60 protein-coding genes and 2 pseudogenes (1 of these 62 running past the window's edge) are annotated in these 57,671 nt (G+C 52.2%); 42 read left to right on the top strand and 20 right to left on the bottom strand.

Annotated features, from left to right (window positions below):
- Positions 1-990: 990 nt before the first annotated feature.
- Entirely contained in the window at positions 991-1,320 is a 330-nt protein-coding gene (locus IPQ00_00005) for a PDZ domain-containing protein (protein MBL0238953.1), read from the bottom strand.
- Positions 1,286-1,636, bottom strand: a complete 351-nt coding sequence (locus IPQ00_00010) for a PDZ domain-containing protein (GenBank protein ID MBL0238954.1) — start codon at positions 1,634-1,636, stop codon at positions 1,286-1,288. The genes IPQ00_00005 and IPQ00_00010 overlap by 35 nt, the downstream gene beginning before the upstream one ends.
- Before the next feature lie 506 nt (positions 1,637-2,142).
- On the opposite strand from IPQ00_00010, the gene IPQ00_00015 reads away from it, so the two are divergent.
- A complete protein-coding gene (locus IPQ00_00015; protein ID MBL0238955.1) occupies positions 2,143-2,439 on the top strand; it encodes a hypothetical protein in 297 nt (98 codons plus the stop codon).
- Positions 2,440-2,968: 529 nt separating this feature from the next.
- On the opposite strand, the gene IPQ00_00020 is transcribed toward IPQ00_00015, so the two are convergent.
- Positions 2,969-3,460 carry an arginase family protein gene (locus IPQ00_00020; GenBank protein ID MBL0238956.1) on the bottom strand — a complete coding sequence of 164 codons (492 nt, stop codon included), beginning with the start codon at positions 3,458-3,460 and terminating at the stop codon, positions 2,969-2,971.
- An 11-nt stretch (positions 3,461-3,471) separates the two neighbouring features.
- Between IPQ00_00020 and IPQ00_00025 the strand changes: the two genes are divergently transcribed.
- Positions 3,472-3,681 carry a hypothetical protein gene (locus IPQ00_00025; protein MBL0238957.1) on the top strand — a complete coding sequence of 70 codons (210 nt, stop codon included), beginning with the start codon at positions 3,472-3,474 and terminating at the stop codon, positions 3,679-3,681.
- An 88-nt stretch (positions 3,682-3,769) separates the two neighbouring features.
- Here IPQ00_00025 and IPQ00_00030 read toward each other — a convergent pair whose 3' ends face one another.
- From IPQ00_00030 to IPQ00_00065, 8 genes are all read right to left on the bottom strand, one after another.
- A complete protein-coding gene (locus IPQ00_00030) occupies positions 3,770-4,036 on the bottom strand; it encodes a hypothetical protein (GenBank protein MBL0238958.1) in 267 nt (88 codons plus the stop codon).
- Positions 4,033-4,392 carry a deoxyhypusine synthase family protein gene (locus tag IPQ00_00035; GenBank protein MBL0238959.1) on the bottom strand — a complete coding sequence of 120 codons (360 nt, stop codon included), beginning with the start codon at positions 4,390-4,392 and terminating at the stop codon, positions 4,033-4,035. The genes IPQ00_00030 and IPQ00_00035 overlap by 4 nt, the downstream gene beginning before the upstream one ends.
- A gap of 2 nt (positions 4,393-4,394) precedes the next feature.
- Positions 4,395-4,631 (bottom strand): deoxyhypusine synthase family protein, encoded by a 237-nt coding sequence (locus IPQ00_00040; GenBank protein ID MBL0238960.1) that lies wholly within the window; start codon positions 4,629-4,631, stop codon positions 4,395-4,397.
- Between the two features lie 199 nt (positions 4,632-4,830).
- The gene (locus IPQ00_00045) at positions 4,831-5,076 is read right to left on the bottom strand and encodes a hypothetical protein (protein MBL0238961.1); all 246 of its coding nucleotides are present in this window, start codon (positions 5,074-5,076) and stop codon (positions 4,831-4,833) included.
- 207 nt (positions 5,077-5,283) lie between these two features.
- Complete coding sequence (locus tag IPQ00_00050) at positions 5,284-5,484, bottom strand: hypothetical protein (GenBank protein MBL0238962.1); 201 nt, start codon at positions 5,482-5,484, stop codon at positions 5,284-5,286.
- Between the two features lie 17 nt (positions 5,485-5,501).
- A complete protein-coding gene (locus tag IPQ00_00055) occupies positions 5,502-5,690 on the bottom strand; it encodes a hypothetical protein (GenBank protein MBL0238963.1) in 189 nt (62 codons plus the stop codon).
- A complete protein-coding gene (locus IPQ00_00060; protein MBL0238964.1) occupies positions 5,653-5,907 on the bottom strand; it encodes a hypothetical protein in 255 nt (84 codons plus the stop codon). The genes IPQ00_00055 and IPQ00_00060 overlap by 38 nt, the downstream gene beginning before the upstream one ends.
- A 55-nt stretch (positions 5,908-5,962) precedes the next feature.
- Positions 5,963-6,580, bottom strand: coding sequence for a hypothetical protein (locus IPQ00_00065; GenBank protein ID MBL0238965.1), 618 nt, complete (start codon positions 6,578-6,580; stop codon positions 5,963-5,965).
- Positions 6,581-7,464: 884 nt separating this feature from the next.
- Here IPQ00_00065 and IPQ00_00070 point away from each other — a divergent pair.
- The 5 genes from IPQ00_00070 (at position 7,465) to IPQ00_00090 (ending at position 10,809) form a co-directional block, all read left to right on the top strand.
- A complete protein-coding gene (locus IPQ00_00070) occupies positions 7,465-7,614 on the top strand; it encodes a hypothetical protein (protein MBL0238966.1) in 150 nt (49 codons plus the stop codon).
- Between the two features lie 1,134 nt (positions 7,615-8,748).
- Complete coding sequence (locus tag IPQ00_00075; protein MBL0238967.1) at positions 8,749-8,886, top strand: hypothetical protein; 138 nt, start codon at positions 8,749-8,751, stop codon at positions 8,884-8,886.
- A 290-nt stretch (positions 8,887-9,176) separates the two neighbouring features.
- Positions 9,177-9,440 (top strand): hypothetical protein, encoded by a 264-nt coding sequence (locus IPQ00_00080; GenBank protein ID MBL0238968.1) that lies wholly within the window; start codon positions 9,177-9,179, stop codon positions 9,438-9,440.
- Positions 9,441-9,869: 429 nt separating this feature from the next.
- Positions 9,870-10,367: a hypothetical protein gene (locus tag IPQ00_00085; protein MBL0238969.1), complete on the top strand. Its 498-nt coding sequence runs from the start codon at positions 9,870-9,872 to the stop codon at positions 10,365-10,367.
- Between the two features lie 265 nt (positions 10,368-10,632).
- Positions 10,633-10,809 carry a M20/M25/M40 family metallo-hydrolase gene (locus IPQ00_00090; GenBank protein MBL0238970.1) on the top strand — a complete coding sequence of 59 codons (177 nt, stop codon included), beginning with the start codon at positions 10,633-10,635 and terminating at the stop codon, positions 10,807-10,809.
- A 917-nt stretch (positions 10,810-11,726) separates the two neighbouring features.
- Here the strand turns inward: IPQ00_00090 and nth are convergent.
- Positions 11,727-12,371, bottom strand: a pseudogene (gene nth / locus IPQ00_00095) (endonuclease III).
- 257 nt (positions 12,372-12,628) lie between these two features.
- Here nth and IPQ00_00100 point away from each other — a divergent pair.
- The 6 genes from IPQ00_00100 (at position 12,629) to IPQ00_00125 (ending at position 16,354) form a co-directional block, all read left to right on the top strand.
- Positions 12,629-12,793: a DegT/DnrJ/EryC1/StrS family aminotransferase gene (locus IPQ00_00100; GenBank protein ID MBL0238971.1), complete on the top strand. Its 165-nt coding sequence runs from the start codon at positions 12,629-12,631 to the stop codon at positions 12,791-12,793.
- Positions 12,794-12,799: 6 nt separating this feature from the next.
- The gene (locus IPQ00_00105) at positions 12,800-12,916 is read left to right on the top strand and encodes a DegT/DnrJ/EryC1/StrS family aminotransferase (GenBank protein ID MBL0238972.1); all 117 of its coding nucleotides are present in this window, start codon (positions 12,800-12,802) and stop codon (positions 12,914-12,916) included.
- 1,501 nt (positions 12,917-14,417) lie between these two features.
- The gene (locus IPQ00_00110) at positions 14,418-14,957 is read left to right on the top strand and encodes a hypothetical protein (GenBank protein MBL0238973.1); all 540 of its coding nucleotides are present in this window, start codon (positions 14,418-14,420) and stop codon (positions 14,955-14,957) included.
- 131 nt (positions 14,958-15,088) lie between these two features.
- Positions 15,089-15,502, top strand: coding sequence for a hypothetical protein (locus IPQ00_00115; protein MBL0238974.1), 414 nt, complete (start codon positions 15,089-15,091; stop codon positions 15,500-15,502).
- Positions 15,503-15,796: 294 nt separating this feature from the next.
- Entirely contained in the window at positions 15,797-15,943 is a 147-nt protein-coding gene (locus tag IPQ00_00120; protein ID MBL0238975.1) for a hypothetical protein, read from the top strand.
- A gap of 51 nt (positions 15,944-15,994) precedes the next feature.
- Positions 15,995-16,354, top strand: a complete 360-nt coding sequence (locus tag IPQ00_00125) for a hypothetical protein (GenBank protein ID MBL0238976.1) — start codon at positions 15,995-15,997, stop codon at positions 16,352-16,354.
- 662 nt (positions 16,355-17,016) lie between these two features.
- Here IPQ00_00125 and IPQ00_00130 read toward each other — a convergent pair.
- Together IPQ00_00130 and IPQ00_00135 are read right to left on the bottom strand one after the other, a co-directional pair.
- Positions 17,017-18,084 carry an IS110 family transposase gene (locus IPQ00_00130; protein ID MBL0238977.1) on the bottom strand — a complete coding sequence of 356 codons (1,068 nt, stop codon included), beginning with the start codon at positions 18,082-18,084 and terminating at the stop codon, positions 17,017-17,019.
- An 85-nt stretch (positions 18,085-18,169) separates the two neighbouring features.
- Positions 18,170-18,484 (bottom strand): hypothetical protein, encoded by a 315-nt coding sequence (locus IPQ00_00135; GenBank protein ID MBL0238978.1) that lies wholly within the window; start codon positions 18,482-18,484, stop codon positions 18,170-18,172.
- 73 nt (positions 18,485-18,557) lie between these two features.
- Here IPQ00_00135 and IPQ00_00140 point away from each other — a divergent pair, with 73 nt between their 5' ends.
- Both IPQ00_00140 and IPQ00_00145 read left to right on the top strand, forming a co-directional pair.
- Positions 18,558-18,713: a hypothetical protein gene (locus tag IPQ00_00140; protein ID MBL0238979.1), complete on the top strand. Its 156-nt coding sequence runs from the start codon at positions 18,558-18,560 to the stop codon at positions 18,711-18,713.
- A gap of 12 nt (positions 18,714-18,725) precedes the next feature.
- Positions 18,726-19,025 (top strand): hypothetical protein, encoded by a 300-nt coding sequence (locus IPQ00_00145; GenBank protein MBL0238980.1) that lies wholly within the window; start codon positions 18,726-18,728, stop codon positions 19,023-19,025.
- 48 nt (positions 19,026-19,073) lie between these two features.
- Here IPQ00_00145 and IPQ00_00150 read toward each other — a convergent pair whose 3' ends face one another.
- The 4 genes from IPQ00_00150 to IPQ00_00165 form a co-directional block, all read right to left on the bottom strand.
- Positions 19,074-19,931: a CDP-alcohol phosphatidyltransferase family protein gene (locus tag IPQ00_00150; GenBank protein MBL0238981.1), complete on the bottom strand. Its 858-nt coding sequence runs from the start codon at positions 19,929-19,931 to the stop codon at positions 19,074-19,076.
- A 59-nt stretch (positions 19,932-19,990) separates the two neighbouring features.
- Positions 19,991-20,605 carry a phosphatidylserine decarboxylase gene (locus tag IPQ00_00155; protein ID MBL0238982.1) on the bottom strand — a complete coding sequence of 205 codons (615 nt, stop codon included), beginning with the start codon at positions 20,603-20,605 and terminating at the stop codon, positions 19,991-19,993.
- Positions 20,606-20,709: 104 nt separating this feature from the next.
- Positions 20,710-20,919, bottom strand: a complete 210-nt coding sequence (locus IPQ00_00160) for a hypothetical protein (GenBank protein ID MBL0238983.1) — start codon at positions 20,917-20,919, stop codon at positions 20,710-20,712.
- 68 nt (positions 20,920-20,987) lie between these two features.
- Positions 20,988-21,779, bottom strand: a complete 792-nt coding sequence (locus IPQ00_00165) for a ZIP family metal transporter (GenBank protein ID MBL0238984.1) — start codon at positions 21,777-21,779, stop codon at positions 20,988-20,990.
- 432 nt (positions 21,780-22,211) lie between these two features.
- Here IPQ00_00165 and rsmH point away from each other — a divergent pair, with 432 nt between their 5' ends.
- The 17 genes from rsmH (at position 22,212) to IPQ00_00250 (ending at position 43,523) form a co-directional block, all read left to right on the top strand.
- Positions 22,212-23,174, top strand: coding sequence for a 16S rRNA (cytosine(1402)-N(4))-methyltransferase RsmH (gene rsmH, locus IPQ00_00170; GenBank protein ID MBL0238985.1), 963 nt, complete (start codon positions 22,212-22,214; stop codon positions 23,172-23,174).
- 27 nt (positions 23,175-23,201) lie between these two features.
- Entirely contained in the window at positions 23,202-23,720 is a 519-nt protein-coding gene (locus IPQ00_00175) for a cbb3-type cytochrome oxidase assembly protein (GenBank protein MBL0238986.1), read from the top strand.
- A gap of 54 nt (positions 23,721-23,774) precedes the next feature.
- Positions 23,775-25,790: a penicillin-binding protein 2 gene (locus tag IPQ00_00180; protein ID MBL0238987.1), complete on the top strand. Its 2,016-nt coding sequence runs from the start codon at positions 23,775-23,777 to the stop codon at positions 25,788-25,790.
- Entirely contained in the window at positions 25,787-27,259 is a 1,473-nt protein-coding gene (locus IPQ00_00185; protein ID MBL0238988.1) for a UDP-N-acetylmuramoyl-tripeptide--D-alanyl-D-alanine ligase, read from the top strand. Before IPQ00_00180 ends, IPQ00_00185 begins: the two co-directional genes overlap by 4 nt.
- A 21-nt stretch (positions 27,260-27,280) precedes the next feature.
- Positions 27,281-28,432 carry a phospho-N-acetylmuramoyl-pentapeptide-transferase gene (locus tag IPQ00_00190; GenBank protein ID MBL0238989.1) on the top strand — a complete coding sequence of 384 codons (1,152 nt, stop codon included), beginning with the start codon at positions 27,281-27,283 and terminating at the stop codon, positions 28,430-28,432.
- A 22-nt stretch (positions 28,433-28,454) separates the two neighbouring features.
- Positions 28,455-29,834, top strand: a complete 1,380-nt coding sequence (gene murD / locus IPQ00_00195) for a UDP-N-acetylmuramoyl-L-alanine--D-glutamate ligase (GenBank protein MBL0238990.1) — start codon at positions 28,455-28,457, stop codon at positions 29,832-29,834.
- Between the two features lie 6 nt (positions 29,835-29,840).
- A complete protein-coding gene (ftsW, locus tag IPQ00_00200; protein ID MBL0238991.1) occupies positions 29,841-31,001 on the top strand; it encodes a putative lipid II flippase FtsW in 1,161 nt (386 codons plus the stop codon).
- A 14-nt stretch (positions 31,002-31,015) separates the two neighbouring features.
- A complete protein-coding gene (gene murG / locus IPQ00_00205) occupies positions 31,016-32,089 on the top strand; it encodes an undecaprenyldiphospho-muramoylpentapeptide beta-N-acetylglucosaminyltransferase (GenBank protein MBL0238992.1) in 1,074 nt (357 codons plus the stop codon).
- A gap of 8 nt (positions 32,090-32,097) precedes the next feature.
- The gene (locus IPQ00_00210; GenBank protein MBL0238993.1) at positions 32,098-33,495 is read left to right on the top strand and encodes a UDP-N-acetylmuramate--L-alanine ligase; all 1,398 of its coding nucleotides are present in this window, start codon (positions 32,098-32,100) and stop codon (positions 33,493-33,495) included.
- A gap of 17 nt (positions 33,496-33,512) precedes the next feature.
- Entirely contained in the window at positions 33,513-34,352 is an 840-nt protein-coding gene (locus tag IPQ00_00215; GenBank protein MBL0238994.1) for an FtsQ-type POTRA domain-containing protein, read from the top strand.
- 27 nt (positions 34,353-34,379) lie between these two features.
- Positions 34,380-35,618: a cell division protein FtsA gene (gene ftsA, locus IPQ00_00220; protein MBL0238995.1), complete on the top strand. Its 1,239-nt coding sequence runs from the start codon at positions 34,380-34,382 to the stop codon at positions 35,616-35,618.
- Positions 35,619-35,773: 155 nt separating this feature from the next.
- Positions 35,774-36,883: a cell division protein FtsZ gene (gene ftsZ, locus IPQ00_00225; GenBank protein MBL0238996.1), complete on the top strand. Its 1,110-nt coding sequence runs from the start codon at positions 35,774-35,776 to the stop codon at positions 36,881-36,883.
- A gap of 18 nt (positions 36,884-36,901) precedes the next feature.
- Positions 36,902-37,873, top strand: a complete 972-nt coding sequence (gene pdxA / locus IPQ00_00230; protein ID MBL0238997.1) for a 4-hydroxythreonine-4-phosphate dehydrogenase PdxA — start codon at positions 36,902-36,904, stop codon at positions 37,871-37,873.
- A 36-nt stretch (positions 37,874-37,909) separates the two neighbouring features.
- Positions 37,910-39,274, top strand: coding sequence for a response regulator (locus IPQ00_00235; GenBank protein ID MBL0238998.1), 1,365 nt, complete (start codon positions 37,910-37,912; stop codon positions 39,272-39,274).
- A 105-nt stretch (positions 39,275-39,379) separates the two neighbouring features.
- Positions 39,380-42,205 (top strand): valine--tRNA ligase, encoded by a 2,826-nt coding sequence (locus IPQ00_00240; GenBank protein ID MBL0238999.1) that lies wholly within the window; start codon positions 39,380-39,382, stop codon positions 42,203-42,205.
- Positions 42,206-42,862 carry a hypothetical protein gene (locus IPQ00_00245; protein MBL0239000.1) on the top strand — a complete coding sequence of 219 codons (657 nt, stop codon included), beginning with the start codon at positions 42,206-42,208 and terminating at the stop codon, positions 42,860-42,862.
- Positions 42,863-42,875: 13 nt separating this feature from the next.
- A complete protein-coding gene (locus IPQ00_00250) occupies positions 42,876-43,523 on the top strand; it encodes a hypothetical protein (protein ID MBL0239001.1) in 648 nt (215 codons plus the stop codon).
- A gap of 80 nt (positions 43,524-43,603) precedes the next feature.
- Here IPQ00_00250 and IPQ00_00255 read toward each other — a convergent pair whose 3' ends face one another.
- Positions 43,604-44,077 (bottom strand): hypothetical protein, encoded by a 474-nt coding sequence (locus IPQ00_00255; protein MBL0239002.1) that lies wholly within the window; start codon positions 44,075-44,077, stop codon positions 43,604-43,606.
- A gap of 196 nt (positions 44,078-44,273) precedes the next feature.
- Between IPQ00_00255 and nadC the strand changes: the two genes are divergently transcribed.
- Positions 44,274-45,104, top strand: a complete 831-nt coding sequence (nadC, locus tag IPQ00_00260) for a carboxylating nicotinate-nucleotide diphosphorylase (protein ID MBL0239003.1) — start codon at positions 44,274-44,276, stop codon at positions 45,102-45,104.
- Here the strand turns inward: nadC and IPQ00_00265 are convergent.
- On the bottom strand, positions 45,085-46,062 hold the full coding sequence (locus IPQ00_00265; GenBank protein ID MBL0239004.1) for a CPBP family intramembrane metalloprotease: 978 nt from the start codon (positions 46,060-46,062) through the stop codon (positions 45,085-45,087). The two genes, nadC and IPQ00_00265, sit on opposite strands and share 20 nt — an antisense overlap.
- Before the next feature lie 61 nt (positions 46,063-46,123).
- Between IPQ00_00265 and IPQ00_00270 the strand changes: the two genes are divergently transcribed.
- From IPQ00_00270 to IPQ00_00310, 9 genes and pseudogenes are all read left to right on the top strand, one after another.
- Positions 46,124-48,322 (top strand): HAMP domain-containing protein, encoded by a 2,199-nt coding sequence (locus tag IPQ00_00270; GenBank protein ID MBL0239005.1) that lies wholly within the window; start codon positions 46,124-46,126, stop codon positions 48,320-48,322.
- A gap of 7 nt (positions 48,323-48,329) precedes the next feature.
- Positions 48,330-49,680, top strand: a pseudogene (locus IPQ00_00275) (sigma-54-dependent Fis family transcriptional regulator).
- Between the two features lie 617 nt (positions 49,681-50,297).
- The gene (locus tag IPQ00_00280; protein ID MBL0239006.1) at positions 50,298-50,693 is read left to right on the top strand and encodes a hypothetical protein; all 396 of its coding nucleotides are present in this window, start codon (positions 50,298-50,300) and stop codon (positions 50,691-50,693) included.
- A gap of 1,033 nt (positions 50,694-51,726) precedes the next feature.
- Complete coding sequence (locus IPQ00_00285) at positions 51,727-51,963, top strand: sigma 54-interacting transcriptional regulator (GenBank protein ID MBL0239007.1); 237 nt, start codon at positions 51,727-51,729, stop codon at positions 51,961-51,963.
- Positions 51,964-52,005: 42 nt separating this feature from the next.
- Positions 52,006-52,266 (top strand): sigma 54-interacting transcriptional regulator, encoded by a 261-nt coding sequence (locus IPQ00_00290; protein MBL0239008.1) that lies wholly within the window; start codon positions 52,006-52,008, stop codon positions 52,264-52,266.
- Positions 52,267-52,320: 54 nt separating this feature from the next.
- The gene (locus IPQ00_00295) at positions 52,321-52,488 is read left to right on the top strand and encodes a hypothetical protein (protein MBL0239009.1); all 168 of its coding nucleotides are present in this window, start codon (positions 52,321-52,323) and stop codon (positions 52,486-52,488) included.
- Positions 52,436-52,633 carry a hypothetical protein gene (locus IPQ00_00300; GenBank protein ID MBL0239010.1) on the top strand — a complete coding sequence of 66 codons (198 nt, stop codon included), beginning with the start codon at positions 52,436-52,438 and terminating at the stop codon, positions 52,631-52,633. The genes IPQ00_00295 and IPQ00_00300 overlap by 53 nt, the downstream gene beginning before the upstream one ends.
- A gap of 795 nt (positions 52,634-53,428) precedes the next feature.
- A complete protein-coding gene (locus IPQ00_00305) occupies positions 53,429-57,124 on the top strand; it encodes a hypothetical protein (GenBank protein ID MBL0239011.1) in 3,696 nt (1,231 codons plus the stop codon).
- A 128-nt stretch (positions 57,125-57,252) separates the two neighbouring features.
- Positions 57,253-57,671 carry the 5' portion of a carboxypeptidase regulatory-like domain-containing protein gene (locus tag IPQ00_00310; protein MBL0239012.1) on the top strand. 337 nt of this gene lie beyond the right edge of the window, so the window shows 419 of its 756 coding nt (coding positions 1-419); it begins with the start codon at positions 57,253-57,255; the stop codon falls past the right edge of the window.

Consider the following 57,671-nt stretch of genomic DNA (forward strand, 5'->3'; position numbering starts at 1 on the left):
GCTATGTGTGTCCCATTAGATACTGATTTGGAAAGGTAATCCGATACCAGAGCCTTAAGTAGTTTATTAATGAGCGAGAACGGCTACGACGGGCGGTGTTTGGCGACACTTCTTGAGATAACATAAATGTCACAAAGCACCAATGCGACAAATTAGAGTTCATTTTAGATGAAAATGTGCTATCTTTCCGTTCTCGCACGACATCATATCGACATTTTAGTTGGGATTAATTTCGGTAAGTTGGTTGCAAGATGGTTGCAGTTTTGCCGACGCATACTCTTTCATAGGTTGTCGCTTGAGCGAAAAAGCCTGTTTCTAAAGCGCTTTGAGCGATTCTGACAAGTCATTGATCTACCCCTAGGTTGCTTAAAAGTGGGAGAGGTCGCGTGTTTCAAATCTTGTGCCGTCCCGACCATGGTTCTGAAACGCCCGGTTCAGCGTGGAGCTGGGCGTTTTGGTGTTTTAGGATCAACAGTTAAATAGACTTCGCTGATCCTACATTCTGGGTCATGGTTTCTTGCTGCATTTAACCATATATAACTTTAGATTCAGTCGTATGATCAAAAAGTGATTACTTCCAGAATAGCTAGTCATGCCACAACGACAATGATCGCACACCAAGTGGGGTCCCACCTGAAAATGCACCGTTACCAAGTCCGGTCATTTTCTGAATCTGAATGCTTCCTCCTCCAGCCAGAAATAGCGCATCAGGAATGAAAGCGGCAAAATAAAGAAACTGGACCAAACTGCCCAAGAGCTTTTAGCTGTCCACAAAATCGCATTTCCCACCAATATAAGCAGGACAAATGAGACCCATAGAAGATACCAAGCGATATCTGAATTAAAAGAACAACCCTCGATAGCAGCGCGATCGGGAGGCCAATGCTCTGTAAACCAACTCCAGGAATAGTAAGAAAAACCAACCCTGTGGCGACGGAAACTGCAATCAGCCCATAAGGTAAAGTTTGCTCCACATAGTTGAAGTTTATATCACAATTGCGTCTGGAAGATAAAAAACGCCTCGGAACAGCGTTCGGGCAGTTTAAGCGTCAATGAAAAAATCACCGTCATACTGGCCTTATTGTAAGGTAGATCGCCCTGCCCACGCCTTGTGATCAGTTTGAGGATCGGTTTGCCGGCCGATGCGTCAATTACGGTTTTGAAATCCGCGACCGAACTTATCGGTCGTTTATTTATCTCAAGTATTACATCGCCGCGAGAGATTCCCGCCGTAGCGGCCGGGCCGTTCGGGTCGATATCTGCGACTACGAGACCATCATTTGAATCAAGTCCTAATTGCTTTGCTATTACTGGCGTCACAGGCTTCCAGCTTGAGACCGAGCTTACCGCCCTGATCGCTCCTCGATTCCGGAGATCCGGGGTTCAGCCTTGGATTCGAACCTTTCGATTGATCGTCGGCATTTAATTCGTCTAGTCTTGCCGTAAGTTCGATTTCCTTGCCATCACGGATCACGGTCAGTTTAATGGTCGTTCCAGGCGATGTCCGAGCGACCTTGTTTCGCGGCAGGAAATTGCTGTCCTCAAGCTTTTCACCACTGATCGCGGTGATTACGTCGCCGCGCTTAACGCCAGCCTTATCTGCAGAACCACCCGGTTTAACATTGCTTACGAAGATGCCGGACCTTTATCCTAGGTCCAAGAGCTTTGGATGATTATCCGTCACGTTTTGAATGTTGAGTTCCAACATGCCGCCGATGACTCTGCCGTCCTTCAAGAGTTGCTCCATCACGGATTGTAGCTTATTCGACGGGATGGAAAATCCAATCCCGATGTCACCGCCCCTTGCACCACCCGGTGAAAGTATCTGCGAGTTGATGCCGACGAGTTCGCCGGTTAAGGTTTAATGTGCCACCCGAATTGCCGCGATTGATCGGTGCATCAGTTTGGAGAAAATCCTCAAAGCTACCGTCACTTGAGTCCGTCCGCCGACCTTCGCCGAAATAATGCCGGCCGTTACCGTCTGGCTGATTCCCCAGCGGATTACCTATGGCTAGTACAATGTCGCCGACGCGAACGCCAATCCGAATTTCAGAGTCAAAAAGGAAAGTCCTTGAGCATGATCTTGAGTACCGCAAGGTCACTCAGCCTATCTGACCCAACGATCTTTGGCTTCATAAGACATTGTTATCGCTCATCAAGGACAGTAATCTTTTCGGCACCATCGACAACGTGATGGTTGGTAAGGATCGTGCCGTCCGAGGTCACAATGACGCGAGAGCCGAGGCCGCGTTCGATCAGCGGGCGCTGACTCGGCCGTTATTTGTGGCGGTTCAAACGGCATTTGACGAAACATCTCATCACCGAATGGATGACTATCGGATCTGGCTGATACTGTTGATTTTCTTTGTTTTCGGCCTGATCCTGACTACCGCCGGGGATGTCTTGTCGACGACGTCCGGGTGTGAAGATGCTGTGTGACGTCCATCAACGAGGGGCGCAGCGGGATTGGAGCTGACATTTGACGCGGTGATTCATAGCCGCAAGTATGCCGGTCTTACAAGCCGAAACAATGAAACCGCAACAAAGTGCGACGGAAGAAACCATGTGAATTGACTTCTGACATCTAGACAATTCTCCAAAGGTATTGAGAAAAATAAGTAATGCCAATTTTCTGACCGGGGATCAATGACCGTAAAGTTAAAATACGACGAAGTTACCTGAAGGTTCGAAATAAGGGACGGGCGAGTTTTGTGTATCAGGAGACTGTTTCTAGCGTTTCGAGTCTCCGAAAAATATATGCGAGCGATTTATAAACTAGCTTTGAACAAAGAAATACCGGGGAGTCATAGTTCTCGTCGTACGAGTATTCGACCAGGTCCATGCCTACAACTCGTTTCTCCTCAGCAGGTTGCGGATAAGGCCAAAGTTTCCATACCAACCGAAACCGCCCGGTTCCGGAGTGCCTGTCGTGGGCATGATACTGAGTCCAGGCCGTCTATATCAATGGTCAAGTAAACGTCGTCGGTGAGCCGAGTTGATCGCGTCGTCGATCCAATCTGTGCGTCCCGCAATGTCTCAGCCCAAAGATCTTCGTCGGCAGCCCGCCTTTCAGCGCGGGCTTCTTCAGCCGATACCGAGCGGATGCCGACCTGACCGACGGTATACGCAGATCCTTGACCACGCGGCCATGATCGAGGCGTGCGAATGTTGTGCCGTCATATTGGTCGCGGAGGTCAGCGCGAGCATCGATCTGCAGTACGCTCAGGCCGGCAAATTTCTCATTGTGCGCTTTGATGACCGGAGCAGAGACTGAGTGCTCGCCGCCGATCATGCATAGGAATTTATCAGCTTCGAGGAGCTTTCGTGTTTCTTCGTAAAGATCGCCCATCATTTGTTCGGGCGTCGGACGTGAGCCGAATTCGGGCAGAGTGTGGATGCCGATCTTGTAGGTTTCGGTATCGGTCTCTTCCTCGTAAAGTTCCATGTTGCAGCGAGGCATCGACGATCGCCATGGCACCGGCACCGGTTCCGGTGCCGTATGAAACCGTTCCCCGTATGAAACAGGAAGTATCAAAACCTCAGCGGTATCGAAGCCGAATACTTGCGTCGTCGATACCGCCAAAATTCATCGGCTTCAGATGTGGATTGGCTCATATTACGGTACGTCAATTACCAGTTCGCGTCCCAAAGCTAAAGTTGGGCGTTTACGGCCTTTCATGAATTTCGCAGCGGTTTGCGATAGTGCCGTGATTATCATCGGCAAGCGCGATCGACGGGTCGCACGGCACATATGCAGTAGTCGCCCCGCCTAGCATTTTGCCGAACGTCGAGGCATGGTTGCCGCCAAACGAGGGTGTTCGGATATCCAGCGGGCCGAATGGGTCAGGATCGAGATCGCATACTTGTGGCCGCGGACATTGGTTCGCGTGATGTATGACGAAACCTCGGCGACATTGACCATCTTTGGCTGCTGGTGCTGCCAAGCGTAATGATGCCCGAATTGCGGCGTTGAGCGATCTGCATCATCTCCAGTGTATCTTGCGTCAGGTCGAACGAGATATTGATCTTCTTTCAAACTTCGCGCGAGCAATCCCAATCGACAGCTCGACCGCCAAGGTCAGGGCAAAAGACGGGAATGCGTGCCTTGAACGCTGAGGTCAAAAGACCGTCCTCATGGGCGATCTCAGAGAGTTCGCGGCCCATAAGATGGAGGAACTCGCGGATGGAGTAGGTGTGCGTAAGGTCAAGCTGATTGACCACGCTGCCGATCCATTCGTCCGCTTCTTGGTATTCTTCGCGATTGGCGAGAATGTCGCCGATACGCATAACATCATTGGCTTCGAGATCCTCATCGGACATGATCGGATGCCCCTGAAAATGGTTGCGGCCCAGAATCTCGTGAATGTCGTGATAAAGTACCGCGCCGGACATCACTATGACATCGACAAACGATTCTTGATCACGTAGGCCAGCAATCGACGCATCCCCGATGTGATGAAATTGCCCGAACCGCACAGATAGATGGTCGAGTTGTCATCAGCATATCGAGCCAGATGCGATAGAGCCTCGGCCAGCTGCTTGGCGCCGAATCCGGCACCTTCCATTCTTTCCAGAAGGCCTGCGACCGAACGGTCGCGGTCAATCGGGACCGGCCGCGTCGGAACCGTCAAAAACTTCGAAGACCTTGTTTTCTTTTTGAGCTACCATACCGCAATGAATTAACTTAACGATTCTCCGATAATGGAAAATCCTTATTCTTTTCGTTCGTGCCGTTGGCGTCAAATAGGTGTAACTTTGCACCTGCTCTTCGCAAAACTCGATCAAGTCACTGCCCTCGGTCTCGGGGAGCACCCTCTTTTATTCGCAGCATTACCGCCTTCGAAAAGCGTCGTGCAACCGCACGCTTCGTATCGACCGATGTTCCAGCGATTCGCCCAAGGTCGCACCGTCGATGACCTTCTTGATGATGTAGCCATCATCGCCGATAAAAATGTGAGCCTCGTGCGGTACGCCGAAGAGGTTGTGGTTATTGCCCATCACTTCTTGGTATGCACCGACGAGCATCATGGCCAGGTAATACGGCTCGCCCTTGACCAGTTTGTGCAGTTCCAGCACGGGCTTGCATCGTGCAAATCGACAAATTTATCTACAATACCGTCGGAATCGCAGGTTATATCACATAGCGTAGCATATTCCGTCGGCTTTTTGTTGAGTTTATGTATCGGGATGATAGGAAATAGTTGTTCGAGTGCCCAATTGTCCGGCATCGAGCGAAAAACTGAGAAATTTGCTAGGTATTTTGCACACATCAGCCGCCGAAGATCAGCGAATTCCTCGAAACGTATTTTTTAACTGGGCGAACTGATCGGCCTTTTCGCAGATGTCCCAAAAGAGGACCTCGCCTTTCCCTTTGGCTTCAAGCGAGATCAACCCGAGGTTGAACATCGTGAAAAGCTCCTCGCGATGTTCAAGGGCGTCGTGATAATACTCACGATAGTTCTTGGCATTTATCGTTTCGCGCAGGTCAAAGAGTTCCTGGACTACCTCCGGATCATCACGTCCATGTCATTTCGGTGCAGGTCCTCGACCACGGTTTCGATCTCGTCCTGAACGTTGGTTACGAGGATCGCGTGGTACGCCGAAAGATAGCGTCCCGACTCCTGGATGATGGTCGGATGCGGGACGTTCTCGTCATCGCAAACCGGCTTTGATGACGTAAATGACGTCATTGGCAAATTCGCGGGCGTTGTAATTAGCCGATGACTCGAATGACGTTCGCGAACCGTCGTAATCGACCGCCATGCCGCCGCCTACGTCGAGATACTCGATGGGGATCTGCATCTTCCGGATCTTGGCGTAGGTTCGGGCCGCTTCTTTCATCGCGTTTTTGATCCGTTTGATGTCGGTCAACTGCGATCCGATGTGGAAACGGAGCAGCCGGAGCATATCGATTCGACCGGCGTCCTGGAGTCTCGGATGACCTCGAGTATCTCGGTCGTTGTTAGGCCGAATTTCGCCGCCCGCCCGATTTTCCCATTTGCCCGAGCCCTTTGAATAAAGTAACGCGGACACCGATCATCGGGATCTTTACGTCGGGATTTAGCCAGGAGACTTCACCGGCAAGCGACAGCGTATGGTCGAGCTCGCTCATTTTCTCGATGACGATGACAACATTCTTGCCGGCGGCAGCACCGGCAAACGCAAGTTGTACAAAGTCGCGGTCCTTAAAGCCATTGAGTACCAGCAGGCTGTCCTTTGCCTGTTCAAGCCCCAATGCGGCGTAAAGCTCCGCCTTTGAGCCGGCTTCGAGGCCAAAGTTGTAACGCGAACCCTCGCGCAGGTACTCCTCGATGACAGCGCGGTTCTGATTGACCTTCATCGGGAAAACACACAGGTGGCCGCCTGCATATTCAAATTCGCGGATCGACTTTTTGAAAGCCGTTTGTAGCTTGCGGATCTGGCCGAATATCAGTTGGGGAAACCAAGCAAGATGGGCGTGTTGATGCCGCTTCTGAAGGTCGTCGATTATTTCCTTAATGTCGGCGGTAAGATTTTCGTTTTCCGGCGAACGGACGATAAGGTTACCTTTTCGGTTAACGCCAAAATAATCGGCTCCCAATTATCGATGCCGTAGGTTTCGATTGTTTGTTCAATTATACTGCGCTCAAATGCCGTACTAACCTGCTATACGACCCGAGAAAAATGGATCGCCGCCCAACGCTCAACAAAAACAACTAGTCTAATAAAATCAACGGAAATTCAAAGAGGCAATAAACAAAGGTGCTCCAACAGGTTTTTGTCGTGTTGTCGACGGGAAATTTGTTTGGCACAAACCCTGAACATTGAAGCGAATTCGGGTGAACGGATTTTTGAATGCAAATGGCAGATGCGACACACAAAAGATAAACGATCAGGTCATCTTAACCGGGAAAAGGTGCCGCGAGTTGTCAAAATGCAGTTGCCATAAATTCCGTCACATTATCAATATCCGAACGTATTTTAGAGGTGTTCAAGATGAGGAAGCAAGCGAAAGTGGATTTTCGTTGATCGAGTTGCTTTTTGGTCGTCGTCGGCCATCGGAATCATCGCAACTATGGCGGCTCCAGCCCTGCAAAAGGGGTTGCGAGCGGCCGAAAACGGAACTACCTTAGTTACCATGAGTGATGATCGGTTCGACGCAAGTTGGCCTGAGTCTTCGCAAAAAAATAATCGTTTTGGGCGGTTAAAGGCGAATTTGAACAACCTACTCAGTCGAAGTTTGGGCATCACTGCAGGAAATCAGATCAATCGCGGAAAATTTGCGATTGATAATGACCCCGGCGGACCCACTAATACGCGAACTCGACATGGATACACTATCACTGCGACGAGAATGTCACGGGTGAAGGAGTGACCTATAAGTACGAGACCACACAAACTGGCGAGACATGGGAGTTCCTGCCTTAGACAAAAGGCTACCCGCCTCATCCATCGAAATCCTCAACCACCAAGGGGTAAATCGCAATGAACGTATTCGAAGACCTAGTCGTCGAACTTAAAGAAGAAAATCTTCTTGAAAGCACCGTTATCGAAACTGACCGTGATGTATCCGTTCCGAAATCGACCGGATGCGGTTTGATGCTGGTAATCGGTAGACCCATTGAGACATCGTAGAGTTGGCGATATCGCGCTCAATAGTGTCCCGATGTCCCTCGATTGGAAAATGTCCTCACCGATTGATTCCTCGAACCCCAGGCTGATCCGGTTCCAATCCAATGTCGAACCGACCACATGTCGCCAAAGGTGAGCTGGAACCGGCGAGCCCTAGCCGGATGAACCATTCGAATCCCTAATCTTGTTGCGGGAAATGACATCCGAAACCGTCGACATCAGAAACCCAACACGGAACGCGAAGTTTTCAGAAAAGAGCGGCTCCGGGAAATGACGAGTCTCAAAATGGTTGACGCAATCCTATCGGCCGTCGAGCGCGGAATGTATGAAGATCGTGCCACGCCCTTATGATGACCTAAAATGCAAAGAAGGCTCTTCATCATTTCCTTCAATTAGCCGAGGACGTTGAGTCCGAAGAAAGTAAAGAGGCCGAATTTGACCTTCTACGCGAAACTGAAGCTTGGTGCTCTGCCTTGGCTAAACGGGATCGTGAAATATCAGTTACAAATATTCGCCGATATTGCGAGAACTGTAAACCGATGCTCAGTTCGCGGGCAATGCTTGACCCGCGAGATTCTCACCGTAATCTACCGTATTCAGAATCCGTCCGCGGTAAGTTTGATTTTATAATTACCAGATTATTTACAAAGGTTGAAGCCGAGGACGAACAGCGAATGCTGCTCTTTTCACGAGACAAATGCTGGGGCACATTAAAACTCTACATGCTGAATGGTCGAGCATACCTCTGTGGTATTCAGCAGAAGGTGAGGAATCTAACATCGCCCTCTTCCTCTCTTGAGCTTTGAAGATCTAACTAAAGAAGCCGAATTCGCAGAAAACTTTGACAGATCTCATTCGAAGCGATTTCTTTGGGCGACTCCGGTTGTTTAAGGAAAGTATTGCTGAACTCTTTTTTGCTCCATCGGTTACCTCCGCAGCGATTGAATGTAATGTGCGGATCGGTAACAAGTATGTCGGATTTGATCGAGCGAGAGCGGCGTGGAGATCAAGTGCCGCAGACGTCTCCACGACCGATTTGGCGACATTGACGTGATCAGATCGTATCTGAGGCTGCCGGCAGATCGCTTGAGTTGGTAAACCTTCTCCGAGATCAGACCGCATCAGAAGAGCTTGCCAATGGAGGAGGCGGTTGAGGAACCGAGTGATCCTGAGACCTTGCACGAGGACTCTGCCGATGACATTGTCCAGGCCAAAGCCGTATCGGGAAATCCGAGGCTTCGCAATTCGGGTCTTAGACGCGGTGCAGCGGGATAAATATGTGGTTTATGGTCGCCGCCTTATTAATGGTTGCTGCGTCGGTCGGCGTCTTCGTCTGGGGAAACTACTTTGACGTAACCGGACGTATCCAGTGTCGGCGTTAAGACACTAAGTTTCTCAGGGACCGACCTAGCTGACGTTGTTAAGACGGCAAAATTAAGCAGTGAAGGCTTCAGCGTCGTTGCTCAGCCTAATCTTGACCAAATGTCTTGTGGCGAAAGCAGAATGAGGTGCTTCAAAAGCTATACCAGGCTGGCAAATGAGAAGGATGGATCGTAGTAAATCTTATGAATAGTGAAGGAAAGACCGTGGGGCTACATCAACCCGAACAAGGTCGAGATCCAAGCGGAAACGAAGTAAAAGCCACTTTCGTCATTTTCCGCAAATTTGGCGAATCTTCCAAAGCCATAGCTGCGAGGACCTCAGCGTGGTGCTTTTGCGGCGGAAAGGCAGCACGCCGTGTCCACCCCGTCAAAGCCGCCTTTCCAGTTATCGAAACTGATTTTGGGGTCAGCCTGGGAATCTCATTGATCAAATTGCACCTATATTGAAAATATTACGCCCGGAACCTGTTGCAGGTCAATACTTTTTTCAAAGGCGTTCGATTATCTGGAAACACCACTACTGGTATGTTGGAGCATTATCATCGTACTTTCGGTATAAACTTCTAAAATTTGGAGTTCGAACATATTGGCAACTGCGTTGCACAATCGTCAAGCAAGCCCGTTGAATCGCTATGAAACCGAAATCCCAAGTTAGAATGCTTCCTGGCCACTTTCGTTTTGGTAATCGATAGTTCTTGGCCAATTTTTGCAATTGGATCATCCACAGCCCTGTAGATAGGTGGAACGATCAGAAAAAGAGGCTATGGGGGGTACCAGCAATATTCAACACACTTCATTACTTTACTGACCTCTACGGCCCGCGGCTCACCGGTAGTCCTAACCACGTTGGTGGCGGCAAATTGGGCAGTCAAAGAAATGACTTCTTGGGGATTCTCGAATGCGGCGCGCGAGCCTTGGGATTTCGGTCATCCTGGCTGGGTCAATGAGCGTTCCACCGGGCTATTAATGATCTCGCCGGTCCAAGACACTTTGATATTTGAAGTTTTGGCGTGGACGCCGTCGACAAAGGGCGTGGTAAATTCGGCTTTCGCTGTTCATATGGTGCTGCCGGATCGACCGACTCAGGAAGAACTTACGGCATACTTTGCCGGAATGTCGGCAAAGGTCGGGAAGAAGATAATTTCGGTCGGTAAACCTGCGGTTATTTCGGTAACGATCGAACCGGCACCTGCCGAATTCTGGACGCAACTGCCAAGCAACGGTTCGATCCCAAATCGGTTTCTGCAGGGGCAAGGTTCGGTCGAGGGACAGGTCCAACTTCCACCCCGGAAACCAAATGCTTTGACGAATGCTCAGATCAATGAACAGCTTGATGCCTTTCTGGTTGTTAACAAGGTTGCCTTGCGTAAATGACGCCGCTGGTGGACCACGGCCTGATCCGGAGCTTTTAATAACAGGAGCTTCTTGATATCACCAAGTACAGCTGACCGTAGTTATGCGAAAACGAAGATTTTGGTCGCATTGCCCGTCTGATCGCACACGGCACGCCGGTAAACCCGCAGTTTGAGGTTCGCAATCGCCTTGCGCCCGAGGGTAAGACCAGCTACAACGTTGTCGTTAGATCCTCGGCAATTGATCAAAAGGATGAGGTCGTAATGCTCGGCGGACATCTTGATTCTTGGCATTCGGCACCGGGGCGACCGACAATGCCGTCGGTTGTGCAGCGGCGATGGAAGCCGCCCGCATCCTGAAGGCGATCGGCGTCAAACCACGTCGAACTATCCGAGTCGCGTTATGGAGCGGTGAAGAGCAGGGCTTGCTTCGGTTCTCAAGCGTATGTCGGGGAGCACTTTGAACTGCTGAAGCATCGGGAACCGAATTTTCCAAATTCAACGGTTACTTTAATACCGACAGCGGAACGGGACGTGCTCGTGGATTCAGTATTTTCGGCCCGGCCGAGATCCGACCGTTCTTCGCGACGCTATGGCATCGTTTGCCGATCTCGGCGTAGCGGGTGCGATCAGTTCAACGAGCAGGAGTTTGGCGGATCCGATCCACGTCGTTTAGTGCGGCCGACTTCCGGGCATTGGCGTTGCCCAGGATCCTATCGAGTACTTTACCGATACGTGGCATACCAATCTGGATACCTATGAGCGCGTGATCGATTTCGACGTAAAGTCGTCGGCAATTGTGATTGCAGCCGCTGCTTCCATGTTGGCGATGCAGGATGAGATGCTTCCGCGCTTCTCTGCGGCAGATATGCCAAAGGCTCCGGCCCAGCGTTAGTATCGGGTGATCCACTCGCCCTTCAGGTGTTGACGTTTTCAAACCAAATGCCCGTGCTTTAAATGTGCGGGCATTTTGTGATTGACCATTTCAATGCATCCATTTATCATTGGCTGACACAATGACATACATATCCAGCACGTCTATGAATAGTGACTACATAAGGGTCACAGCTCAAGGGTCATACTCGTACGAGCAGATGTTTGATTTTTTGATTATTGTCGTAAGGAAGCGGACAATTTGATCTTGAGAAAGTACTGATCGATTGCGTGGAACTTAAAATGCAATTGTCAGAAGTTCAACGATTTGAGGGCGGATAGATGATTGCCAGCCTTTTCGGCAGCGATAAAAGGGTCGCTCTCGTTCTGCCTGCTGGCCAAGTCACCAAAATGGGCGAAATTGCGGCCAACAATCGAGGTGCCTGACCGCTAGTTACAGAATCGTTCGATGAAGCGTTACAGTGGCCTGACAATTGAACGGCCTCGCTCACACCTGAAACGCCAGGGAAGGGCAAATATCCGCTAATACACAATTCCCGCAATCCGGTTTTCGGAGCCTCATATATCTGTCTGCCGTGAAATATCATCCAATGCGGAAACATAACCCAGTATTTTTTGGGCACTACGTCAGATAAATTTTCTCAATCTTTTCAGGGGTCTTTTCGTCTGTCAGCCCTAACCGCTGTGACAAACGGCCAACGTGAGTGTCAACAACGACGCCCGAGGCGATCCCAAACGCGTTGCTCAGGACGACGTTCGCAGTCTTGCGGGCGACGCCGCCAGCAAGCGTCAATAACTCATCCATAGCCTGGGTGATCCCGCCGCCAAATTCATCGATTATCCGCTGACACGCCGCCTGTATATTCTTAGCTTTATTTCGAAAGAAACCGGTCGAGTGGATATCTCTGTCCAATTCTTCTTGCCTGACGTTAATGAGGTCCAATGGCCCGCGATATTTGCGAAAAAGGCTACGTGACGAATGTTCACGCGTTCATCGGTGCACTAAGCCGAAAGGATCGTCGCGATCAGCAGTTCAAACGGCGACGTGTGGTTGAGTGCAATGAGCGTCGGGATATTGCCTCTTTAGACGCTTTATGATCTCGGCGGCTTGGGATGTTCTATCTTTCATCATTCGCTAAAGGCTAAAAAGAAAGGCACAAAATGCAAATTCTCGATAGTTTGCGTAGAATCAAGGCATACCGATAATGGCCGTCGATTTTAATGCCACCAATTACCGCGGCGGGCCAACGACTCTCAGAATGAAAGTCCCATTACTAGACATTAAAGAGCAAAACGATGCCCTTCGACCGGAGATCGAGGCGGCGTTGGGACGAGTGCTCGACCTGTTGATTTATCCTTGGCGGCGAAGTTGCCGAACTCGAATGCGAATTGGCCGGCTATTGCGGCACCAAATACGCGATCGGATGTGCGTCGGGTAGCGATGCTCCATTGCTCGCCCTTATGGCCCTCGATGTCGGTCCGGGCGACGAGGTTATTACCACTCCGTACAGTTTTTTGCAACCGTCAGTGCGATCACACGGCTTGGTTTCATAGCGGTTTTTGCCGATATCGATCCGGTTGCTATACATCCCTGACGTCTCGCAGGTCGAGGCAAAGATCACGGACCGGACGAAAGCGATCGTTTCCGTTCATCTTTATGGTCATGTGCCGATATGACCGCTCTTCTTCGTGAGATCAGCGATCGCGGCGTAATATTGCGATCGTCGAAGACGCAGCCTGTAAGCGATCTGCGCCGTAGCAGAACGGTATTCGTGCCGGAGCTTCATCGGTACGATGGAGCTTAGCTCGTATCCGTCTAAGAATCTCTTGGGAAAGGGCGACGGCGGATTTAGTAGCGACCAATGATGACGTTCTCGCTAAAAGTTGCTTGCGCTTCGTGTACACGGATCGGATTTTTTGTACATACCGGCAATACGTTGGCCTAAATTCGCGTCTCGACGGTTTCCAGGGTGTTGTGCTCCGTGTAAAACTTTCCGCATTTGATAAATGGGCCGATATGCTGTGGCAAATGGGGCATAGATACAGAGGAACACGCCGGTTTGACCGGAGCAGATTCGGGCTCTTCGTTTGAAAGGTCCATAGCTAAACATATTTATAACCAATATGTTATACGCATTCCCGGACGCCGTGACGAATCATGTCATTATCTGACCGGAGAAGGGAATTCGGAACCTGAGAGACATTACCCCGTACCGCCTTTATCTGCAAGATTAGCTGGTATATCTCGGATATAGTGCCGGCGATCGGCCCGAGGCGGAAAAGGTGGCGGTCGAGACGCTTGCGTTGCCGATCTATCCTGGAGTTGAAACCGGATCAAGAAGCAGGTCGCCAGATTCCATACGCGTTTTTTGAGCAAGACACGCGATCCATGAATGCCAGAATTTTGACTTCAGATCCGACAGCGCTTCGACATCAAAAGCCAAGATCATCTTGATCGCGGCGGTTATCTTCGCGCCTGTTTTCGGTTATGGCAGTACGGCGCTAACTGGGCGGAATGATCGCCGAACTTTGACACCGGTCACCGACCCAAATGCTACTGCCGTGCTGCGGACCTGGCCTGCTCGATGGCCCCGTCCGATCCGATTACGCTGTGGCTGGCGGCCTGCGTCCAACATAATATTTTCTCGCCCGAGAGCACCAATGCCGCGATCAAGATGTACGAGGACACTGTACGGCTCTCGCCCAACGATTTTCGCTGGTGTGGATCGAACTCGGCCGTGCATACGAACAGGCCGAGATGAATGAAAAGGCGGAGGCTTCTGCTATGAAAGGCGATCTCACTTGCTCCGGGCCTACACGTTTCCCGCGATGGCAATTTGGCAACTTCTCTTCTGCGGCAGGGCCGTACTGATGCGAGGCGTTTGCCGAGTTAAAGGTAGTTACTTAAAATAACCAGACGTATCGCGAACAGGTATTTTCGCTCGCTTGGGAATATTTTGGCAAAGATCCAGTCAAATCCGAGCAGGTGATCGCAGATAAATCCGATGTTTACGCAAGTTTGGCGTTGCCCGGTAAATGGGACGCGGCTGTGCCGGGCTGACCTGCTCCGAATGTGGAACAAACTTGATGACGCTGCAAAGGCAGAGCATCCGCAATTTATTTCAGTCATCGCCCAGGGTCTATACGAAAAGCGTCATTTCCCTGGAGGCACTGGAGTTTGCCAAGCAACTCTGAATGGACACGGACGCTTTGTTTCAATACCGTCACCAACGGCGGATTTGAACGCGGCGTCGGCGACGGAAAGACACACGCTTTGCCGGAGAGCATCTTTCGCAACGATCCGGAAGCTTCCGACGCCTCCAGCGATACGTCGGTCTGCCATTCCGGCGGCCGCAGCCTCAAGCTGCTTTCGCACATTCAAAAATCGAAATCCTTACAACGTCTGGCCAACAGTCGTGGTCGAACCGGGCCGAGCATACAAACTCAGCTTTTGGGTTCGCACCGAAAATCTAAAGAGCGGCGGCGGGGCCGCAGATCCAGATCGTTCATGGAAATGATGACAAGATCATCACCACTCCGGCGGTCTTTGCGGCCGGCACTAACGACTGGCAAAAGAAGCTCAGCGCCCTCTGACTTTACCGCACCGGACAACTGCTACGGCGTCACCATTCGCACCGTGCGCGCGTACCGCGGCGATGATTGTCCGATCACGGGAACCCTCTGGTACGACGATTTTGAATTGAAAAAGATCAATTAAGAGAAATTACATTGACTGCTGCTAACAAGACAATCTTTTCCCTTTGGTCGGGGAAAAGATTGTTTCGACGCTCGCATACGGTACGGTCCACCAGCCGACGATCGCACTTGTTTACTTTGTGGATCGCCGGAATGTTCATCATTTGGGTGATCGACGGTTTTACAGGCAGTTCCGTCAAATACGCAGCACGAGCCTTATCCAAATACCGGCTTCACCTTGCGGCGGCGTACGCATTTCTTCAGATCATCCCTTCGGTTCGATCGCCGAAACGGTTCGGTTTGAGCGGCATACCGCGGACCATCTCGCTTGCTCCCTTCGCGAGTGAGGCGACGGGACTGCATTTCATTGCCCTGGGCATTTTTCTCTCGCTCGCTCTCACCTACATCGACAGCGCCGCACGCCTTAAGCGAATTGCCGTTTTGATCACCATATTCGAGCAGTTTTCGCATTTTTCTGCGATATTCGTAACCGGTGCTGTCGCCAACCAAGATCTATGGCATACTGGAGCGTCCGTCGCCATTCGGTTCGTTTGTCAACCGGCATAATTTCAAGGCGTATATCGAAATGACGGCGAGCATCCCGCTCTCGGCCTGCTCTTTGTCGGGGCTGTCAGCCGCGATAAAAGCTGCTTTACATTACCGGCATCACGTTGATGTGCGGTGGCTCTACTCGCTAAGCGGTTCGCGCGGCGGTTTTATCGTTGGTGTCATGGGAGTTGATCTTTGCTGACCTTTTCTTCTCTCACCACCTTTCCTCACGGAGTCAGAAGGTCGCATTGGACATCGCTCTTTCGCTACTATTGATCGGTGCGGTCATCGTCGGAGCACCTTTTGTCGGCGGTGGAAACGCCTTTGTTTATATTTGTCGAAACTGCTGCCTCCAAGGACATCATCACCAATCGCACGCATATCTGGGCAGTCACTTTGTGTGCGATATCAGGCAATCTGCTGCCCAGTGCGGGCCTCGGGGCTTTTGCCCAGGCTTAGCAATGCCCTACGATGATTTGGATGGACCGGAACGCGTCGAACAGGCCCACAATGCACATCTCCTGCGCCTCTGACGCTGGCATCGTCGGAGCGTTGATCGGGCTAGCATTCCTGTTCCTGATTTACCGGAGCGCACGAAAGGGAATTGCGGTCCATAATCTATTTCGCCGCGGTATCGCGATCGTTGCATTTTCGGGTATCTTTGCCATCCTGATCCACAGCGTATGTGATTTTGTGCTTCATACCATCGGCAACATCGATGTGCTTTCTGACGCCAGTAAGGTAATGCTCAACGCCGCGTTGCGTAAATACCCTGACGACGAAAAAGACCTCGATCACCACGAACACCGCAAACGCCGCTCCATCGATCCATGCGGCCGAATTCAGCCCCAAACGTTAAAGGCTTTTTAAGTAAAGCTGAGTGTCCTGCTAATTAGTTTAGTTTAATTTGAAACAGCTTGTTTGCGAGTTGTTTTACGCGCAGCCGTGCGTTTCACTCTGAGTTACGGGCGGAAAGTGTTTCAAATTAATTTGGAGCATGGGCGAATTCTCGAAACAACTTAAGTACTTTGTTTAGCGACTTTAACCCTCAATTTTGTTTTGCATTCCCACTTTCTTCCTCAGGTTCATCGCTAACCCTGCCCGGAAGCGCTGTAACGCCCGTGTTTGTTGCGTTTAGCGAGATCTCGTGCTGTTTCACAATACAATTCCCGGTATCCGAGTATTGCGATCCCATCTGAATTGGGACAATCTGTGTTCTGCATTCAGTAATTCTCAAACGAACACCGTGAAATGCAACTGCCTCTAACGTGCCAAAATTGGCGCCACAAATCGCAGCCATTTTTTGCACATGCGGGACGCTTTTGTGGCATCTTTTGGATGCGGTTGGTGCGTTTGATTGGGTGACAAAAGAGAACAACCGGCGCCTCCATTATTAGTTAGATTCTTTCAGATACGCACCGCTGTAATTAGCGAATGCCATCATCTATTCGTGCACAGCTTCGTTCGAGCGGCTGGCTACATGAAACCTGATCGGCTCATCTCGAACTATATCGAGATGGCTGGCCGTACCATCAGACCTTCAGAGACTGAGCGGGTTTCCCCGTCACCTCTCCTGACCCCTCGTACAAACCAACTTCGCCCCGCCGTGTAAACTCCTCGTAGCTGATGCCATCACGAAGCATGACATAACAGTTAATCAGAAGCTTACGGGCCGCTGCAACTTTTGCTTTCGGGCGGCCTCTACGACGGCTAACCTCGGAATAGAACTTCCGTATCTTCTTATCGCGACTTGCCTGGGCTGCCTGCCCGAGCAGGTACCTTGCGAGCCGCGAACCTCGCTTGCTGATCGAACCGATCCGCCTCGTCTCGCCCGAGCTTTTCTCGAGCGGGTCGAGTCCTACAAATGCCACGACCTCTTCCTTACGGCGAAAGCGTCGAACATCGCCGAGCGTGTGAATAAGTGCCATGGCGTTGATCAGCCCGATCCCGGGATGTGTCATTAGCAATTGAGCACGCTCTTCCTTATTCGCCTCTTCCTCGAGCCTCGCCTCCACGGCCTTGATCTGGCGTGTCAGCTCGTCGCAAAGAACAAATCGAGAGCTGACCAGAAGCCGCTCGACCTGTGTCGTCTCAACCTCCTCGATCTTCTTTCTCGCCTTTACCGCCGGCAAACGGAACCGTGGCAAGCCCTTCGATCGTGCGAACGCCTGCAGCTGATTCACCACCGATGTCCGCTTGCTCACCAAAGAGTGACGATAGTTCAGCAGATCGAGCATCTCCCGGCTCTGCTCGTTCCTCGGCGTGATCGCCGGAAATGTCCCGCGCATCAATAGATCCAGGATCGTCTCCGCATCCCTGTGGTCGTTCTTGTGTCTCGATAATGCTGCTCGACGGATCATCCTAGGGTCTCCGATCTTGAGCGTCATTCCATTGTCAAAGAGCAACTTCTCAAACCACCACAGCGATCCCGTGGCCTCCGTTCCAATAACCGCGTCCTTTCCGCACTTGCGGTAAAACGCCTTTATCCCCGCCTTATCGCTATGAAGAAACCGCTTATATCTGATCTCTCCATCCGCTTCATCCACAAAAGCAAGCGTCTGCTCATATGGATGAAAGTCAACCCCAATGTATACTGCCATTGTTGATCTCGCGGGTTGTTATTCTTTTGTCAGAATTCGAGTTTACACAAAAACTCGACTCCCGCGAGGTCAACACTTCATAGCATCAGACATGCGATAGTGCGATTCTCTGTTTGTACTGCTCCTGAACTTTCTTCCATGTGCTTTCGAACTCCGGATCGGTCTTGCATTTCTGTCTCGCGGCGTCGAATCGGCGGCCGGCGTTTGACTGGTCGAGACCGACGATCCTGGACATCTCGGTGATGGTCGCACCTGATTCCTTGCCGATCAGGATGAACACCTCCTTTGCGGTAATGATACGCTTATTCTTTCCGGATCCGAAGAAATTCTCTCTCTCCATTTCGAATACCTGTTCGATCACGTTCAGCAGCAGATCCGCATCAAAGGGCAACAAGAGCAATCGGGGTCACGCCTGCTATTTTGTCGATTCTCGATTGAGGTTCTCATTTGGTAGAGATAGTATCATCGAGCAAATGGCGAGGAAAGCGAGGATCGGGATCGAGGGCGGGCTTTATTATGTGACGACGAGAGGGGTGGATCGGAGGGACATCTTTCATTCGCCGGAGGACTATCGGAAGTTCGTTGAGCTGTTCGCCGGGCAAAAGGAGAAGCTTGCCTTTTATCTTTAAGCCTACTGCCTGATGACCAATCACATTCATCTGCTGATCGAGAGGCGGACGGATGATGTGGGGCGGATCATGCATCGGGTGTTAACGAGCGTGCGGTCGGTGCGTGAAGATGCGGCGAGGGCGTGGCGGAAAGGGAAAGAACCCAGAAAGAACCCAGTCGCTATGGCTCCCGGTTCTGACAAGAGTTTGGCGTTCGCGGGAACAGAGGGAACTTGCGATGGTCATTATTTGACCGTTGCGACGGTCGATACGGACTACCGAGATCCGCGCTTTAGCGTCACTCGAATGGAATGTCGTGATCAAGTCGTCTGACTTTTCCGCTCAGAAAGCTCACACACGAGTTCGGGCTTGCCTATGGGGTTAGGCCATTGTGGTGCGTTTGGAGAACATTGCACGGAAAATCCACCAGACCAGGCCGTGGCCGACGTAGATGGCCGAAATCACGAGCAGTGCGTAGCCGGAATATAGCCACACCGCCATACCCATCGCGACCAAAGCGAGGAGCATCATAAAATTTGTACGACGTGTTCCGAGCGTTTTCATACTCGAATAGCGGATCTTACTGACCATCAGAACGCTTAGAACCGCGATCAGGCAATAGACCAGGATGGTGTAGTAACGCGAGTTCTCGGGGCCGTAGAAGTTAAGCGGTGCGGGCGAGAAATGAACGATCGCGGCCAAAAGACCGCCGGCGGGCGGTATCGGGAGCCCGACAAAATTCTTTTTATCGACCTTGGCCGAGCCCTCAGCCAGGACGCGTGGACGCGTAGCCTGCAGATTAAATCTGGCCAGGCGGAAAGCTCCGCACATCAGATACATAAACAGCAGAAGGACGCCGGTATTGTATGCGGGTCCGCCCTCGGCAAATGTCGGAGCAACGGCCCAGGCAAATACCAGTGCCGTCGGAGCAATGCCGAATGTAAGGACGTCAGCCAAGGAGTCGAACTGGACGCCGATCTCGGTGGCGGTATGGGTCGCTCTGGCGACGCGTCCGTCGAGCGTGTCGAACAGAATGGCGAGGCCGATCGCGATCGCCGAATGGTCAAAATATATGCCTGCCGTCGCCGGGTCGGTCACAGCGGCGTGAAATCCACGGATCGACCAGAGCACGGCCAGAAAGCCCATTCCGACGTTTGCCGCCGTAAATAGGGTCGGGATCACATAGAGCCCTTTTTTGATACCTTTATGCGGCGGCCGTGTGTCTTTTTTGTCTTCCATTTAGGTGGATGCGAGCAAGTATGCAAACTGCTGTACGGGTGACTCCGCACGGAGTTGCGTCAGTTGCTTTGTTCGTTTGCCAGCCTGGCGATGACGGTCTCGCCACCTCGCACGCGGTCGCCGACCTTGACTTCAATCGTTACGTTGCTCGGCATAAGCAGGTCGGTGCGCGAACTGAACTTGATCAAACCGAATTTCTGACCGCGTTCAAGATTATCGCCTGTTGTCGGCCAACAGACAATGCGCCGTGCCAGAATTCCGGCGATCTGAGTACATTTTATGCTGATGCCGCTATCGCAAATATCCAGCGTGTTGCGTTCATTTACAAAACTTGCGTTATTGCTGGTCGCCGGCAGTTTCTTTCCCTTGACGTAATCGATGCTCGCAATGCGGCCCGCGATCGGCGAACGATTGATATGAACGTCGAGCGGCGATAGAAATACGCTCACGAGTTTGCCGTCGGGCGATTCGTCGATACGCGTGACGCGACCGTCGGCGGCCGACACGATGATCCCGGGCTCGGTCGGCACCGTGCGTTTAGGGTCGCGAAAAAAGTACGCCATAAACAGGCACACGATCAGAAAGACCGCTGCCGGTATCCACCATTGCAGGACACCGAACAATATTATGAACGCCCCGGGAACCAGAACGAATGGAATGCCTTCACGTACCATAAGAACAAGCGATAATGTTACACAATTTACGTTGATTATCGAAATACAAAAAAAGCCCGGCATCGCGTGACACCGGGCGAAGAGGAGGATCGTAAGAAGAGACTCTAGCCGCGAACGGGATTATCCTTAGCGTAGCTATACGCACACCAGCAGGCGATCAGATGAACTACCCAACCGAAGAGACCGGCCGTGCCGATCCAAGAAAAGCCGGTTATAACTAACCATATAATGCCGACTATCACCCTGCCGTTATAGATCTGCCCGATACCCGGGATCAGAAGACTTAGAATTCCTGCCAGTAAAGGTTCTCGCATCGTAGCCATTTGCCTCCACAAATGTTAAACGAAAGTCCGGAGAAAAGGTTTCAGAAATGTACGGATCTTTAGTGCGGGAGCATCTCGTGCAACACGAAATGGAAGGCAAAGAAGATCGCCACACCGGCGAATACAGATATCGAAACTCCAGGGCGATTGCCGCCGTGGTGATTGACCTCCGGTATCAGGTCACTGGCAGCGACGTATAATGTGACACCGCCGGAAACCGGCAGGGCATAGGCGACGGCCGATGTGAGGTTGCTGCCGACAAAATAGAACGTAAGGACGCCCACCAGCGTCGTCACTCCCATCAATCCGGTTGCCGTCATCACCGATCGCAGTCCTTTGCCGGTCGCGAGTACCATCGAACCGATCGAAAATCCCTCTGGAAACTTGTGCATCAAGACTGCAATGAATACCAGCAGGCCAAGTCTCTGGTCGAGTTGGGCCGCGGCTGCAATCGATACGCCGTCAAAAAAAGTATGGACCAGCAGTCCGCCGACAGCGGTGTATGCTGATCTGCTCGAGATCAACTCGTCAGAGTGCACCTCTTCGCCAAGGTGAAAGTGCGGTGCGATCGTGTGTTCGACAAACTGTGTCAGCAGGTATCCCGCCATTATCAGCAACATCGGGACATAGAGGTCTTCGGATGTTTCGGGATAGTTCTTTTGCCACAGCAATATTGATTTGGGCAGTATCTCAAACACTGTCACCGAGAGCATAAATCCCGCGCCGAGAGCCAGGAGATATTTCAGAAATCTCTTATAAGTCGTATGCAGTTTTGAGGGAAAAAGTATAAGGCCGCCGACAATGTTTGCCGCCGCCGCTACAATACCGAATATCAAAAGTTGAATGAACACGCTACTTAATATTTCGCACCGGTTGCGGGCGAAAACTAATCCTATATCAATCGGAGCATAAACGACAAAATGGGAATTTCGAAGCGCGCATAGTTGTATAAGTGATTAAACAAAATCATTTTTAAAAAGTCTTGAGATAGTTCTTGACACAATTCAATAAAGAGTCCTAATATATGGATGCGTGATTGAAATGGAGACTGAAAAGGCGACGGCCAATTTAGAAAATTGTAAAGGTAGTGTTTAAGCAGTTAAGCACTTCCGGTCAATATTCAGTCAGGTAAGTTGTTTATCAAACCCGTAGTATCCGGTTAGTCGCGACGGGCGGCATAGGTGCTCGGGACACAAATTTTACAAAATAAAATATAAGGATTCCAGTCGGCCCGAAGCGGCTTAACGGAATCAGCACGCGGCGAGTCACATAGCTCTTTGAAGATGCACACGGACGACACCGAATTTTCGCATAGCTCGGTCCTGCTGCAGGAAACGCTTGACGTTATCGACGCCGGAGCTCGAAACACGGTCGTGGATGCCACGCTCGGATTGGGCGGGCATACCGAGGCGATACTTGATTGCTCGCCGAATGTGTCGGTGCTCGGGATCGATCAGGATGACGCTGCTATCAAGATAGCTACAGCGAGATTGGAACGGTTTGGCTCGCGGATCAATATCGCTAAGGGAAACTTTTCGGAGATCGCCGAGATCGTCAGGTCGTCTGACATTGGCCGCCCCGATGCGATCATCGCCGATCTGGGAGTTTCGTCTTTGCAGTTCGATGATGCGGCCCGCGGATTCAGTTTCAGGTTTGACGCACCGCTCGATATGCGTATGGACCCGGCATCAGGCGGACAGACGGTTGCCGAGCTGCTACTTGAAACGAACGAGACCGATATCGCCAACATTATATATGAGTATGGCGAAGAACGATTTTCACGCCGCATAGCTCGGCGGATCATTGAAAGGAATCAGCGAGGCGAACCCGTAACGACGACGCGCGAACTTGCCGAATTGGTCGCAAGATCGGTCAAGCGCAGCCCGAAAGACAAGATCCATCCGGCGACACGGACTTTCCAGGCCTTGAGGATCGCGGTCAATAGGGAACTTGAGGTACTTGAAAGATTTATTACGGACGCGGCCGATGTGCTTGCGGAAAACGGTGTTTTAGCGATCATCACCTTTCACAGTCTCGAAGATCGGATCGTCAAACACGCGTTTCAGAAGTTGTCAGGAAAGTGCACTTGTCCGCCACGCATTCCACAATGCGTTTGTGGTGCCAAAAAGAGGGTCGAGATACTGACGCGAAAGCCGATCGTGCCCGGCGAACCGGAATTGAATGAGAATGCACGCTCCCGAAGTGCAAAGTTGCGAGCCTTTAGAAAGCTCGAACCCGTTGACTAGACCGATTTAGACCGAAAGCGAAAGATTATGACAAAACGTGAACAACAAAGGTGCTCCAACACCCGCAACCGAAAGACATCACCCGCCGCGAGACTGAAGTTTTACGTTTTGATCGGCATCGCCGTCGTGATCGTGTGCACTGGCTTCTTTGTTGCCGCGGGGCAGCATTTCTGGTCGATGGACTACGGAATTAAGAACTCGAGACTCCGTAAGCAACTCGACGATCTCGAAACGGAAAAGCGCCGACTGCTATTGTCACGCGAAGTTTCGGTGTCGCCCGGACAGGTCAAGCAGGCGGCCAAACGGCTTGGCATCACCGGCCTGAACGGGGAAGCTCCGCAGCTTGCCTCGCTCGTCAAGACATCGCCCAATAGCGCATCTGCCACGGCGTCGATCAAGGATCCGGTCAAGACCGAGTCGCAGTATCCCGTTGTAAACGCTGCGTTTACGGCATCGATGTCGAAAATTGCAAAATCAGTTACGACCAAGAAGGAAGAGGCTCCGCGACCGCGCGTAGTAACGACCGCGATGGTCTCCGCTCGTTAATTTAGAGTCTGTATCGGTCCGTCAGCTTAGCGTTCTCCAAAAACTAAAAGAGAAATGGCACGTAAATCACCGCGAAAGAAAAAGGTTGATGCTCGTCAGGTCGCATATACGCGATTTATGTTCATCGTGATAGTTTTTGCGTTTTGGATGCTCGGCATCAGTGCTAGGCTCGTTAATTTGCAGGTAACACAGCACGAGTGGCTGCGAGACAAAGCCGTCGTCCAGCGACAGGACGTCAAAAAGAGCAAATTGCTGAGAGGCACTATTTACGATCGCGATGAACGTCCGTTGGCGATGAGCATACGCGTCAAATCACTCTATGCAGACCCCACCGAGATCACGGACATAGACGCAACTGCGAAGATCCTCGCGAAATCCCTCAAACTCGACGCGGGACAGATCGCAAAGCAATTAAATGACGGAAAGGCGGCCAAAAAGCGTTTTGTGCCGATCCTGAAAAAGCTTGATGAGGAAACGGTCCAAAGGATCAATAAGACGCTCGTCGCGGATAAGATCCAAAAGGCTGATATGCCGCGATTCGAGGGCCTGCATTACTCTGAGGATCAAACGCGGAGTTATCCTTACGGAGCGTTGGCCTCGCAGGTTATCGGTTTTTCTAATAGCGAAGACCTTGGGATGGCGGGGATCGAGCAGTCCCAGGAAGACATTTTGCACGGTGCTGTCATCAAAAAACTGCAGGAACGCGATCGTTTGGGACGTATCTATGACGAAACCGTATTTGAGCGAGAACAACCGGGCGACATCAGCCTGACGATCGCCGCCTCGTATCAATACAAGGCGGATCAGGCACTTGAGAACGGAGTGAAAGCCGCAAACGCAAAATCGGGAATGGCCGTCGTGCTTTCGGTTAAGACCGGCGAAATATTGGCGATGTCCAATTATCCGACCTTTGATCCGAATTCGATCAGGGACGCGGTGCCGGCCAGCATAACCAACAACTCGATCCAAAGTGTCTATACGCCGGGATCGGCGATGAAACTCGTAACCTACGGCTCCGGGCTGGAAAAGAACCTCTTTAAGCCGGACGATCAGATCGACGCCGGCAACGGAATGATCGAGATCGCGAAACATAAATTTACTGATTCACATCACATCGGAAGCGTCAGCTACTCGCAGGCTCTGGCCCATTCCAGTAATGTTTGTGCCATCAAAACGGGCCTTAGGGTCGGCAAAGATGATTTCTACTCGATGCTGCAGCAGATGGGGTTTGGTGCCCGCACCGGCGTCGAATTACCGGCCGAAACTGCGGGCATCGTGAGGTCGCCCGAAAAGTGGAATGGTGACTCGCTGGCGTCGATGTCCATTGGCTACGAAATTGGTGTAACTGCGTTGCAAATGGCATCGGCTTTTGCGACGATAGCCAATGACGGAGTCAGGATTCAACCGCGGTTAATAAAGGAAATTCGAAAGCCGGGCCAGACGCCGATCGCCGGCAACAAGGCGGAAGGCGTGCGGGTCGTTTCGGTCGAGACAGCACGGAATTTACGTACGATGTTGCGTCAGGTAGTCCTTACAGGAACCGGGCGGCGGGCACAGTTGAATGGCTATACGTCAGCCGGAAAGACGGGTACGGCGTGGAAATTTGACCCGGTTTCGAAACGCGTTGATTCGAGCAAGTATATTTCGTCATTTATCGGAATGGCACCGGCGGATAACCCTGAGATCGTCATTGCGGTCGTGATCGACGAGCCAAAGGGTGGGCCGCGTGACGGCGGACAGGTTGCAGCACCTGTATTTGCAAAGATCGCCGAGCAGCTTTTGCCGGAGATGAATGTTAAACAGGACGGTAACGCGATCAAGGACGCAACCGTCGCTCAGGACATCCCTGAGGTGACGCCGTCTAAGGCCGCCGAAAAGCAAGCGGCAGGCGACAAGCAGACGGGTAAAACGGCAGCATTGACTGCTCCGAAGTCGCCCGAGCCAAAGAAACCGGTCGATGTAAAAAAAGGTACTGATAAAAGGCAGGGAAAAGATAAGCGAAATTCGGATAGCACCGCTGCCGCGATAAATCCTTGGCGGCGAGATCAAGCTGAGTTGGTAGAAAGTTGAACTTAAAAAAAGCGATCGAATACTTAAAAGGCGAAACGCCGCATTTGTCCCCCGCTTTGCTCCAACGAGAAGTCACGTCATTCGTGATCGATTCGCGTGAGGTTAAGGCGGGTGACGTTTTTTTCGCGCTATCACAACCCGAATACCTCGAAAATGGATTTAACGGTGATTTTGCCGACTCGACGGCGTTTGCCGCAGACGCACTGCTCAAGGGAGCGGTTGCGGCGGTCGTTCGGCGTGATCGGTTCGAAGAGCATTTAGTGAAACTCGAAGCGTTTCGCGACCAACTGATATTTGTCGATGACGTTATCGCGGCCTTTCAGCGACTTGCACACGGCGTGTATTTGGAGTGGGACAAACCGGTCGTTGCAATCACCGGCAGTGCCGGCAAGACGACCGCAAAGGAATTGACCGCACACGTGCTCGCCGCATCCGGACGCAATGTTCTGCGAAATATCAAAAACTACAACAACGGACTCGGTCATCCGCTGACTGTTCTGAGACTGGCCGCTGATGCGACTTTTGACGTCGCCGTTCTCGAGATGGGGATGTCGACGCCGCTAAATGAGATCGCTAGGCTGTGCCGCATTACTCCGCCGGACGTAGCGGTGGAACTCAATGTTTTGCCGGTTCACCTGGAGCACCTTGGCTCGATCGAGAATATCGCAAAGGCAAAGGCCGAATTGATCGAAGGAATGAAACCGGGCGGAACGGCCGTGCTCAATGCAGACGATCCGCGAGTCGCGGCAATGAGCGGTCTCTCAAAAGGTCAGGTGATCACGTACGGACTAGACAGTGCTGCGGATGTGACTGCATCGCGTGTCGAACGAGCGGGGTTTGGCAACACACGGTTTCAATTGAATACGCCAGACGGTTCGGCTGAGGTCGAGTTTCCGCTCAACGGCAAACATAATATTCTTAACGCACTTGCCGCCGCCGCTTGCGGCCACATATTCGGTATGACGCCGGGCGCGATAGCAAATGCGCTTTCCAGCGTGGCCGCTCCGCCGCAAAGAGGTGAGATCCTGCGGTTTGCCGCCGGTTTCACAGTGATCAATGATTCGTATAATTCCAACCCCGACGCATTGTTGTCGATGGTCGACACGCTTATCGAGGGAGCACCTGAAGGTTCGCGAAAGATCGTTGTTGCGGGCGAAATGCTCGAACTTGGAGAAAACGGCATTGAAATTCACCGCGATACCGGCATCAAGATCGCAGGGCGTTCGGTTGATATGCTGATCGGCGTTCGCGGACTCGCAAAGGAGATGGTCGAGGGTGCAATGTCGTCGGGAATTGAGGAAGCTAGTTTTACAAGTGACTCGGATGCCGCCGGTGATCTTCTCGCATCCTTGATCAGAGCGGGCGATGTCGTCTTGGTCAAAGGCTCTCGCGGCGTGCGAACTGAAAGGGTGATCGAAATACTGACCAAAAAATTTGAACTGGAGGAATCGCGTTCCGCTGCCCGATAGGCAGTCCGCATCGGCCTTCTAATGCTCTATTACTTTCTATACCATCTGCTCTTTAAGGAATACGGCTCGACAAGCGAGTCGTACTTTATCAAGGGCCTGAACGTTTTCCAGTACGTTTCCTTCCGTACCGGGCTCGCCACGATAACGTCTTTGCTGATCTCGCTCCTTCTCGGAAATAAGGTAATTAAAAAGCTGCAGGAGCTTAAGGTCGGCCAGGAAATTCGCGAAGAACTGTCTGCGGAACACCAGGCGAAAAAGGGCACACCGACAATGGGCGGAGTGCTAATTATCGGGTCGGTCATCTTATCGTCTCTGATCTGGGCGAGACTGGACAGCCTCTATCTTTGGCTGGCTTTGATCGCCACTACGATGTTTGCGGCGATCGGATTTGCAGACGACTACATCAAGATCGTTAAAAAGCGAAGCCTCGGCCTTACCGGTAAGCAAAAGTTGGCCGGACAACTCATAACGGCGGTCGGAGTGTGGGCGGTGCTGTATTTTCTGACCAATTATGCCTGGAATCTGAGTATTCCGTTTATCAAGGCGACCGCCGAGACAAATCCGGCGATCAGTATCAGCTACGTCGGGCCTTTTGTCTATTTGGTCTTTATTGTCTTTATTCTATTGGGTTCATCCAATGCGGTGAACTTGACGGATGGCCTTGACGGGCTTGCATCGAGCGTTACTTTCATCGCAATGTCGGCGTTGACCGCTTTGACCTACGTCGCGAGTGATGCTCGTTGGGCAGAGCGTTTGGATATTACACACAACCCGGCATCGTCGGAATTGACCGTATTTTGTGGGGCAATGGTGGGGGCGAGCCTCGGATTCCTGTGGTTTAATTCGCCGCCGGCCGAGGTGTTTATGGGAGATGTCGGCAGCCTTGCGATCGGCGGCGCCCTCGGAACCGTAGCGATCCTGACCAAGCAGGAGTTTCTACTGCCGTTCATCGGCGGCGTTTTTATTCTCGAAGTACTTTCTGTGATGATCCAGGTCTCGTATTTTAAGTTTACTAAGAGAACCGGCGGCGTCGGAAAGCGAATATTTAGGCAGGCTCCTCTGCATCATCACTTTCAGATCTCGGGCTGGAAAGAGCCGAAGATCGTGTTTCGGTTCGTCATAATCGCTATATTGTTCGCACTGGCGAGTCTCGCGACTCTCAAACTCAGATAGATCGTATCAGTAACTTGTCCGTATGGAGTTGGAAGGCAAAAAAACACTCGTTCTTGGTGCCGGCAGGTCCGGCATTGCCGCCGCACGCTTTCTTGCCGAACGCGGTGCGGTAGTTGCACTGCACGATAAAAAAGAAGTCGAAACGTGGCCCGAAGCGGCGCAGAGCTTAAAGGAAAGTCACGGCGTCGGTTTGATCAGCGGGCAATTGCCCTCGTGGTTGCTCGATCAGATCGAACTGGTTGTGATATCGCCGGGTGTGCCTACAAACACGATCCCGGCGCGGTATGTCGACCGCAATGACGGCGAGGTGATCGGCGAAGTCGAACTTGCGTTTCGGTTTATGAAAGGCAGGATCGTCGGCATCACCGGATCGAACGGAAAGACGACGACGACCACACTGGTCGGCGAACTGCTGCGAAATTCCGGGATAAAAACGCAGGTCGGTGGCAATATCGGCACGCCCTTACTTAGCCTTGCCGAATCGAGCGACGACGATACTTGGACGGTCGTTGAACTCTCGAGTTTTCAGCTCGAGACCATCAAGGATTTTCGCGCGGATGTGGCGATGTGCCTGAATGTCACGCCAAATCACCTTGATCGATACGAATCATTTTTCGACTACGCACTCGCAAAGCACCGCATCTTTATGAATCAGACGGACTCGAACGTAGCCGTCTTGAACGCGGATGATGAGATCACGGCCGAATGGGCTTCGGGGTTGAAGGCACACGTCGTTATGTTCAGCATTAAACGCGAGCTTGACGAAGGCCTGTTTCTGCGTGGACGTGAGCTAATCTGTCGGTCAGGCGGCAAGGAAAAAGTTTTGACCACCCGCGACGAGATATTTTTGCGTGGCCTGCACAATGTGGAGAATGTTCTGGCGGCGTTTGCGGCGGGCCTCGCGTGCGGTGCCTCGCCCGACTCGATGCGAGAGACGGTCGCGGCTTTCAAGGGCGTCGAGCACCGAATCGAATACGTTGACGAGATCAGAGGCGTACAGTTTTACAACGATTCCAAAGCGACGTCGGTCGATGCGACCACCAAGGCATTGGAGGCTCTCAGCGAGATCGACGGCAAAACGATCTTAATACTCGGCGGACGCGGCAAGAATGCACCTTATGCTCCGTTGATCCCGCTGATCGAGCATTCCGTCAGATCGATGGTGGTGATCGGCGAGGATTCTGACAATATCGCAGAGCAACTTACCGATCACGTGCCGATCGTACGGGCATCATCGCTTGAAGACGCTGTTAAAAAATGCTTTGGAGTTGCTGAGACCGGCGATGCGGTTTTGCTCGCACCGGCGTGTGCAAGCTTTGATATGTTTGGCAGTTATGAGGAACGCGGCCGCGAGTTTAAGCGGTTGGTTGCCGAGTTGAAGGGAAGTATTGATAGGGCTTAGTTATTGATGGCTAAAAAGCGGCAAATTGATTGGTTTATGTTCGCTATCGCGGGCGGGCTGGCTGTGTTCGGCTCGATGATGGTTTACAGCGCATCGGCGATGATGGCGATGAAAGAGTCGAGCGAGAGCAGCCAATATACATACTTTCTCAAGCAGTTGATGTTTGTCGTGATCGGGATCGTACTGATGTATATCGTCAGTCGTTTTGATTACCGAATCCTCAATAATAAGACCGCCGTGACCTCAATTCTGGTTGTCACGTCGATAGCCCTCGCCGCGGTGTTGTTTTTCCCTGAAATCAACGGAGCCAAGCGTTGGATCCGATTTTCAGGCGTTTCCTTTCAGCCTTCCGAACTCGCTAAGGTCGCGTTGCCGATATTCCTGGCCTGGTATCTCGCCAAGCACGAAGCAACGGTGACCGAACTAAAGACCACCGTGCTTCGCAGCGTCGCCGGGTTGGTGCTGCTGGGCGGATTGGTGATGCTGGAAAAAGATCTCGGGACGACCATCGTTTTGTGTTTGATCTTTTCGGCGATATATTTTGCTGCCGGGGCACGGATGGTGCATATCGCGGCAGTTGCGGGTGTAATGATCCTCGCAGCGGTCGGTGCCATCGCGATCGCACCGTGGCGCGTTCAGCGTGTGCTCGCATTTCTCGATCCATACAAATACGCCGATGATGAGAGCTATCAGGTGATCCAGTCGCTCTATGCGATCGGCTCCGGCGGCATTTTGGGCGAAGGATTTGCAAAGGGACAGCAGAAGCTATTCTATCTGCCATATCCGTATTCGGATTTTATTTTTTCAGTCGTCGGCGAAGAGTTTGGCCTATTGGGAACGCTCGCGATCGTCACTACGTTCGGACTATTGCTTTGGCGGGGAACTAAGGCGGCGTTAAATGCTCCGGACCGGTTCGGGATGTTGCTCGGAATTGGACTTATTACCGGGATAATCGCTCAGGCTCTATTCAATATCAGCGTCGTGATCTCTATTATGCCTGCCAAGGGAATCCCGCTGCCATTCATTTCGTACGGCGGGTCATCGGTGGTCGTGACCTTGATCGCGGTGGGGATATTACTGAGTATTTCAAAGTTTTCTGATGAGACTGTGACGACAGATGTCGTCGCTCGCCCGAGAGCATCGGGCAGACGCACGCGAAACGCTTGAGGCGTTATAATGTAATGAAGGTACTTATCGCAGCCGGCGGGACCGGCGGACACATATATCCGGGGATCGCCGTGGCAAAGGAACTGGTGGCGCGCGACGCGGCGACGGAAGTGCTATTTGTCGGAACTGCCCGCGGACTGGAAAATAAGATCGTACCCGATAGTGGTTTTCAGCTTGTTTTGATCCATAGTGCGGGGCTCAAAAGCGTTGGATTTGTAGGAAAGATAAAGGGCTTATCGGTTTTGCCTAGGAGTTTTATCGAGGCTCGGCATCTGCTCAAGGAATTTAGGCCGGACGTCGTGGTCGGTGCCGGCGGATACGTTTCCGGACCGGTGCTCTTGACCGCCCATTTTATGGGTTTCCCGACACTTGTGATGGACTCGAACGCTTTGCCCGGGTTTACTAATCGGAGGCTTGCGAGATTCGTCGACAAGGCGGCATTGACCTTTAATGATGCACTTCCTTTTTTTGGTGAAAAGGGAATTGTTACCGGCAACCCGGTCCGGCGTGATTTCTTTGATGTGCCCACGCGAACGCCGTCAGAGCCGTTCGGACTTCTGATCTTTGGTGGTTCGCAGGGAGCCAGGGCAATAAATAACGCGATGATCGAGGCGTTGCCGCTTTTGCGCGAAACCGGATCGCCATTGCGTATAACGCACCAAACCGGCGAGGCCGATTTTGAGAAAGTACGCGAAGCGTACATTAATGCCGGTGCTGAAGGTGCCGATGTTCGGCCATACATCTCGGATATGGTCGCTGAATTTGAAAAAGCCGATGTGATCATCAGTCGGGCCGGGGCGACAACGTGTGCGGAGGTGGCGGCAGCGGGCAAAGCGTCTCTAATGGTGCCGTTGCCGAGCGCCGCCGATGACCATCAGCGTAAAAACGCAGAGGCGATGGCAAAAGAAGGTGCGGTCAGTATTATTTTGCAGTCAGAGCTTAACGGAGCAAGCCTTGCCGCAAGGCTCAGTGATCTGCTGGCTGACCCGGACAAGCTGGCCGCAATGGGTATAGCGGCACGGCGATTGGCACGGCCGGACGCTGCCGCAGTGACCGCTGACCTGATCGAAGGACTTAAAAGAGCTTAAGGTAAAAGATGTTTCGAAAAGTAAAGAATATTCATTTCATCGGCATTGGCGGTATCGGTATGAGCGGGATCGCCGAGGTGCTCTGCAATCTCGGTTTTTCCGTCACCGGTTCGGATATAAAGAAATCAAAAAATACCGAGCGGCTGGAAACGCTGTTTAATATGACCATTACCGAGGGCCACGCCGCTGAAAACGTCGGTGATGCCCACGTCGTAGTTTATTCGTCGGCCGTCAAAGACGATAATCCGGAAGTCGTATTTGCCAAAGAAAACGGGATACCGGTTATTCCGAGGGCGGAGATGCTGGCCGAGCTTATGACGCTCAAGCCCTATGCCGTCGCCGTTTCCGGCACCCACGGTAAGACATCTACGACGTCGATGGTGGCGACTATCCTTGGCCACGCCGGCATCGATCCAACGACGGTCGTCGGCGGAGTTGTTGAGACCCTCGGGTCAAATGCACGTCTGGGCAGTTCTGACTGGTTTGTGACGGAGGCGGACGAGAGCGACCGTTCTTTCCTGATGTTGTACCCGACGATCGCCGTCGTAACCAACATCGACAAAGAGCATATGGAGTCGTACAAGGGAATGGAGGACGTCGTTCAGTGCTTTACGGATTTTGTTAACAAGGTACCGTTCTTTGGCGCGGCGATCATCTGCCTCGATGACCCGAACGTACAACTCATAATCCCGAACATCAAACGGCGGCGCGTCACATACGGAATGACGGCACAGGCTGACATCTCGGCCCACGATATCCGTTATGATGATAATTTTGGCTCGACATTTACAGTCTGGCAGGGCGACACCGTCCTCGGCGAAATGTATTTGCCGGTACCAGGTAAACATAATGTTTACAACGCGTTAGCCGCGACGGCGGTGGCTCTGGAAATGGAGATACCGTTCGCAGTCGTCGCCGAAGCGTTTACAAAATTCAAAAACGCTAACCGCCGTTTTCATTTCAAGGGCGAGGTTGACGGCATTACGGTCGTTGACGATTACGGACATCACCCGACTGAGATCGTCGCGACACTTTCGGCGGCAAAGAACAGTTCGGGCGGCAAGCGTAACGTAGTAATTTTCCAGCCACATAGATATTCGCGAACTCAGGAATTGATGGACGATTTTGTCGTTGCTTTCAATAATGCGGACGTCCTCTTTGTTCTGGATATCTACGCCGCGAGCGAACAGCCGATCGAAGGGATAACGGGAGATATCCTGGCAGAGAACATCAAGAAATTTGGACACAAAAATGTCACATATATTGGTGATATCGACGGAGCGATCGAACGGGTCTTGCCTAATGTTCAGACCGGCGATCTTGTCATTACACTCGGTGCGGGAAGTGTGACCAGGCTCTCGGACGATCTGGTCGAGGCCCTCAAGGCACGCTCCGCCGGGCAATAGGTATTGGATCGAGAAATATGGCAAAGCCTAGAAAAACCACAACGAAACGCAAAAGGACGACACCCGTAAGGTCGCGTTCGCAATCCGTGCGGAGTCTGCGGCGTAATGCGGCATCGCAGCGATTCAATCGGCTTGCCATACCGTTGGCTCTGAGTCTGTGTTTATTGATCGGGATCGGATTTATTGGACTTTTAGGCTACAAGTCGGCGACCGCATCGTCCTTTTTTAAGGTTCGAAGTGTCGAAGTCAACGGTGTCGAACGCTCGCAGGGCGATGACATCCGCCGTATCGTCACATCGGGTGCCGAGCCGACCGGTGTGTGGCACGCTGATCTGGCTGAGATCCGTGCAAAGATCGAAAAGCTTCCGTTCGTAAAGGCCGCAGCAGTTTCGATGGCACTGCCGGCAGGTATTCGTGTAAACGTGGTCGAACGCGTCCCGGTTGCGATCGTAAAATTGGCCGGCGGCGACTATTTGGTCGACAGTGAAGGCGTTGTCCTTGCACCTGCAGCTAAGATCGAAGCGGCGATGCCGTTTGTACTGAAGGGATGGGACGAATCCAAGACGGACAAGGCCAACCCGGATAACCTCGCCCGGCTCAAGCTGTACAAGAAAATGTTGGACGAATGGAAGGGCATAGGCATCGCGGATCGGGTCAGGGAAGTAAACCTTGCGGATCTGCGTGATCCTGCCGCGGTGATCGAAGACACCGGGCGGACGATCGCCATCACCGTAGCCAAGGACAATCTGGCCAAGAGCCTTAAGTCGGCGATCGAGGCCGTTGCCGGCAAAGGCGAGAAGATCCGTTCGGTCAATTCCGGAGGCGTCTATCCGGTGATCGAGTATATGGGCAATTAGTCGGGTCGTGTAAATGGAGTTTAAGCGATGAACAGCGAGATACTTGCAGTTGGTTTGGATGTCGGCACGAGCCACATCCGATGCGTGATCGGCGAGCCTTCGGAAGACGGTAAACTGAATGTTCTCGGCGTGGGCGAGGCTGATTCTAAGGGCTTGCGGCGAGGGATCGTGACGTCGGCCGAGGCGGTTTCGGAATCGATACGCAAGGCTGTCGCGGATGCCGAACGGGTCAGCGGTGTCGAGATCGACTCGGCTACGGTCAACCTCTCAGGCGAGCACTTTCGCGGCGAAAACAAGAATGGCGTCGTTGCCGTCGCCGGTCCGGACAAGGAGATAACGGATGAGGATACCGAGCGGGCGATCGAGTCAGCCTGCGCGATGCCGCTACCGCCGGGTTGGGATATCGTCGCACGCGTACCTCAGGAATATATCATTGACGGGCAGGACGGGATCACTGAACCTGTCGGGATGACCGGAGCGAGGCTCGAAGCTCTGGTGCACGTCGTGATAAGCCCCAGTGCCGCCCGGCAAAACCTTGTCAAAGCCGTGAAGCGGGCCGGGCTCGATGTCGAGGAAACGGTTTTAGAACCGCTTGCCGCCGCTGAGAGTACTCTGACCGACGATGACCGAGAGTATGGCTGCGCGATCGTTAATCTTGGGTCTGAGATCACGAGTATGATGATATTCGGCCGGGGCTCGGTCCAGCATACAGCGGTCTTTCCGTTCGGCAGTATGCACTTTACCAAGGACATTGCGGTCGGCTTGAGGGTCTCTATACCGCAAGGCAATAAGATCAAGCACGAATTTGGCTGCGTCGCCTCATTTCTGCTTGGCGCGGACGAACGCGATGAGATGATCGAGATCCAGCCAGTCGGCCGCAGCGAGACCCGTGGGCTTTCAAAAGAGATCCTCTGCGACATTATGCAGCCTCGTGCCGTCGAATTGCTGCAGCACATCTCGCGCGAGGCCGATTCGGCACGGGCGCAGATCTCGGGCGGCGTGGTTATGACCGGTGGCGGATCACTTGTTCGCGGAATGTGCGAGATCGCTGAGCAGATCTTTGACGCTCCGACGCGTCTCGGTTTCGTCGATCCGGACTATTTTGGCGGGCTGGCCGAACGTGTTCAAGGCCCGGAGTGGGCGACCGCATCCGGACTTGCCCTGACCTCGATGCGACGACAACTGCGCGATGGCGGATATGGCGGCAACTCACCCGGCAAGAAGGTCGCCAAATTCTTTGAAAATATTCGCGATAAGTTTCGCTAAAGGGTACCTCTCGGCTGGATTTTTAACGCTAACTGTCGTATGCTCATTCGCCGAAGGCACAATATATTGTTAGATTGCCTGAATCCCGAAAAGCACCAGAAAATAACGATCGTCCCTAATATTGGACCGTCTTGATAACAATGGAAGGACTTATAATGAGCAACACCGGAATCAAAATTTTTATTGACGAACCGCCGATCACAGGCGCCAGGATCAAGGTCATCGGTGTCGGCGGCGGCGGCGGAAATGCCGTTAACCGGATGATCGAGGCCGGCATCAAAGGTGTCGATTTCATTGTTGCAAATACGGACCTGCAGGCACTCAACGCCTCTAAGGCTCCGATGAAGATCCAGCTTGGAAGCAAATCGACCCGCGGACTCGGTGCCGGATCCAATCCTGACATCGGGCGTAATGCCGCACTCGAGGATCATCAAAAGTTACTCGACGTGCTCGAAGGCTCAGATATGGTCTTTGTCACTGCCGGACTCGGCGGCGGAACCGGTACCGGTGCCGCACCGGTGGTCGCGTCGCTCGCTATCGAACTCGGTGCCCTGACCGTAGCGGTCGTGACTAAGCCCTTTGGAGTCGAAGGCCGCAGACGAATGGAGCAGGCAGAAAAGGGTCTGGCCGAACTCCGCGGCGTGGTCGATACTCTGATAACGATCCCAAACTCCAAACTCCGCGAAGTGGAAGAAAAGATAACCATACTTGACGCCTTTAAGCGCGCCGATGACGTTTTATTACAGGCTGTGCAGGGCATAACCGACCTCATTATGACACCGGGCATCATCAATCTTGATTTTGCCGATGTGACGACCGTAATGCGTGGAAAGGGTGTTGCATTGATGGGCATCGGTAAGGGTGAGGGCGAAGATGCCGCGTCGAAGGCGATGCGGGCCGCACTCGACTATAAATTACTTGAAGACAATTCGATCAAGGGAGCCAAGGCTGCTTTGATCAACGTGACCGGCGGCCCGCAAATGGTCCTCGGCGAGATCGAGGACGCGATCGGAATGATCGAGGCCGAAGCCGATGACAACGCCGATATTATCTGGGGCAGCGTGATCAAAGAAGATCTCGGCGACGAGATCCGCATTACGGTCATCGCGACCGGGTTTGACACCCAGGTCGGGGCAACGCTACCGCAAACCAGGGTTGCTGAGGCACACGCCGTTTCATCGACACGCGTGCCATTCACTGCGGGCGATATCCACCCGAATGAGGATTTCGAAGAGCCGACATTCCGTCGCCGGCAGGCCGATTAACGATTTACCGCTGTTCCGATGGTATTTGACGCAAACGATCTGCCGACCATTGGCATAACGATGGGCGATGCTGCCGGGATCGGCCCTGAGATCGTTCTCCGGTCACTCGAGCAGCGTGAGGCGGTCGGGAAATATAATGCACTAATTATTGGCGACGGGTCGCATCTGCGGTCCGTCGCTTCGCAATTTGGGGTCAGTCATATACTCGAACGTGACGATGTCGCGGTAGATGATCTCGGCAATCTGACTGAGCCAATTGAGATCGGCACGGACAATGCCGTGTCGGGCCGGGCGTCGGCCGAATATATTGAAAGAGCGGTCAGATTATGGCAGGACGGCAGGATCGATGCGATCGCGACGGCACCGATAAGCAAAAAGGCCATCGCTCTCGGCGGTTATGATTTCCCCGGCCATACTGAGTTTCTGGCAAAATTGACGAATACGGAGAGGTTCGCGATGAGCTTTTTTGCCGGCGAACTTCGCGTCATACTGCTTTCGACTCATTTGCCGCTCACCAAGGCGATCGAACTCGTGAAACGAAATAGGCTCGTCGATCTGATAGAGTTTTCGAGCGAGCAACTTTCACGCTTGCTCAAGCGTTCACCGAAGATCGCGGTCGCCGGACTAAATCCACACGCGTCTGAGGGCGGGCTATTCGGAACGGAAGAGGCCGATGAGATCACGCCGGCGATCGAGCACTGCCGCGAACTCGGTATAGCAGTCTCCGGGCCGTATTCGCCGGACACGGTCTTTCTGCGTTGCTCCAAGGGTGAATTTGACGCTGTGATCGCTCTCTATCACGATCAGGCGACGATCCCCGTCAAATCGATGTCGTTCAACTCCGGAGTCAACGTCACGCTTGGGTTGCCGCTGATCCGAACCTCGGTAGATCACGGTACCGCCTTCGAGATCGCGGGTAAAGGCATCGCGGAATGCTCGAGTATGACCGCCGCGATAGATCTTGCCGCCAAGTTAGTTTCGGGTTCGTAATCGTCGGAATGCATTTGCTAATATAGTCTCTCAGCCATGGACACTACTAATACTTCAGAGCGAAAAAAGATACTCCTTGCGGACGACTCGGCGACGATCAGAAAGGTCATCGAATTGACGTTTGAGGACGAAGGCATCGATGTTTACTCGGTGGCAGATGGCGACGCAGCGATGAAAAAGTTCGTCGAGATCGAACCTGATCTCGTACTCGCGGACGTAAATATGCCGGGTATGAGCGGTTATCAGATCTGTGAAATGATCAAGCAGGACGAATCTACCTGTGATATACCGGTAATTCTACTCACGGGTTCATTTGAACCTTTCGATCCCGGCGAAGCGTCGCGCGTCGGATCCAATTTTTATTTTACAAAGCCGTTTATTTCGATCCGTGACCTCGTGTCGAGGGTAAAGGAGTATTTGGAACTCGGTGCCTTTGATAATGCCGGCCCGGAGTCGGTGGACATTGACGAACTTTATAATCAGAGCATCTCTGAGTCGGTTGAGCCTGACAATGACGACGTGATCCCGTTCGGAGCAGAGATCGGCGAGTCGACCGAAGCCGATTCACCGCACGAAGAACTTTTGGTATTGCACGAAGAATTGTCGTCGTTCGATCCTGATGCAGTGCATACCATCCCGGCAATTACCGAGGAAATGCCGGAGCCATTGGCCGTCGAATCTTCAAACGAAATCGAATCGAGCCGATCCGACGAATTTGAAACAGCAATGCCGGACAACGAATCGCCTGAGGATTCGGCGGTCCACATTACCGAACCTGTCGAGGTTGCTGACGTGACCGATCCGCTGGACCTCATCGAAGCCGAGCAGTCGATTGCGGAAGTCGATCCAATTATCGAGACTCCAGCGGAAACGGCACACGAAGATTCGACGGATCTCGACCTCGGTGACGCCGGAATGGATGACGATATGATCGTCGCGGTGCAACCGAATTCGCACGTCGAGGCCGGCGTTCACACTGAGCTTGATACTGAGATCGAATACTCGGCATCCGACAATGATGAGGTCAGGTCCGTTTTCATCGACCCGTTCGAAACGCCTGCAGCGGAATTTGAAAGCAACATTTTGAAAGGTGAACCTTCGGAAGATGAGCACCAAGCCAGTTCGCAGTTGGTAGAACCGGCGGGATTTGCGCCGTCGCCAACTGCCGTTAAGTTTGCACTCGACGATGATCCAGAGCACGATGAGCATACGGCGGACCTTTCCGCTGAAAGTGATTCGGATAGCGATACCGCTATCTCCGAAGCACTGATCGAAAAGATCACGGAGCGTGTCCTCGCAAGGCTCTCGGACGCTGTTGTCAGAGACGTTGCTCTTGATGCTGTACCAAAGATCGCTGAAAAACTGATCCGCGAGGCACTCGCGGGAAATCAACGCAATTAGACGCTAATTGTTATTGTCAAAAAACTTAATAGCGGTTGGTTTTCTCGATACGATGAAAACTAGCCGCTTTTGGTTTAGAATAAAGCTTTTACCGAAAACTCAATTATGGAACTCGCAAAGGCCTACGACCCGAAAAACGCCGAAGAAAATCATTACAAACGCTGGGAAGAAGGCGGTTTTTTTGCTCCTGAGATCAATCAGGACCCTGACGCCGTCAAATATTCGATCGTGATTCCGCCGCCAAATGTGACGGGCAGCCTGCATATGGGCCACGCCCTCCAACACACTATTATGGATGTGCTCACGCGTCGCAAGCGTATGCAGGGGTTTCGCACGCTGTGGCTGCCCGGAACCGATCATGCCGGTATTTCGGTTCAGCGAAAGGTCGTCGAGCAGCTTAAGAAAGACGAACACAAAAAGCCGCTGGATATCGGGCGTGAGGAGTTCTTGCGTCGTTGTTGGGTATGGAAGGAACAGTACGGCAATACGATCACGGAACAAATGCGCCGCGAAGGTGCGTCGGTTGATTGGTCGCGTCACCGCTTCACGATGGACGAAGGCCTTTCCGCCGCAGTTCGTAGCGTTTTCGTTTCGCTTTATGAGGAAGGAAACATCTATCGCGGCCTGCGTATCGTCAACTGGTGCCCGAAGGACAAGACGGTCCTCTCCGATCTCGAGGTCAAAGAAGAATCGCGAAAGGACGGCAAACTTACATACCTCAGGTACCCGGTAAAGGGAACTGACCGCACGATCACAGTCGCCACCACCCGGCCCGAAACAATGCTCGGCGATACTGCAGTCGCCGTAAATCCATCGGACGAAAGGTACAAGGATCTGATCGGAATGACCGTTGATCTGCCGCTAACGGGCCGCGAAATTCCGATAATTGCGGACGAATACGTCGATGCCGAGTTTGGTACCGGTGCCGTCAAGATCACGCCGGCTCACGACCCTAATGATTATCAGATCGGGCAACGCCACGATCTGCCGCAGTTGCTGGTGATGAATGAAGACGCGACGATGAATGCCGCGGCCGGCACCGAATTCGAGGGGTTAGATCGTTTTATTGCTCGGGCGAAGGTCGTCGAGCGTTTCGAGGAACTCGGATTGCTCGAGAAGGTCGACGATTACGAGATCACGCTTCCGGTCTGCGAACGATGCAAAACGATCGTCGAGCCGATACTTTCGGAACAGTGGTTCGTCAAGATGGATGAGCTCCGCGATCTGGGACTTGAAATGGCAAAGGACAAAGTGCCGCATTTCTCGCCCGAAGTTCCGCACCAGAAGGTTTACATGACGTGGCTCGAGAATCTAAAAGACTGGACGATCTCGCGGCAGCTTTGGTGGGGACATCAGATACCGGCGTGGTACGACTCGGACAGGAATGTCTATGTCGCCCGGTCTGCCGAAGAAGCGAAAGAGAAATCCGGCGGTAAGGAACTGACGCAGGACAGCGATGTACTCGATACCTGGTTTTCAAGCGGGCTATGGGCGTTCTCGACGTTTGGCTGGACGGGTGAGGAAGTTGGGGTGAAAGAGACTGTGGGAGAAGGGGAGATTTCTTCTCTTCCACTCCCCAACTCCTCCACTCCCCGACTCCCCGACTTGGAAACCTTTCTCCCGACCGACGTGCTCGTCACAGGCCGCGACATTATATTTCTGTGGGTGTCGCGGATGATGATGTTGACGAAGAAGTTCACGGGGCAGGTTGCTTTTAATGACTGCGTGATCACGGGCACTGTTCTTGGCAAAGACGGCAAGCCGATGTCCAAATCGCGTAACAACGGCGTCGATCCGATCGAGATGTTCGACAAGTTTGGCGTGGACGCGACGCGTATTTATCTCGCCAGTATCGCGACCGGAGCAGACATTCGCTGGAACGACACCGGAGTCGAAACTTACCGCAACTTTGCCAACAAGATCTGGAACGCCACGCGGTTTTGTTTGATGAATGCGACTGGAACGCAGGCGCCCTCGCCTGCAACGCCTGTTCCGGCGGCGTCCGACGATGAAGTATCGACAACATCAGCGTCCCGAAGCGGAACGCTTGCAGGCGAGGGCGCCTGCGTTCCCGGCGAAACCTCTCTCGCTGACCGCTGGATAGTCTCGAGGCTGAATAAAACTGCGATCGACGTCAACAAAGCCCTAGACAAATACGAATTCCACACCTCGGTCAGTCTTCTTTATCATTTCTTTTGGGATGATTTCTGCGATTGGTACATCGAGCTTCGCAAAGACGAGATCAACGCAGGTGACGCGGCGGCCACGACGCGAATGCTGACGATCATTGAGCAAGCCCTGCGGATGCTGCATCCCTTTATGCCGTATTTGACGGAGGAATTGTGGCTCAAGCTGCCGGGAACTTCGTCCGCGATGCATAATGCGGCGTACCGAGAGGCCGACGCGACGATCATGCTCGCGGATTATCCAAAAGGTGATGTCAGTTTGATCGACGAGCGGGCCGAGAGCGAGATGCAGGCGGTGATCGACGTGATCACGCGAGTGCGTAACATCCGAGCGGAGATGAATATCCCTGTCGCGAACAAGTTTGCGGTGCATATCGCGGCTGATGCAGCGTTTCAGGAAGTTTTCAAGGCGAACGAAGCTCAGATCCTAAAGCTCGCAAAGGCCGACAGTCTCGTCATCTCGGGCGAACTCGACGTTCCGCGTGCTTCGGCAAAGGCCGTGACGACAAACGCACGCCTCGCCGTGCCGCTCGAAGGCCTGATCGACTTTGACAAAGAACGCGAGCGGCTCAACACCGCCATCACCAAGCTCGCCGAAGAGAAATCCCGCCTCGACGCCCAGCTCTCCAACGCAAACTTCGTCGAACGTGCCCCCGCCGACAAAGTCCAAGAACTCCGTGACCGCGCCACCGAGCTAGAGCATCAAATAACCACGCTCAACAACAATCTGGAGGCTTTGGGTTAGATGAAGTTGTTCGATATAAGAGTCTTCGCCCTGCTTGTCTTGCTTGCATCGACCAGCTTTGGACAAAGTAGGTCAATTTCTTTAGAGGAATTTGATTCGGTTGAGTTAGTTGCGAACACCTTTTTATCAGAGAATCCGTACACCGAGAATACGGAGATACAGTTATTTAAGAAAAAATCCACCAAAGTGGAATCAAGTCGGAAGGTATTTTGTAAGTACTTGTCGGTGGAACATTCGCATTGTAAGTGGGAGTATACTGAAGACGGAAAGACAACATTTAACGAAGAGATTCTCCATGGAAATGCGATGAGTCGTCGAACAGAAGATGGCTCATGGATAACTTCTCGGGCGATCCGTATCGGGCATCTTTTCAAAAGACAGAAGAATTATGCTACCGATAAGTATTTTTTTGTTGGTGAAGCGGAAATCGACGGAATGAAGTGTCGCGTCTTTTCAAAAGAATCGGTAAAAATTGATTCCACGAAACAAGAACGAGTTTCGAAAGCTCCGACTGAAAACAGAAAGATCTGGATCGGTCCTGAAGGCAATTACATGCGAACGGAAGTTCGCTGGACATATTCGCGAGACGGTGACATTCATTCAAACTCTACCTTTGCCTATCCGAAAGACCTAAAAATCGAGGCTCCGATCAAGTAGGAATAATAAACTTATGAAACGCATAGCGATATTGTTGGTGGTTTTGGTGTTTGGGGCGGTGGCGGCCTCGGCGCAGGTTACGAAAATATCTTCGGCGGAGTTTTCTAAGGCGATGGATGCGGCGTTTTTGGCTTCGGGTGCGAAGGTGAGGCGTGAGACGAAGGCTATTATTGGTTTTGAGAACGGGAAGATCGTGGAAAATTCGACGGCTATAGAGGAATTTATCCCGCCGGACCGTTCGCGTTCGCTGTTTGTGGAAGAATTCGCCGGCAGGAAGTCCGAAACTGAGTGGATCATCATCAGCGGCCAGCGTTATAAAAAGGCTGCGGACGGTGGATGGTTCAAAACCGAGCCGCTTCCGGTCGTAAAACTCGCAGCAACGACCTCACAACAGCACGCCGAGAACGACAAGACGATGAAGTTCACCAGAGAAGTGCGTAAGATCGGCAAAAACCTCGTGACAATATTCTCACGCAGCGAAAAGTCCCGTCCCGACGAAGGTGATTGGACCGCAGAGTTTTCAATGTTCATCAAACCCGACGGCCTGATCAGTTCAGTTTCCCACCGCACTTCCGAAGACGGCCTGTCCAACCTCAAAACCGAAACCACGCTCTACACCTACGACCCCAAAGACCTCAAGATCGAAGCTCCGATCAAGTAGCGAAATAGGTAGAGAGGCGCAAAAAGAGCGGATCGGTCATGGCCTTTCCGCTCTTTTTTAGTTTTAAGTTAGACGCGAGACTATTTGTCTTCGTCTTTGGCGTCATCCTTGTCGTCCATCGAAGATGACGGCGGCGGTGGCGGCGGAGCGGCACCGGGCTCGATCGTGATATCGATCGATTTTGATTCCTTCTTTTCGCCCTTGTCGTTGATCATATCCGCGGTTAGCTTGAACTTGCCGCCCTTCATTCCCATAGGGATCGGGAGCGAGTACTTAGCGGTTCCGCTCGACGGCAGTTCCACCTTGACATCACCGGCAGTCATGGCGGTGCCCTTGTCATCAGCCAAGCTGAACTTGACGGTAACTTTATCCATCGAGTTCGAAATTACGGCGTCAGCAAAGATCGTGTCCCCAGCCTTGAAGGTGGTCGTTTCGGTCTTGGCGTCCTTATCCTTAAACGTCTTAAAGCTGCTCATATTCGCGGTCGAGAAGCTACAAGCTGATGCGACGGCGACGACAGCGATCGATATAAGTATTAAAAATTTAGTCTTCACGTTAGATTCTCCTTCGGTACTAAAAGATTCAGACATTGATCCCAGTTGTGGTTGGAATTCGAGGAGAATAGCTTGCTCTTAAACATAAGTCAACGCGAAATGCGACAATCGCGCGTAAATTTATGACCGGGTTGCGAGAAAGGGCCCTAAAGCAGATAATCAATAGCATATGAATTGGCTAGAAAATGGTGAATTGATGGCGGCCATCGGCGAGTTTCTCGCTGAGGATATTGGCCGCGGTGACATTACGACCAAAGCGACGGTTCCGCCCGATACCCGCGGGATCGGACGTTTTTTGGCGAAGGAGTACCTGGTACTGTGTGGCCTAGATGTTGCGGAAGCAGTGTTTTTCCACCTCGACCCGGACAACGCTGAGATCGAAACGACCGCTAACGAGGGCGACGAGATCGAAGAGGGAACGGTTTTTGCCACACTGAAGGGCTACGCCGACGTTCTATTGGTCGGCGAGCGTACCGCTCTAAATCTGATCCAGCGTCTGAGCGGTATCGCAACGCTTACCCGGCAGTATGTAAAGGCCGTCGAGGGTACCAATGCCTCGATCGTTGACACACGAAAGACGACGCCCGGACTGAGGGCTCTCGAGAAGTATGCGGTCAGGATCGGCGGCGGTAAAAATCACCGAATGGGCCTCGATGACGGCGTTCTGATCAAGGACAATCACATTGCACTTGCCGGTGGTATTACCGAGGCCGTAAAAGCCGCCAAGAATAGCGTCGGCCATCTGCACAAGATCGAAGTTGAGATCACCAATTGGGCACAACTTCGCGAAGCAATGCTGGCGGGCGCCGAGATCGTGATGCTCGACAACCAAACTCCTGAGGAAACGGCAAAGCTTGTCGGTATGGCCCGCGACATCAACCCTTCGGTTCTGATCGAGGCGTCGGGTGGTATGGATCTCGACCGTGTTCGTTCCTATGCTGAGGCAGGCGTTGATCTGATCTCGGTGGGTCGTCTGACACATTCGGCACGGGCAATGGATATTTCATTCAAGATCCAGATCGCGTAGGAAATCTCAGCGAAGAATAATACCAGAGGCCTAGAACAATTCTTCTCAGTAGCGTCTGTGTCGCTGGTAGCGATACTTCTTTTTCCAGTAGAATCTTAATTGGGAGAATCGAGAGTATAATCGCGATGGTGCATGCGATGCCGCCTTCGATGCCGTAGGTGGTGCCGGTTAGCCACATTGGGCCGGAGTCGATCTCTTTCAGCACCGGAGCGGTGACCAGATCGTTCATCCCGCTGACCTCTATTCCGAAGACCGATCCCTGAGCAAAGTTCCACATCAGGTGCAACCCCCACACGAACCACAGGTCGCGAGTCCTTAAATACGCAACACCGAACCAGATCCCGGCAAGGACGGTGTTAGCGGTCGAGATCAGTCCGGCGTTGGGATTGCCTAGATGAACCGCCCCAAAAAAAACGGCCGTAATGGCGATCGCAAGCCAGGCAAGTCCGGATCGGGCAAATGTTTGGAGTATATAGCCGCGGAAAAGCGATTCTTCGAATGCCGACGCCACAGCAAAGACCAAAAATGATGATAGCAGCGAAACGGCAACTGCCTTTGTGCCGCTGCTATTATTAAGTTCGAAACGCATTCCGCCAAAGATCATCGCGATCGCGACGGAAACGCCGAGCGTGCAACCCCCGAGTGCGAGGCCATATAAAAAATTACGAAACCACGGTCCCGTAAATGCCGCCCCGAGAGCCCTGTAAGGCAATCCTTCAAAGAGCTTGCCGCAACCCCAACCGACCAACAGTGCCGGAATCAGTGAAAGCACGCCGTTTGCAACTAAAAAGGGAGGTGTGCCCGGAAGAATATCGAACCCCAGGACACTCAGCAGTGCGAAGCCCGCCGAGAAGAACAAAAGGCCCGAAAATCCGAACGCGATGACGAATACGATCGCCCGCCAACCGCTTCTGACGCGGTCGTCTTTGCCAAAAATTATCTGATTCTTAATCTTCAAGCGATTCGATGATAGCGAAATTAGCCACTGTGGGCAAAAGGCGGCCCGGACATTTGCGTTTATGCTAAAATTGCCAAAAGTAATGGTCGAAACAGTGCCGCAAAAACCAAAGCGCAAGGTTCCTTGGGTCCTCGGCCTCGTGGTATTAGCTCTATTGTTTTTTCTAGTATTGCTTCAATCCTCCAATCTCTGGAAGACATTTTCAGCCGAAACGGCCAGCGACACACTGTTGCTTTACGCACTTTCGTCCCTGAATTTCGTAGCCTTTGTCGTTTTCGGGTTTATCTTTTTGCGGAGCATCGCGAAGCTGCTTCGTGAGCGGCGAGAGTTTCAGATCGGTGCTCGTATCAAGACACGCTTGCTCGGATATTTTGCGATCGTGAGTTTGCTGCCGATCCTCGCTATGGCCGGTTTTTCGTACTTGTATATGAATCGGGCTCTCGAGCGATGGTTCACGCAGATACCGGAGAACGTCGTTCGTGAGGCACGAGAAGTTCAGAGTCAATCCATAGCGGACAGAACGTCCAGGTTGGATGATGCCGCCAAGATGATTGCCGCCCTGATAGAGCGATCTCAACCGTCCGAGGCAGACCTTGCAAAGATCGCGGACGCGGGAAAACTGGCACATATCGAGGTGCTCGCTAAGGATAATCGCACGATCGCCGTTTTTGACCGCGACGTTGGCCCTGAACAACGTGTCGAACTCGATTCGATCGTCAATCTGATCCGCACGGATAAACTTAGTGAACGTGAGCTAAAAGACGGCATTGGTTTTGATGCCGCCGTTGTTCCGATGGCGGGCGACCGCAAGTTGATGATCGTGCCTGATCCATACAGCGGTCAGAACGTCGGGCAGATCGTCGAAAACTCTTTATTGGAATTTGACCGACTTAAGGACAAGCAGGCGAACGTCCGCTGGGTGGGACTACTGACGCTGGGAGTGCTCACCTTTCTGTTGATCTTTGCGTCCTCGTGGATCGCTTTTTATATCGCCCGCGGCCTTACCGTGCCGATCAAGGCACTTGCCGAAGGTGCTGACGAGATCGCTCGCGGAAATCTTGGGTTCCACGTGGACGCTTTTGCCGAGGACGAGCTAGCTCTATTAGTTTCGGCTTTCAACGAGATGTCTGCCCGCCTCCAAGCAAACTCGACCGAGTTGACACAACGCCAGCGATATATCGAAACGGTTGTCGCAACGCTGCCCAATGGGGTCATCTCGTTTGATCAGCGGGGGCTGGTCGGCACCATCAATCCCGCAGCATTGAATATACTAAGGCTTGAGGTCGCGGATTTTGCGGGGGTCGAGATCGATAAGATCGTGCGGGATGAAAATTTGCCGGTCCTCGAACGGTTATTGTCGCGAGCAAAGCGCGTCGGTCACGCCTCGGAGCAAACAATTTTGAAGCGATCCCTCGCGGATGGGAGTACGGAGGTCTCGTCCGATCTGCCGGTCGTACTCACCGCCGCAGCGCTGCCTGACGATAACGGTGTGGTGCTGGTGATCGAGGATCTGTCTGAGTTGATCAGTGCGCAGCGGGCATCGGCTTGGCAGGAGGTCGCCAGGCGAATGGCTCACGAGATTAAAAACCCGCTGACCCCGATCCAACTATCCGCTGAGCGGATCGCCAAGAAGTGCGTAGAGACGCCATTGGTGGCAAATGCGGACGTGGGAATACACACAAGTGTCGGCCCCGAGCAGGCACGAAGGATCGTAAAGGAAGGAACCGACACGATACTTCGCGAGGTCGAAAGCCTCAAGGCAATGGTCGATGAATTTTCGCGATTCGCCCGCCTGCCAAATGCTAAGCTCGAAACTTGCGGTATAAATGACATCGTTCGACGATCGCTATCAATGTATCAGGATCGTGTAGCCGACCTCGCAATTATCGCCGACCTAAGCGAAGACCTGCCGGACGTGTCAGCGGATGCCGAGCAGTTAAAGCGAGTATTTGTTAATCTGATACAGAACGCTATCGAGGCATTTCCGGCAGATTCAGAGGATCGCCAGATCAATATTTCGACTCGATATGAGATTGCCCGCGATCTGGTCGTGGTCGAGGTCGCGGACAACGGTGCCGGGATACTGCCGAGCGACTTGCAAAAGCTGTTTCAGCCCTATTTTTCGACCAAGGGACGCGGTACCGGTTTGGGCCTTGCGATCGTTCAGAGAATAATCGGCGAGCACCAGGGAAAGATAAAGGTGGCGGCAAATCATCCGCGTGGTGCTAAGTTCATTATCGAATTGCCGACAATTGGATAGATTCCTAATGATAAATTCAGTATTGATCGTTGACGATGAACCGGGGATCCGCGATAGCGCTTCGCGGCGTACTCGAGGACGAAGGAATAACTGTCGAATCTTGTTCGTCAGGCGAGGAGTGTCTGGATGTAGCCCGTAGAGACGATTTTAGCTGCATTTTGCTCGATATATGGCTTGGGACGGGCATCGACGGGCTTGAGACGCTGAGGCGGCTTAAATCAGAAGGGATCAGCTCATCGGTAGTTATGATCTCGGGCCACGGCAATATCGAAACAGCCGTAAAGTCCACGAAACTCGGGGCATTCGATTTTATCGAAAAGCCGCTTAGTCTGGAGCGGACGATCCTTACCGTCAAAAACGCGATCCGGCAATATCAGCTCGAGCAGACCAACTCACAACTGCAATCCGAACTTGCGGAGCAATATGCAATGGTCGGTGAATCTATTGCAATGCGGGCACTGCGCAAACAGATCTCGATCGTCGCACCGTCCGACGGACGCGTACTGATCTCAGGCGAGAGCGGCACCGGCAAGGAACTGGTGGCGAGAGCCATTCACGCTCAGTCGAAACGCCGAAACGCCGCTTTTGTCGAGATCAACTCAGCGGCAATTCCCGAAGAATTGGTCGAGTCTGAGCTATTCGGTCACGCAAAAGGTGCATTCTCCGGCGCGATGAAGGCCAAGAAGGGCAAGTTTGAGATCGCCGACGGGGCGACGCTCTTTTTAGATGAGATCGGAGATATGTCGCCGCGCGTACAGGCCAAGATGCTACGGGTTTTGGAGGAGCAGCGATTTGAACCGGTCGGCAGTAATACGCCGGTATCGGTGGATGTCCGCGTGATCTCGGCGACCAATAAACCGCTCGACGGGCTGATCGAGAACGGCAATTTCAGGTCGGATCTGTTCTATCGTCTGAATGTGATCCCGTTTCAGATACCGCCACTCCGCGAACGACCCGAGGACATACCGCTGCTGGTCGATCATTTTAACAAAAGATTTTCTGCCGCTTACGTCAAAAAGCCGAAACAGTTCGACGATGACGCGATGGCCGTGCTTCGCTCGAACAACTGGCTTGGTAACGTCCGTGAGCTCAAAAATACGATCGAACGCGTTGTCATTATGTCGGCAAAGGAATCGGTCACACCCGCAGATCTACCCGAAATGGAGGCCGCGAACGAACAACCCGCGATCAGCTTTCGCTTTCAAACCTTTAAGGACGCAACCGACGCGTATCAGCGTGAGTTCATTCAGCACAAGCTCGCCCAATTCGACGGCAACGTAGCCCGTGCCGCCGAGGATATGGGCGTCGACCGCAGTCACCTCTATCGCAGAATGCGAAATCTCGGCATCAAGTCGTAGTTTCCAAACCCAATTTATCCACCTTCAGAGAGCGAATCTCCCGACAAAACGTATCTGCGTTGTCGAAAGAATATTTTCTGTTGACAAATCCTAAATAGTAGATATACTTAGTCTACAAAACGCACATTATTCGTCAAAAGGATGATATCCGGCCCGAGTTTTAGACGTCGGAGTTGTTGGTGGATAACCAAAGTTTTGAACTTGGTGAAGGAACAAAGGTCGGAGACTGGACAGACTCTCATTAATTCTTCCATAACGGCGACATTGTGAGTTGTTCAATTTCCCCACTCAACCTCAAAAAGCTTAGAAACCACTGGGAGAGTGGCCGGCCCTTACCAGAGCACGTACAAAACGTAATCGGTTGCTCTCCCAGAGTTTCTAGGACTGTTTGACACGATTTATTACTCAGACGCAAGGCACATTGGCCATAGTTCTGCTAATCTTGCCTTAAGTTTTGGACAATGTTTGAAAAGTATTTTATTGAAGTGCATTGAAATATATGCGGGTTCTTGAGTTTCGCTTTGTAGGAAATACAAAGTTTAGGTCATCAACGACCATTTTTTGAATTTATTGAAATTGTGTGAGATTTGGATCCGCAAATTTGGGAGAAGATATTTATGTTACGTCAAATCATTGACATTCGACCCACGATCACTGGCAAAGTTATAGCAACAGTAATGCTGTTTGTGACCATCGTACTTTTCCACGTCACAGCTCCGGCTCAGTTCAGTGGCTCAATAACACCACAGTCATCCGGTAGCAACCAGGTTCACGTGGTGGGCTCGATCAATAGCACGTTCTATCAGATCCTAAGCTTTTTTGGCTTTGGTTCCGACGACAACAAAAAGGGCGTCAAACCGAAAGTCAGTCCAATGGTGGACTCAGTTGATGAAATTGAGCGTGGACAAGAATTCCCGATCCGGGCTCGATCGCATCAACCGCTCCGTGTTCTCCGTCTGGGAATCCGGTCATCACCGTGCCGGGCACTTATCCTACGATCCAACTGGCGATAAATAGTGCAGATCCCGCAGGCGGTGACACCATCCAACTCAGTGCGGGAACATACACTGAACAAATTGTCATCAACAAGTGTGTAAACATTGTCCGGAGCAGGACAGGGGTCGACGACAATCCAGTCGCCCAGCGGTATTAACCACAAGCTCACTTCCGGCCATCGGCGCTAGCCGCGCGACGATAGTAAAGTCCTTCGAAATTCTGCAATATCGATTTCTGATCTTACTATTGCCGGCCCGGTGCCTTTTTCCGCTCCAGGAGTTTCTGGTGTACTCGTAGTTCAGAGTGCAGAACTTAAAATGACGAATGTCCGCGTAACCGCACGATCCACAAATCGACTGGTATCGACGGGAACTCAAAATGGCCCAACGCAATTGTTGCAGGATCGAATGTTTTCAATCGGGTAGGATCCTTAGATCTTGCGAATGTAACCGTCGATGATTATCAAAAGACAGGTATTATCGTTGACCGCCTTGCATCACTTTAACAATGACCGGCGGTAGTGTTACTGGCATTGGTTCAACCGCCATCAGTGCTCAGAATGGCATTCAAATTGGACGGCGTGCGTCAGCAACAATTTCAAATAGTTCTATATCGGGGCATATGTACACTCCCCTGTTGGTAGTTTTTCGACAGGTATATTAGCTTTTTAATAGCACCTCTACGACGTTAACTGCGACATCCGTGTCAAATAATGATGTTGGCCTATATAGTCTTTTGGATACTTCGAATCCTGTGACCGCGCCAACTCCGTTTCACCAACGCTCACTGCAACTGCGAACACTTTCAGCAACAATCCAAGTTGGGGCATGATCTTTGAGACAGCAGCGACGACCGTTACTGATAACAATTTTACGGGCAGTAATGTTGGCATCAGGCTACCCGATCAACGGCCAATCCGTCAGCGTTCTTCGAAACTCCGATCACTTCGTACGGTTGGGTCGGCAGTATTGGTATCGATATGGACGATTGGGGTGCTGTTCCTTCCTGTCGATCCCACGCCTACAGTATCCGCCGTGATCAATACATCTATTGCAATGCGGGCACTGCGCAAACAGATCTCGATCGTCGCACCGTCCGACGGACGCGTACCTGATCTCAGGCGAGAGCGGCACCGGCAAGGAACTGGTGGCGAGAGCCATTCACGCTCAGTCGAAACGCCGAAACGCCGCTTTGTCGAGATCAACTCAGCGGCAATTCCCGAAGAATTGGTCGAGTCTGAGCTATTCGGTCACGCAAAAGGTGCATTCTCCGCGCGATGAAGGCTAAGAAGGGCAAGTTTGAGATCGCCGACGGGCGACGCTCTTTTAGATGAGATCGGAGATATGTCGCCGCGCGTACAGGCCAAGATGCTACGGTTTGGAGGAGCAGCGATTTGAACCGGTCGGCAGTAATACGCCGGTATCGGTGGATGTCCGCGTGATCTCGGCGACCAATAAACCGCTCGACGGGCTGATCGAGAACGGCAATTTCAGGTCGGATCTGTTCTATCGTCTGAATGTGATCCCGTTTCCAGATACCGCCACTCCGCGAACGACCCGAGGACATACCGCTGCTGGTCGATCATTTTAACAAAAGATTTTCTGCCGCTTACGTCAAAAGCCGAAACAGTTCGACGATGACGCGATGGCCGTGCTTCGCTCGAACAACTGGCTTGGTAACGTCCGTGAGCTCAAAAATACGATCGAACGCGTTGTCATTATGTCGGCAAAGGAATCGGTCACACCCGCAGATCTGCGAAATGGAGGCCGCGAACGAACAACCCGCGATCAGCTTTCGCTTTCAAACCTTTAAGGACGCAACCGACGCGTATCAGCGTGAGTTCATTCAGCACAAGCTCGCCCAATTCGACGGCAACGTAGCCCGTGCCGCCGAGGATATGGGCGTCGACCGCAGTCACCTCTATCGCAGAATGCGAAATCTCGGCATCAAGTCGTAGTTTCCAAACCCAATTTATCCACCTTCAGAGAGCGAATCTCCCGACAAAACGTATCTGCGTTGTCGAAAGAATATTTTCTGTTGACAAATCCTAAATAGTAGATATACTTAGTCTACAAAACGCACATTATTCGTCAAAAGGATGATATCCGGCCCGAGTTTTAGACGTCCGGAGTTGTTGGTGGATAACCAAAGTTTTGAACTTGGTGAAGGAACAAAGGTCGGAGACTGGACAGACTCTCATTAATTCTTCCATAACGGCGACATTGTGAGTTGTTCAATTTCCCCACTCAACCTCAAAAGCTTAGAAACCACTGGGAGAGTGGCCGGCCCTTACCAGAGCACGTACAAAACGTAATCGGTTGCTCTCCCAGAGTTTCTAGGACTGTTTGACACGATTTATTACTCAGACGCAAGGCACATTGGCCATAGTTCTGCTAATCTTGCCTTAAGTTTTGGACAATGTTTGAAAAGTATTTTATTGAAGTGCATTGAAATATGCGGGTTCTTGAGCGATCGGCATTTGGCCCACGAGGTAAGCACGACCAACTGCTCGGACCTATATACTTTCAGTGACCCAAAAGAGTTAGAGGCAATCTTTGTTGCCGAAATGAATTGAGAGGTTTTATTTATTAGAATTATGGGGTTTTAGGCCGTTTCCACGGCATTTCTCGCTCCCGTCGAACGAGAGATTCCCAGAATATTCTATTTTTGGCTTCGTTCGCCGTGCGACGTTGCATCACCAGCATCGGCATCCCACGACCTGCGATCCGGCTTTTGAAATGAAAGGAGAAGAATGATGAGTTACAAGAGATCTATTTTCATCGCAGTATTTGCCGCGTGTAGCGTGGCGGTGCTTGCGAGCAATGTACTGGCGGCTGAGATCATGCCGAGTTATGCGACGTTGCCAACCGGTTGGGTCGTTGACCGATATGAACCTGTATCTTTCACTAACGTCGGCCCGTTTCAAGGTCGGCCGGATGTATTGGGAATAAGCATCGGCCCCTCAACCGATTCTGCAAATCGTGGTGGTCAGAGTGGTACTTTCTACAACACACAGGGTCGTCAGTTTACTTTCTCGTTGCCACAAGGCCCCGGTTCGATGCTTTCATCAGTACTTTATATCCCTGCGGCATGGGCGAATCAGGCATCAGGTGCTGTCCGAACCGATATGTGGGGAGTGATGGTTGATGGATCTAATGCGGTAACTGCATACCCAGTTATTGGCTTTACAAATTACGGCGGAATCGCACGGCTTAGGGTTTATAATGTCGATACTGGTCTTTGGACAGATCTACCTGGCCCAGTCAATTATGATGCGTGGACCCGTCTATCGATAGAATTAACGCCCACGACTTTGAATTACTATGTCAATGGAGTATTAGTCAACACACAAACTGACATTAATGGTTCGGTAGCCTTTGGGGCAACGATCATGCAGGCTTATAACTTTGCCGATCCCGCGATCGCTCCACCGGCACTCTCGACTGCTGCATATACTGCACATTGGAGCAACATCGCACTTACCAGTATTGTTGATGACGATTCAGTTTGCCCCGGTGCATCGTACACAACAATCGGAGCAGCAATTACAGCTGCTGCATCGGGTGACACGATCAGCGTCTGCCCGGGCACATATAATGAAAGCCCGACGATCACCAAGTCACTTACTGTCCAATCGACGGGCGGGCGTGAAGTGACGACGATTCAGTTGCCTCCATCAAATGCTCCCGGAGTCGGGTATCTGGGGAGTGTCTATATCAATTCCCCAACGGCTGACGTCGTAATCGATGGCTTTACAATAATCGGTAACGATGCCGCCAATCCTGTACTGGCAAACTCCAATGTGGTTTCCCAAGCCTCCAATTCGTTAAATGTGACAAACAGTCGCCTTAAGGTCGGTGCTCGCGACGGCGGGACAAACAATGATGACGGTATCGGTGTACTCACGACTTTCAGTATTGGAGCGGGTGCGGTATCAGTAACAAACAATGAGTTCATGCCTGTCAATGCCGAGGGGGCGCGAGCGTTCTATATTAATCCCGGTACCGGTACTACTTTCAACTTCCAGAATAATCAGGTCACCGGTCACTTCACCAAAAACGCGGCAACCGAATGCGGAGGCCTAATTTCTGGTAATAAGTTCACCGGTACAGGGGCGTCTGGCGGTTTTGGTGCCTACAACTTTGGTGGACCGGCTTGCGGCGATCCCGGGACGTACACAAATAACAGCGTTACTGGTGCCACGACCGGAATGTACATAACCGGAGCTAACGGTGTAGTACTCACGGGTAACAGCTTTACGGACAACGTAACCGGAATTTTTATTACGGACGTAGATGTAACGGGTACGGTCGCCCATTTCAATCGCATTGCAAATAACTCGTCAGCTGGTATAGAAAACGCCACTGCCTCTGTGGTCGACGCCGAAAATAACTGGTGGGGCTGCAACTACGGTCCCGGAGTCGGAGGCACAGGCTGTGCAGGAACTGCAAATGGTATTACAGGTGCCGGAGCGGCAAATGTTGATGCTGATCCATGGCTGAGGCTTACCACTTCGGCAGCAACTCCGACTGTCATTGTTGGAGGAACCGACGTCGTTTCATCACTGTTAACTACCAACTCGGACAATAATACGCCGGGCGGCGGCTTTATTTGGAACGGCACGCCTGCGACTTTCGTCGGCACAAATGGCGCAGTTGCTCCACCGAGCAGCACGACTACTTCCGGAGCGACGGGCACGATTTTCACGGGTACGGTTCCCGGAGTCGGCGGCGTTGCAACGACAGTTGACGGTCAAACCGTCAGTGCTCCGATTACTGTTTATAACGCGGCATGCGCGGCGATCTCGATCCCGTTGAATATTCCGACACTCAGGAATCAGCAGGTGACGGTTCCGATCTATTCGGATCTATTGACGGGTCGTAATGCCCTTGGTTACGTGACGACGATCACATATGACTCGTCCAAGCTGGGCTACAACGGGTTAGATAGTACCGGGACGTTGAGCAGCGGACTATCTTTCACTGTTGATAATTCGATGCCGGGAACCTTGCAGATATTTGCATTCGGTGCTGTTCCAATGTCGGGTTCGGGAGTGATGGTGAACCTATTGTTCCAGGCCAACGGCACGATCGACGCAGTTCCGACCCCGATCACGTTCACGAGTTACTCGTTCAATGAGGGAAATCCGTGTTCAACGACAACGGACGGTAGCGTGAAGATCATTTCAGGTGATATTAGCGGGCGCGTGACCTTTGCACTAAACGGCGCAAACGGCGTACCGAATGTAGCCATGAATGCAACCGGCACTTCGCCTGCTGTTACGACCAATACGAACTATGCTGGATTACCGGGCACGTGGGGAAATTACACGTTGACCGGATTTGGCTCAGGCCCGTATACAGTGACGCCGGCTAAGGCTATGCAGCCTGCCCAGTCGGGTCCGACGATCAACGGAATTACTCCGTCAGATTCGGCCTGTATCGCTCAATGGGGAGTCGGTCAAACATGCGTAACGACTGCTAGTCCAACAACTTCCGTTCCGGCTCCGGGATCAGCCAGATTCAGAGCTGCGGACGTTACTAAGAACGGCACATTGTCGCCGCTCGATGCAGCCTACATTGCTCAGTTCTCGGTCAACACGCCGAATCCGGGCTTTGCAGGAACTTGGGAGTTTATTAATCCGAGCACTTCTTACACTCAGGCTCAGATAGAAACCGGAGTTTCGGGTCAGGACTATACGGCCATCCTGCTCGGCGACGTAACCGGCAACTGGAATCCGGCGATCGCAGGTGGCAATCGTCCGGCTCCGGTCGACCCTGAGTCGCAGAAGGATGCGGTCACGGCCGCTGCTGGTGATCTTCAGGCAGCACCGGGTGCTCCCGTTACTGTTCCGGTCAGTATCCGCAATCTGGCGGGACGCGGTGTGACGGCTTACCAGTTCGACGTCATTTACGATCCGAGAGTACTCGAGACGCTGGAAACAGCGGCCGGGCTTTCCGGAACGGTAAGCGACGGTATGAGCGTGGTGTTCAACAGCACGGAACCGGGACGCCTGCGGGTCGCGGTCTATGGAGCTACTTCGGTCGCCGGCGACGGTAACCTGATCGACCTTCACTTCCGAGCCATCGGAGCAGTTGGAACAGCATCAACGCTGTCCATCGATTCGCTGGTGCTCAACGAAGGCGGCATTGGGATCTTGACCCGCGACGGTCAGGTGAGAGTTGCTACGGCAGAGCAGGGCACGATCCGAGGCAACCTCCTTACCGCAACCGGCCAGGGAGTGGTCAACGCCCGAGTGAATCTTACCAGCACCACCGGTGAGAAACGTTCGGTCTTGTCATCCTCGTTCGGCGGCTTTGAGTTCGGCGGCCTTACGACGGGTGAGACCTATACCGTGACGGTCAACTCGAAGCGGTTCACCTTTAGCCCCAGAACAGTCAGCGTCGTTGACGCCGTGACCACTCTGGACATAATCGCTGAACAATAGTTCGGCGACCGGTCGAGGGGACGGTCGATGATCGTCCCCTCGATTTTTTTTAAGACACTATCCCCCGGATTGCCGGGTTGGAATGTACGCGTTAGAAGCACGTTTCCTTTTATCGCGGGGGAGAATATATGAAGCAGTTTTACATCACATTCTTGATGATCCTTAGTTTTGGCGCCGCTGCTATCGCCTCCGGCCAAGCCGTGACTGTCACCGCTCCGACCCAGTTTGTTCTTGTCGGCTCGACGCCGACACTTGCTATAACGGCGTCGGACACGACAGGCCTCGGAATACTGGGTTACAGGGGCGAGATAACCTACAACCCGAACGTAATCGTCGTCGTTGGAGGCAATGCCGGCTGCAATGTCTCGGGCACGATCAGCAGCTCGTTCGTCGCATTTTGCAGTGATAATTTTGTCAATGCGACGACTCGAAGAATTGATTTCTTCACTTCGGGTGCTGTCCCGCTTACGGGTGCCGGAGATTTGATCAAATTCAATTTTACGGTTGTCGGAGCTGCCGGAACATCTTCGCCACTCACTTTCACTGA

The sequence above is a fragment of the Chloracidobacterium sp. genome (assembly GCA_016720705.1).
Taxonomy (GTDB): Bacteria; Acidobacteriota; Blastocatellia; order Pyrinomonadales; family Pyrinomonadaceae; genus OLB17.

Coding starts and splice junctions, on each gene's coding strand:
- IPQ00_00020 (MBL0238956.1), bottom strand. CDS start 3,460: ATGCCTCGCTGCAACATGGAACTTTACGAGGAAGAGACCGATACCGAA.
- IPQ00_00025 (MBL0238957.1), top strand. CDS start 3,472: ATGGCACCGGCACCGGTTCCGGTGCCGTATGAAACCGTTCCCCGTATG.
- IPQ00_00035 (MBL0238959.1), bottom strand. CDS start 4,392: ATGTCCGGCGCGGTACTTTATCACGACATTCACGAGATTCTGGGCCGC.
- IPQ00_00055 (MBL0238963.1), bottom strand. CDS start 5,690: ATGACGTCATTTACGTCATCAAAGCCGGTTTGCGATGACGAGAACGTC.
- IPQ00_00060 (MBL0238964.1), bottom strand. CDS start 5,907: ATGCTCCGGCTGCTCCGTTTCCACATCGGATCGCAGTTGACCGACATC.
- IPQ00_00070 (MBL0238966.1), top strand. CDS start 7,465: ATGAACGTATTCGAAGACCTAGTCGTCGAACTTAAAGAAGAAAATCTT.
- IPQ00_00075 (MBL0238967.1), top strand. CDS start 8,749: ATGGAGGAGGCGGTTGAGGAACCGAGTGATCCTGAGACCTTGCACGAG.
- IPQ00_00080 (MBL0238968.1), top strand. CDS start 9,177: ATGAATAGTGAAGGAAAGACCGTGGGGCTACATCAACCCGAACAAGGT.
- IPQ00_00085 (MBL0238969.1), top strand. CDS start 9,870: ATGACTTCTTGGGGATTCTCGAATGCGGCGCGCGAGCCTTGGGATTTC.
- IPQ00_00115 (MBL0238974.1), top strand. CDS start 15,089: ATGTTCATCATTTGGGTGATCGACGGTTTTACAGGCAGTTCCGTCAAA.
- IPQ00_00125 (MBL0238976.1), top strand. CDS start 15,995: ATGCACATCTCCTGCGCCTCTGACGCTGGCATCGTCGGAGCGTTGATC.
- IPQ00_00130 (MBL0238977.1), bottom strand. CDS start 18,084: ATGGCAGTATACATTGGGGTTGACTTTCATCCATATGAGCAGACGCTT.
- IPQ00_00140 (MBL0238979.1), top strand. CDS start 18,558: ATGGCGAGGAAAGCGAGGATCGGGATCGAGGGCGGGCTTTATTATGTG.
- IPQ00_00145 (MBL0238980.1), top strand. CDS start 18,726: ATGACCAATCACATTCATCTGCTGATCGAGAGGCGGACGGATGATGTG.
- IPQ00_00150 (MBL0238981.1), bottom strand. CDS start 19,931: ATGGAAGACAAAAAAGACACACGGCCGCCGCATAAAGGTATCAAAAAA.
- IPQ00_00155 (MBL0238982.1), bottom strand. CDS start 20,605: ATGGTACGTGAAGGCATTCCATTCGTTCTGGTTCCCGGGGCGTTCATA.
- IPQ00_00160 (MBL0238983.1), bottom strand. CDS start 20,919: ATGCGAGAACCTTTACTGGCAGGAATTCTAAGTCTTCTGATCCCGGGT.
- rsmH (MBL0238985.1), top strand. CDS start 22,212: ATGCACACGGACGACACCGAATTTTCGCATAGCTCGGTCCTGCTGCAG.
- IPQ00_00175 (MBL0238986.1), top strand. CDS start 23,202: ATGACAAAACGTGAACAACAAAGGTGCTCCAACACCCGCAACCGAAAG.
- IPQ00_00180 (MBL0238987.1), top strand. CDS start 23,775: ATGGCACGTAAATCACCGCGAAAGAAAAAGGTTGATGCTCGTCAGGTC.
- IPQ00_00190 (MBL0238989.1), top strand. CDS start 27,281: ATGCTCTATTACTTTCTATACCATCTGCTCTTTAAGGAATACGGCTCG.
- murD (MBL0238990.1), top strand. CDS start 28,455: ATGGAGTTGGAAGGCAAAAAAACACTCGTTCTTGGTGCCGGCAGGTCC.
- ftsW (MBL0238991.1), top strand. CDS start 29,841: ATGGCTAAAAAGCGGCAAATTGATTGGTTTATGTTCGCTATCGCGGGC.
- murG (MBL0238992.1), top strand. CDS start 31,016: ATGAAGGTACTTATCGCAGCCGGCGGGACCGGCGGACACATATATCCG.
- IPQ00_00210 (MBL0238993.1), top strand. CDS start 32,098: ATGTTTCGAAAAGTAAAGAATATTCATTTCATCGGCATTGGCGGTATC.
- IPQ00_00215 (MBL0238994.1), top strand. CDS start 33,513: ATGGCAAAGCCTAGAAAAACCACAACGAAACGCAAAAGGACGACACCC.
- ftsA (MBL0238995.1), top strand. CDS start 34,380: ATGAACAGCGAGATACTTGCAGTTGGTTTGGATGTCGGCACGAGCCAC.
- ftsZ (MBL0238996.1), top strand. CDS start 35,774: ATGAGCAACACCGGAATCAAAATTTTTATTGACGAACCGCCGATCACA.
- pdxA (MBL0238997.1), top strand. CDS start 36,902: ATGGTATTTGACGCAAACGATCTGCCGACCATTGGCATAACGATGGGC.
- IPQ00_00235 (MBL0238998.1), top strand. CDS start 37,910: ATGGACACTACTAATACTTCAGAGCGAAAAAAGATACTCCTTGCGGAC.
- IPQ00_00240 (MBL0238999.1), top strand. CDS start 39,380: ATGGAACTCGCAAAGGCCTACGACCCGAAAAACGCCGAAGAAAATCAT.
- IPQ00_00245 (MBL0239000.1), top strand. CDS start 42,206: ATGAAGTTGTTCGATATAAGAGTCTTCGCCCTGCTTGTCTTGCTTGCA.
- IPQ00_00250 (MBL0239001.1), top strand. CDS start 42,876: ATGAAACGCATAGCGATATTGTTGGTGGTTTTGGTGTTTGGGGCGGTG.
- nadC (MBL0239003.1), top strand. CDS start 44,274: ATGGCGGCCATCGGCGAGTTTCTCGCTGAGGATATTGGCCGCGGTGAC.
- IPQ00_00270 (MBL0239005.1), top strand. CDS start 46,124: ATGCTAAAATTGCCAAAAGTAATGGTCGAAACAGTGCCGCAAAAACCA.
- IPQ00_00280 (MBL0239006.1), top strand. CDS start 50,298: ATGTTACGTCAAATCATTGACATTCGACCCACGATCACTGGCAAAGTT.
- IPQ00_00290 (MBL0239008.1), top strand. CDS start 52,006: ATGAGATCGGAGATATGTCGCCGCGCGTACAGGCCAAGATGCTACGGT.
- IPQ00_00295 (MBL0239009.1), top strand. CDS start 52,321: ATGGCCGTGCTTCGCTCGAACAACTGGCTTGGTAACGTCCGTGAGCTC.
- IPQ00_00300 (MBL0239010.1), top strand. CDS start 52,436: ATGGAGGCCGCGAACGAACAACCCGCGATCAGCTTTCGCTTTCAAACC.
- IPQ00_00305 (MBL0239011.1), top strand. CDS start 53,429: ATGATGAGTTACAAGAGATCTATTTTCATCGCAGTATTTGCCGCGTGT.